General features: G+C 72.9%; 58 protein-coding genes, 1 tRNA gene and 1 riboswitch (1 of these 60 only partly in view). Of the genes, 19 read left to right on the top strand and 40 right to left on the bottom strand.

Features of this window, described 5'->3' with window-relative positions:
* Window positions 1-43 precede the first annotated feature (43 nt).
* Entirely contained in the window at window positions 44-802 is a 759-nt protein-coding gene (locus ACFYM6_RS24875) for a sulfite exporter TauE/SafE family protein (protein WP_387279156.1), read from the top strand.
* A gap of 22 nt (window positions 803-824) precedes the next feature.
* Here ACFYM6_RS24875 and ACFYM6_RS24870 read toward each other — a convergent pair whose 3' ends face one another.
* The gene (locus ACFYM6_RS24870) at window positions 825-1424 is read right to left on the bottom strand and encodes a malonic semialdehyde reductase (protein ID WP_357438614.1); all 600 of its coding nucleotides are present in this window, start codon (window positions 1422-1424) and stop codon (window positions 825-827) included.
* Between the two features lie 93 nt (window positions 1425-1517).
* On the opposite strand from ACFYM6_RS24870, the gene ACFYM6_RS24865 reads away from it, so the two are divergent.
* From ACFYM6_RS24865 to ACFYM6_RS24855, 3 genes are all read left to right on the top strand, one after another.
* Window positions 1518-1880: a winged helix-turn-helix transcriptional regulator gene (locus tag ACFYM6_RS24865; RefSeq protein ID WP_387279154.1), complete on the top strand. Its 363-nt coding sequence runs from the start codon at window positions 1518-1520 to the stop codon at window positions 1878-1880.
* 24 nt (window positions 1881-1904) lie between these two features.
* The gene (locus tag ACFYM6_RS24860) at window positions 1905-2678 is read left to right on the top strand and encodes a GNAT family N-acetyltransferase (RefSeq protein ID WP_387279152.1); all 774 of its coding nucleotides are present in this window, start codon (window positions 1905-1907) and stop codon (window positions 2676-2678) included.
* A 158-nt stretch (window positions 2679-2836) separates the two neighbouring features.
* Window positions 2837-4411 carry a VWA domain-containing protein gene (locus tag ACFYM6_RS24855; RefSeq protein WP_387279150.1) on the top strand — a complete coding sequence of 525 codons (1575 nt, stop codon included), beginning with the start codon at window positions 2837-2839 and terminating at the stop codon, window positions 4409-4411.
* A 46-nt stretch (window positions 4412-4457) separates the two neighbouring features.
* On the opposite strand, the gene def is transcribed toward ACFYM6_RS24855, so the two are convergent.
* Window positions 4458-4967 carry a peptide deformylase gene (def, locus tag ACFYM6_RS24850; RefSeq protein ID WP_387279148.1) on the bottom strand — a complete coding sequence of 170 codons (510 nt, stop codon included), beginning with the start codon at window positions 4965-4967 and terminating at the stop codon, window positions 4458-4460.
* Window positions 4968-4977: 10 nt separating this feature from the next.
* Complete coding sequence (locus tag ACFYM6_RS24845; protein ID WP_387279146.1) at window positions 4978-5775, bottom strand: TetR/AcrR family transcriptional regulator; 798 nt, start codon at window positions 5773-5775, stop codon at window positions 4978-4980.
* 70 nt (window positions 5776-5845) lie between these two features.
* On the opposite strand from ACFYM6_RS24845, the gene ACFYM6_RS24840 reads away from it, so the two are divergent.
* Window positions 5846-6805, top strand: a complete 960-nt coding sequence (locus ACFYM6_RS24840; protein ID WP_387279145.1) for an ATP-binding cassette domain-containing protein — start codon at window positions 5846-5848, stop codon at window positions 6803-6805.
* On the top strand, window positions 6802-7608 hold the full coding sequence (locus ACFYM6_RS24835; RefSeq protein ID WP_387279143.1) for an ABC transporter permease: 807 nt from the start codon (window positions 6802-6804) through the stop codon (window positions 7606-7608). The genes ACFYM6_RS24840 and ACFYM6_RS24835 overlap by 4 nt, the downstream gene beginning before the upstream one ends.
* 17 nt (window positions 7609-7625) lie before the next feature.
* On the opposite strand, the gene ACFYM6_RS24830 is transcribed toward ACFYM6_RS24835, so the two are convergent.
* Window positions 7626-8117, bottom strand: coding sequence for a MarR family winged helix-turn-helix transcriptional regulator (locus tag ACFYM6_RS24830; protein ID WP_387279141.1), 492 nt, complete (start codon window positions 8115-8117; stop codon window positions 7626-7628).
* Window positions 8118-8168: 51 nt separating this feature from the next.
* On the opposite strand from ACFYM6_RS24830, the gene pip reads away from it, so the two are divergent.
* Window positions 8169-9116, top strand: a complete 948-nt coding sequence (pip, locus tag ACFYM6_RS24825) for a prolyl aminopeptidase (RefSeq protein ID WP_387279139.1) — start codon at window positions 8169-8171, stop codon at window positions 9114-9116.
* Window positions 9117-9166: 50 nt separating this feature from the next.
* On the opposite strand, the gene ACFYM6_RS24820 is transcribed toward pip, so the two are convergent.
* A complete protein-coding gene (locus ACFYM6_RS24820) occupies window positions 9167-10354 on the bottom strand; it encodes a chorismate-binding protein (protein ID WP_387279137.1) in 1188 nt (395 codons plus the stop codon).
* Between the two features lie 123 nt (window positions 10355-10477).
* Here ACFYM6_RS24820 and ACFYM6_RS24815 point away from each other — a divergent pair, with 123 nt between their 5' ends.
* Window positions 10478-10678 (top strand): DUF5999 family protein, encoded by a 201-nt coding sequence (locus ACFYM6_RS24815; protein ID WP_073833165.1) that lies wholly within the window; start codon window positions 10478-10480, stop codon window positions 10676-10678.
* Between the two features lie 85 nt (window positions 10679-10763).
* Here the strand turns inward: ACFYM6_RS24815 and gcvP are convergent, their stop codons facing one another.
* The 17 genes from gcvP to ACFYM6_RS24730 all read right to left on the bottom strand — a co-directional run bounded on the left by gcvP (window position 10764) and on the right by ACFYM6_RS24730 (window position 26880).
* The gene (gene gcvP / locus ACFYM6_RS24810; protein ID WP_387279135.1) at window positions 10764-13583 is read right to left on the bottom strand and encodes an aminomethyl-transferring glycine dehydrogenase; all 2820 of its coding nucleotides are present in this window, start codon (window positions 13581-13583) and stop codon (window positions 10764-10766) included.
* A 73-nt stretch (window positions 13584-13656) separates the two neighbouring features.
* Window positions 13657-13756, bottom strand: a riboswitch (glycine riboswitch).
* Window positions 13757-13819: 63 nt separating this feature from the next.
* Window positions 13820-14683 (bottom strand): NAD-dependent protein deacetylase, encoded by an 864-nt coding sequence (locus tag ACFYM6_RS24805; protein WP_387279133.1) that lies wholly within the window; start codon window positions 14681-14683, stop codon window positions 13820-13822.
* Between the two features lie 197 nt (window positions 14684-14880).
* Window positions 14881-15627, bottom strand: coding sequence for a cell division protein DivIVA (locus tag ACFYM6_RS24800; protein WP_387279132.1), 747 nt, complete (start codon window positions 15625-15627; stop codon window positions 14881-14883).
* A gap of 108 nt (window positions 15628-15735) precedes the next feature.
* Window positions 15736-16902, bottom strand: a complete 1167-nt coding sequence (locus ACFYM6_RS24795; protein ID WP_387279130.1) for a globin domain-containing protein — start codon at window positions 16900-16902, stop codon at window positions 15736-15738.
* Window positions 16903-16904: 2 nt separating this feature from the next.
* Window positions 16905-17300, bottom strand: coding sequence for a group 1 truncated hemoglobin (locus tag ACFYM6_RS24790; RefSeq protein WP_387279128.1), 396 nt, complete (start codon window positions 17298-17300; stop codon window positions 16905-16907).
* A gap of 505 nt (window positions 17301-17805) precedes the next feature.
* Window positions 17806-18399, bottom strand: a complete 594-nt coding sequence (locus tag ACFYM6_RS24785) for a MerR family transcriptional regulator (RefSeq protein ID WP_387279126.1) — start codon at window positions 18397-18399, stop codon at window positions 17806-17808.
* 215 nt (window positions 18400-18614) lie between these two features.
* Entirely contained in the window at window positions 18615-19079 is a 465-nt protein-coding gene (locus ACFYM6_RS24780) for a bifunctional nuclease family protein (RefSeq protein WP_073833177.1), read from the bottom strand.
* A 211-nt stretch (window positions 19080-19290) separates the two neighbouring features.
* A complete protein-coding gene (locus ACFYM6_RS24775) occupies window positions 19291-19992 on the bottom strand; it encodes a MerR family transcriptional regulator (RefSeq protein WP_387279124.1) in 702 nt (233 codons plus the stop codon).
* 50 nt (window positions 19993-20042) lie between these two features.
* Window positions 20043-20495 (bottom strand): FHA domain-containing protein, encoded by a 453-nt coding sequence (locus ACFYM6_RS24770; RefSeq protein WP_007071101.1) that lies wholly within the window; start codon window positions 20493-20495, stop codon window positions 20043-20045.
* Between the two features lie 217 nt (window positions 20496-20712).
* Window positions 20713-21093, bottom strand: a complete 381-nt coding sequence (gcvH, locus tag ACFYM6_RS24765) for a glycine cleavage system protein GcvH (RefSeq protein WP_357438583.1) — start codon at window positions 21091-21093, stop codon at window positions 20713-20715.
* Window positions 21094-21150: 57 nt separating this feature from the next.
* The gene (locus ACFYM6_RS24760; RefSeq protein WP_387279121.1) at window positions 21151-22056 is read right to left on the bottom strand and encodes a DUF881 domain-containing protein; all 906 of its coding nucleotides are present in this window, start codon (window positions 22054-22056) and stop codon (window positions 21151-21153) included.
* A 6-nt stretch (window positions 22057-22062) separates the two neighbouring features.
* Window positions 22063-22395, bottom strand: coding sequence for a small basic family protein (locus ACFYM6_RS24755; RefSeq protein WP_073833183.1), 333 nt, complete (start codon window positions 22393-22395; stop codon window positions 22063-22065).
* Window positions 22392-23339, bottom strand: a complete 948-nt coding sequence (locus tag ACFYM6_RS24750) for a DUF881 domain-containing protein (RefSeq protein ID WP_387279119.1) — start codon at window positions 23337-23339, stop codon at window positions 22392-22394. The genes ACFYM6_RS24755 and ACFYM6_RS24750 overlap by 4 nt, the downstream gene beginning before the upstream one ends.
* Window positions 23336-23977, bottom strand: coding sequence for a CDP-alcohol phosphatidyltransferase family protein (locus ACFYM6_RS24745; RefSeq protein ID WP_073833187.1), 642 nt, complete (start codon window positions 23975-23977; stop codon window positions 23336-23338). The genes ACFYM6_RS24750 and ACFYM6_RS24745 overlap by 4 nt, the downstream gene beginning before the upstream one ends.
* Window positions 23978-24302: 325 nt before the next feature.
* Window positions 24303-24773 (bottom strand): MarR family transcriptional regulator, encoded by a 471-nt coding sequence (locus ACFYM6_RS24740; RefSeq protein WP_387279116.1) that lies wholly within the window; start codon window positions 24771-24773, stop codon window positions 24303-24305.
* Between the two features lie 36 nt (window positions 24774-24809).
* A complete protein-coding gene (locus tag ACFYM6_RS24735; RefSeq protein WP_387279272.1) occupies window positions 24810-25997 on the bottom strand; it encodes a PP2C family protein-serine/threonine phosphatase in 1188 nt (395 codons plus the stop codon).
* A gap of 136 nt (window positions 25998-26133) precedes the next feature.
* Window positions 26134-26880, bottom strand: a complete 747-nt coding sequence (locus ACFYM6_RS24730; RefSeq protein ID WP_387279115.1) for an SAM-dependent methyltransferase — start codon at window positions 26878-26880, stop codon at window positions 26134-26136.
* Window positions 26881-27009: 129 nt separating this feature from the next.
* Here ACFYM6_RS24730 and ACFYM6_RS24725 point away from each other — a divergent pair, with 129 nt between their 5' ends.
* From ACFYM6_RS24725 to ACFYM6_RS24715, 3 genes are read left to right on the top strand one after another with little or no spacing between them, the layout of a single operon-like run.
* On the top strand, window positions 27010-27891 hold the full coding sequence (locus tag ACFYM6_RS24725) for a universal stress protein (protein WP_387279113.1): 882 nt from the start codon (window positions 27010-27012) through the stop codon (window positions 27889-27891).
* Between the two features lie 60 nt (window positions 27892-27951).
* The gene (locus ACFYM6_RS24720; RefSeq protein ID WP_073833194.1) at window positions 27952-28161 is read left to right on the top strand and encodes a phosphatidylethanolamine-binding protein; all 210 of its coding nucleotides are present in this window, start codon (window positions 27952-27954) and stop codon (window positions 28159-28161) included.
* Window positions 28158-28634 carry a hypothetical protein gene (locus tag ACFYM6_RS24715; RefSeq protein ID WP_387279111.1) on the top strand — a complete coding sequence of 159 codons (477 nt, stop codon included), beginning with the start codon at window positions 28158-28160 and terminating at the stop codon, window positions 28632-28634. The genes ACFYM6_RS24720 and ACFYM6_RS24715 overlap by 4 nt, the downstream gene beginning before the upstream one ends.
* Here ACFYM6_RS24715 and ACFYM6_RS24710 read toward each other — a convergent pair.
* Window positions 28631-28840, bottom strand: coding sequence for a hypothetical protein (locus ACFYM6_RS24710; RefSeq protein ID WP_387279109.1), 210 nt, complete (start codon window positions 28838-28840; stop codon window positions 28631-28633). The genes ACFYM6_RS24715 and ACFYM6_RS24710 overlap by 4 nt on opposite strands.
* Before the next feature lie 172 nt (window positions 28841-29012).
* Between ACFYM6_RS24710 and ACFYM6_RS24705 the strand changes: the two genes are divergently transcribed.
* A complete protein-coding gene (locus ACFYM6_RS24705) occupies window positions 29013-29666 on the top strand; it encodes a hypothetical protein (RefSeq protein WP_387279107.1) in 654 nt (217 codons plus the stop codon).
* Between the two features lie 3 nt (window positions 29667-29669).
* Here ACFYM6_RS24705 and ACFYM6_RS24700 read toward each other — a convergent pair whose 3' ends face one another.
* The 11 genes from ACFYM6_RS24700 to ACFYM6_RS24650 all read right to left on the bottom strand — a co-directional run bounded on the left by ACFYM6_RS24700 (window position 29670) and on the right by ACFYM6_RS24650 (window position 42322).
* A complete protein-coding gene (locus ACFYM6_RS24700; protein ID WP_073833285.1) occupies window positions 29670-29852 on the bottom strand; it encodes a hypothetical protein in 183 nt (60 codons plus the stop codon).
* Window positions 29853-29921: 69 nt separating this feature from the next.
* Complete coding sequence (locus ACFYM6_RS24695; protein ID WP_387279105.1) at window positions 29922-31199, bottom strand: hemolysin family protein; 1278 nt, start codon at window positions 31197-31199, stop codon at window positions 29922-29924.
* Between the two features lie 39 nt (window positions 31200-31238).
* A complete protein-coding gene (locus ACFYM6_RS24690) occupies window positions 31239-31436 on the bottom strand; it encodes a hypothetical protein (RefSeq protein ID WP_073833287.1) in 198 nt (65 codons plus the stop codon).
* 45 nt (window positions 31437-31481) lie between these two features.
* Complete coding sequence (locus tag ACFYM6_RS24685; protein ID WP_387279103.1) at window positions 31482-32207, bottom strand: hypothetical protein; 726 nt, start codon at window positions 32205-32207, stop codon at window positions 31482-31484.
* Window positions 32208-32236: 29 nt separating this feature from the next.
* Complete coding sequence (selB, locus tag ACFYM6_RS24680; RefSeq protein ID WP_387279101.1) at window positions 32237-34000, bottom strand: selenocysteine-specific translation elongation factor; 1764 nt, start codon at window positions 33998-34000, stop codon at window positions 32237-32239.
* Window position 34001: 1 nt separating this feature from the next.
* Window positions 34002-35294, bottom strand: coding sequence for an L-seryl-tRNA(Sec) selenium transferase (gene selA, locus ACFYM6_RS24675; RefSeq protein WP_387279100.1), 1293 nt, complete (start codon window positions 35292-35294; stop codon window positions 34002-34004).
* Between the two features lie 51 nt (window positions 35295-35345).
* Window positions 35346-35441 (bottom strand) — tRNA-Sec (locus ACFYM6_RS24670).
* Between the two features lie 138 nt (window positions 35442-35579).
* Window positions 35580-36734, bottom strand: coding sequence for an NrfD/PsrC family molybdoenzyme membrane anchor subunit (gene nrfD / locus ACFYM6_RS24665; RefSeq protein WP_387279098.1), 1155 nt, complete (start codon window positions 36732-36734; stop codon window positions 35580-35582).
* Window positions 36731-37774, bottom strand: a complete 1044-nt coding sequence (locus tag ACFYM6_RS24660) for a 4Fe-4S dicluster domain-containing protein (RefSeq protein WP_387279097.1) — start codon at window positions 37772-37774, stop codon at window positions 36731-36733. The genes nrfD and ACFYM6_RS24660 overlap by 4 nt, the downstream gene beginning before the upstream one ends.
* Entirely contained in the window at window positions 37771-41034 is a 3264-nt protein-coding gene (gene fdh / locus ACFYM6_RS24655) for a formate dehydrogenase (RefSeq protein ID WP_387279095.1), read from the bottom strand. Before fdh ends, ACFYM6_RS24660 begins: the two co-directional genes overlap by 4 nt.
* Before the next feature lie 700 nt (window positions 41035-41734).
* Entirely contained in the window at window positions 41735-42322 is a 588-nt protein-coding gene (locus ACFYM6_RS24650) for a hypothetical protein (protein WP_387279093.1), read from the bottom strand.
* A 1245-nt stretch (window positions 42323-43567) separates the two neighbouring features.
* On the opposite strand from ACFYM6_RS24650, the gene ACFYM6_RS24645 reads away from it, so the two are divergent.
* Window positions 43568-43894: a hypothetical protein gene (locus ACFYM6_RS24645; RefSeq protein WP_387279091.1), complete on the top strand. Its 327-nt coding sequence runs from the start codon at window positions 43568-43570 to the stop codon at window positions 43892-43894.
* Window positions 43891-44544: a nucleotidyl transferase AbiEii/AbiGii toxin family protein gene (locus ACFYM6_RS24640; RefSeq protein ID WP_387279089.1), complete on the top strand. Its 654-nt coding sequence runs from the start codon at window positions 43891-43893 to the stop codon at window positions 44542-44544. Before ACFYM6_RS24645 ends, ACFYM6_RS24640 begins: the two co-directional genes overlap by 4 nt.
* A gap of 21 nt (window positions 44545-44565) precedes the next feature.
* On the opposite strand, the gene ACFYM6_RS24635 is transcribed toward ACFYM6_RS24640, so the two are convergent.
* A complete protein-coding gene (locus ACFYM6_RS24635; RefSeq protein WP_387279087.1) occupies window positions 44566-45468 on the bottom strand; it encodes an SDR family oxidoreductase in 903 nt (300 codons plus the stop codon).
* Window positions 45469-45688: 220 nt separating this feature from the next.
* Between ACFYM6_RS24635 and ACFYM6_RS24630 the strand changes: the two genes are divergently transcribed.
* A complete protein-coding gene (locus tag ACFYM6_RS24630) occupies window positions 45689-47482 on the top strand; it encodes a bifunctional metallophosphatase/5'-nucleotidase (protein WP_387279085.1) in 1794 nt (597 codons plus the stop codon).
* 59 nt (window positions 47483-47541) lie between these two features.
* Here the strand turns inward: ACFYM6_RS24630 and ACFYM6_RS24625 are convergent, their stop codons facing one another.
* Entirely contained in the window at window positions 47542-47730 is a 189-nt protein-coding gene (locus ACFYM6_RS24625) for a hypothetical protein (protein ID WP_241825630.1), read from the bottom strand.
* Between the two features lie 209 nt (window positions 47731-47939).
* Between ACFYM6_RS24625 and ACFYM6_RS24620 the strand changes: the two genes are divergently transcribed.
* Window positions 47940-48230 (top strand): zinc-binding dehydrogenase, encoded by a 291-nt coding sequence (locus ACFYM6_RS24620; RefSeq protein WP_387279083.1) that lies wholly within the window; start codon window positions 47940-47942, stop codon window positions 48228-48230.
* A 12-nt stretch (window positions 48231-48242) separates the two neighbouring features.
* On the opposite strand, the gene ACFYM6_RS24615 is transcribed toward ACFYM6_RS24620, so the two are convergent.
* The gene (locus ACFYM6_RS24615) at window positions 48243-49400 is read right to left on the bottom strand and encodes a geranylgeranyl reductase family protein (RefSeq protein ID WP_387279081.1); all 1158 of its coding nucleotides are present in this window, start codon (window positions 49398-49400) and stop codon (window positions 48243-48245) included.
* 148 nt (window positions 49401-49548) lie between these two features.
* Between ACFYM6_RS24615 and ACFYM6_RS24610 the strand changes: the two genes are divergently transcribed.
* Together ACFYM6_RS24610 and ACFYM6_RS24605 are read left to right on the top strand one after the other, a co-directional pair.
* Window positions 49549-49785 carry a hypothetical protein gene (locus tag ACFYM6_RS24610; RefSeq protein ID WP_073839276.1) on the top strand — a complete coding sequence of 79 codons (237 nt, stop codon included), beginning with the start codon at window positions 49549-49551 and terminating at the stop codon, window positions 49783-49785.
* A 70-nt stretch (window positions 49786-49855) separates the two neighbouring features.
* Window positions 49856-51307, top strand: a complete 1452-nt coding sequence (locus tag ACFYM6_RS24605) for an MFS transporter (RefSeq protein ID WP_387279079.1) — start codon at window positions 49856-49858, stop codon at window positions 51305-51307.
* Between the two features lie 271 nt (window positions 51308-51578).
* Here the strand turns inward: ACFYM6_RS24605 and ACFYM6_RS24600 are convergent, their stop codons facing one another.
* Genes ACFYM6_RS24600 through ACFYM6_RS24590 form a run of 3 tightly spaced genes read right to left on the bottom strand, consistent with a single transcriptional unit; the run spans window position 51579 to window position 53952 of the window.
* Window positions 51579-52481 carry a phytanoyl-CoA dioxygenase family protein gene (locus ACFYM6_RS24600; protein ID WP_387279076.1) on the bottom strand — a complete coding sequence of 301 codons (903 nt, stop codon included), beginning with the start codon at window positions 52479-52481 and terminating at the stop codon, window positions 51579-51581.
* A 2-nt stretch (window positions 52482-52483) separates the two neighbouring features.
* On the bottom strand, window positions 52484-52753 hold the full coding sequence (locus ACFYM6_RS24595) for a phosphopantetheine-binding protein (RefSeq protein WP_357447790.1): 270 nt from the start codon (window positions 52751-52753) through the stop codon (window positions 52484-52486).
* A 17-nt stretch (window positions 52754-52770) separates the two neighbouring features.
* Complete coding sequence (locus ACFYM6_RS24590; protein WP_387279074.1) at window positions 52771-53952, bottom strand: acyl-CoA dehydrogenase family protein; 1182 nt, start codon at window positions 53950-53952, stop codon at window positions 52771-52773.
* 310 nt (window positions 53953-54262) lie between these two features.
* Between ACFYM6_RS24590 and ACFYM6_RS24585 the strand changes: the two genes are divergently transcribed.
* A protein-coding gene (locus ACFYM6_RS24585; protein ID WP_387279072.1) for an extracellular solute-binding protein crosses the window boundary here: on the top strand, window positions 54263-55398 show its 5' portion. 244 nt of this gene lie beyond the right edge of the window; 1136 of the gene's 1380 nt are visible here — the first part of the coding sequence; its start codon is at window positions 54263-54265; its stop codon lies beyond the right edge, outside the window.

Raw genomic sequence — 55398 nt, 5'->3', positions numbered from 1 at the left:
GCGGCGGCGGTGGGAAGAATGGCCGCCCGTGGACCCTCTGTCGTTGACCACCCTGCTGACCGTGGCGGCCATGGCGGGCTGGGTGGACGCGGTGGTCGGTGGTGGCGGGCTGTTGCTGCTGCCGGCGCTGCTGATGGCCGCGCCGGGCGTGCCGGTGGCCACGGCGTTGGGCACCAACAAGCTGGCCGCGATCTTCGGCACCTCCACCGCGGCGATGACGTACGCGCGGCGCACCAAGCTGGACTGGGCGGTGGCCGGGCCGGCGGCCGGGCTGGCCGTGCTGACCGCCGGGTTGGGCGCGGCGCTGGCGGGGGCGGTCCCGGCGGGCGCGTACCGGCCGGTGGTGCTGGTGGTGCTGCTCGCGGTGGCGGTGTTCGTGCTGACCCGGCCGCGGCTGGGCGTGGTGTCGTACCCGCATCGGCGTACGCCGGCGCGGTTGACGGCCGCGGTGGCGGTGGCCGGGGTGGGCATCGCCCTCTACGACGGCCTGATCGGCCCGGGCACGGGCACGTTCCTGGTGTTGGCGTTCACCGCGCTGATCGGCGCGGACTTCGTGCAGGGTTCGGCGATGGCGAAGGTGGTCAACGCGGGCACCAACCTGGGCGCGCTGGTGGTGTTCGCGGCCACCGGGCACGTGTGGTGGCTGCTCGGGGCGGCGATGGCGGTGTGCAACGTCGCCGGTGCCGCGCTGGGCGCGCGGATGGCGCTGCGGCGCGGCGCCGGTTTCGTCCGGGTGGTGCTGCTGGTGGTGGTGCTGGCCCTGGTGGCGAAGCTGGGCTACGACCAGTGGCGGGCCGGCTGAGCCGGCCCGCCACCACGTCGGCTCAGGCGTGCCGGACGACCTCGTCGTAGTCGAGGCGGGGCAGCCGGGGGAACCAGGCGTCCGGGCCGGGCTTGCCGATGTTGACCACGAGCAGGGACCGCCAACTGCTGTCGGCGAAGAACTCCTTGTCGACGCCGGCGGCGTCGAAGCCGCCCATCGGTCCGGCGGCCAGGCCGGCGGCGCGGACGGCGAGCAGCCAGTAGCCGATCTGCAGGGTGGCGTTGAACCGGGCCATCTGCTCGCGGCCGGCGGGGTCCTCGGCGAGGGCGTCGCGCATCTGCGGGCGGATCGGGAAGACCCGCGGGACGAATTCGTGGAAGTCGGTGTCGGCGGCGAGGACGGCGACGACCGGCGCGGTGGCGGTCTTGGCGCGGTTGCCCTCGTTCATGTGGGTGAGCAGCCGTTCGCGGGGCTCGCCGTCGCGGAGGAACAGCACCCGCAGCGGCTGGGTGTTGGCGGCGGTGGGCGGGTACTTGGCGAGCTCGTGGATGGTGCGCAGCTGCGCGTCGCTGACCGGTTCGTCGGTGAACGTGTTGGCGGTGCGGGCGTCGGTGAACAGCAGGGCCTGCGCCTCGGGGTGCAGGGTGATCAGGTCGCTCATGGGTCCTCGCTTCAGCGGTGCTACTCCACCCATGGGAGCAGCTAGCTTTTTAGTAGTGCCTTGCGCGGCGAGCGTAGCGCGTATCCTGAGGGCATGACGACGAGGCCCCAGGTGGACCACACGCCCCGTTCCTGCGACGGGGGGTTGGCCCGGGCCTTCGCGTTCCTCGGCAAGCGGTGGAACGGGGTGCTGCTGGGCACCCTCGCCAACGGGCCCGCCGGCTTCGCGGAGCTGGCCCGGGCGCTGCCCGGGATCAGCGAGTCGGTGCTGTCCGACCGACTCGGTGAGCTGTGCCGGGTGGGCCTGGTCTCCCGCACCGTGCGGGAGGGGCCGCCGGTCGGGGTCAGCTACCAGCTCACCGACCGGGGAGCCGCGCTGCTGCCGGCCCTGGACGCCCTGGCCCGCTGGGCCCACGACCACCTGCCCGCCGAGCCGGGACGCCCCGGCGGCTGCTGACCGCCGCCGTGTGATCATCGGCGGATGCCCGTACGCGCCGAACACGACCGGACCGTCCTGGCCGACCTGCTGGGCCGGGACCCGGTGCTGCACGCCTACCAGCTGGGCGACCTGGACGACTTCTTCTGGCCCTACACGTCGTGGTACCGCCGGGGCGACCAGGTGGCGTTGCTCTACCACGGCGTCGACCTGCCGACGCTGCTGGCGTTCACCACCCCGGAGCGGACCGGGGAGCTGGCGGCGCTGCTGGGCGAGCTCGCGCCGGTGCTGCCGGCCCGGCTGTGGGCGCACCTCTCCCCCGGCCTGGACGCCACCGTCGCCCGCTGGTACGAGGTGTCCGACGCCGCGGTGCACCACCGGATGGCGTTGACCGACCCGGACCGGCTGGCCCGGGCCACCGCCGCCGGGGAGGTGCTCGACCGGTCCGACCTGCCGGCGCTGCTCGACCTCTACGCGGTCGCCTATCCGGGCAACTGGTTCGACCCGCGGATGCTGGACACCGGCCAGTACGTGGGGATCCGGGAGGCCGGCGAGCTGGTCACCGTGGCCGGGGTGCACGTCTGGTCCCCCACCTGGCGGGTGGCCGCCCTGGGCAACGTCACCACCCACCCCCGGGCCCGCGGCCGTGGCCTGGCCGGCGTCGCCGTGGCCGCGCTCTGCGCCCGGCTGCGGACGCGCGTCGAGCATGTGACGCTCAACGTCCGGGCCGACAACACCGCCGCCGTGCGCCTCTACGAGCGGCTCGGCTTCACCCGGGTCGCCGACTTCAGCGAGTGCGCGCTGCGCCGCCGCCCGTGACGGCGCGGCCGGCCAGTCTGCCCTGTCCAGCCGCCACGCCGGGTCAACAACCCGACGCTGACCTGGGCATGTGTCGGACCGGCCAGGGTCGGCCGGGCCCCTAGCGTCTGCTTCGAGGCCGCGTCCGGGGCGGGCGCGGCGGAGTCGAAGGAGACACGATGGGTTTGACAGCAGTGGCCCGCGGGCGCGCCAGGGGGGTGACCGTCGCCGCCGTGGCCGCGATGGTGACCGCGGTGGCGGCCCCCGCCTGGGCGGCCCCGGGGGTCGACCCGGGCACGGTGGACCGGTCCGCCGATCCGGGCGCGACGATCCCGATCAGCAAGGTGGTCTCGACGCCGCCGATCCCGCCGAAGCCCGACGTGGTGCTGCTGGTCGACACGACCGGCAGCATGGGCCCGGCGATCGCCAACGTCCGGACCAACCTCCAGCAGGTGATCACCAACGTCCGCACCGCACAGCCCAGCGCCGAGTTCGCGGTCGCCTCCTACCGGGACGAGGGGGACGGGCCGGAGCTGTTCCGGGTCCGGCAGGACCTCACCGCCGACGCCACCGCCCTGCAGACCGCCGTGGACGGGCTGGCCGCCGCCGGCGGTGGCGACACCCCGGAGGCGTGGGTGAACGCCCTGTTCCAGGTCTCCGACGGCGGCATCGCCTACCGGTCGGGCAGCAGCCGGATCGTGGTGCTGGTCGGTGACGCTCCCAGCCACGACCCCAGCGCCGGACACACCCTCGCGCAGGCCACCGCCGCGCTGCAGGCCGACGCCGCCCGGCTGCTCGCCGTCAACGTCAGCGGCGGGGGCGGCGGGCTGGACGCCGCCGGCCAGGCCAGCAGCGTGGCCGCCGCCACCGGCGGCCAGGTCGTCGGCAGCGCCCCGGACACGGTGACCGCGGCCATCCTGAACGGGCTGCGGAACCTGGACGTCACCGTCACCCCGACCGCGACCTCCTGCGACCCGGGCCTGTCGGTGAGCTTCGACGCCGCGTCGCGGACCCAGCAGAGCGGCAGCGACGTGCCGTTCGCCGAGACCATCACGGTGGCCGGGAACGCCGCCCAGGGCGCCACCCTGCACTGCACGGTGGACTTCCTGCTCAACGGACTCTCCGGCGGGCCGGAGTTCGTCGAGCACATCAGCGTGAAGGTCAACGACGTCACCCCGCCGACGGTGGTCGTCGACGACCGGACGGTCGAGGCGACCAGCCCCGCCGGCGCGGTGATCAACTACCCGGCCAGCGCGACCGACAACGTCGACGGGCCGCTGACCCCGACGTGCGCGCCGCCGCCCGGCAGCACCTTCCCGCTGGGCGCCAGCACGGTCACCTGCACCGCCACCGACGCGGCCGGCAACACCGGCAGCGACACCGCGGTGATGCGGGTGGTGGACACCACCGCCCCGACCACGCGGTGCGTGCCGACGAACAACCCGAGCGGCGGCAACGTTCCGGGCTCCTACAACCCGGACGGGTTCTACCAGCTGACCGCCACCGACGTGGTGGACACGAAGGTGGACGTGTACATCGGGGACGCCGCCGACCCGTCGGTGAAGTTCGGGCCGTTCCCCGCCGGCACGAAGATCAAGCTGGTGCAGGCGCCAGGGGCGCAGTCCCGGGTCAAGGACGGCGCCGGCGACATCGACTACAAGGTCACGCTGCGCGGCGACGCGGTGATCACCGGCGTCGACGACGCCGGGAACACCTCGACCGCGACCTGCCTGGTGGCCCCGCCGCCGAAGTGAGCCGGTGAGTGGACGCGGGGGTGGCCGGACGGCCACCCCCGCGTCGTCACAGCCCCCGGCTGGGCGAGTCGAACCGCCCGGCCCGGATCTCCCGCAACGCCCGGCGGCGGGTGTCGCCGCGCAGCGTGTCCACGTACAGGCGGCCGTGCAGGTGGTCGGTCTCGTGCTGCAGGGCCCGGGCCAGGAACCCGCTGCCGGAGATGGTCAGCGGCTGGCCGTGCTGGTCGAAGCCGTGCGCGGTGGCGTGCATCGCCCGCGCGGTCGGGAAGTACAGCCCGGGGATGGACAGGCAGCCCTCGTCGTCGTCCTGCAGCTCCGTGGACAGCTCCAGCCTCGGGTTGATCAGGTGGCCGCGGTGGCCGTCGGCGGCGTAGACGAACACCTGCGCGCTCACCCCGATCTGCGGGGCGGCCACCCCGGCGCGGCCGGGCGCGCCGAGCAGCGTGTCCATCAGATCCTGCACGAGCGCGCGCAGCTCGGCGTCGAAGCTGGTCACCGGCTCGCACGGGGTACGCAGCACGGGGTCGCCGATGATCCGGATCGGGCGCATAGTCATGCCCGGAAGGCTAACCGCCCGTTACCTCTCCGGTCGCGCCCACCCGCCCGGCCGGCCGGTCCCGGATCAGCACCTCGATGCCGTCGAGGATGCGGGCCAGCCCGAACTCGAAGGCGCGGGCCGGGTCGCCGGCGGCCTGGTACTCCTCGCCGGCGGTCGTGCCCACCCGGGCGGCGACGGGGAACCGGCGCGGGTCGAGGACCTTCTCCAGGTACGGCGCGTGCGCGTACCACCACTGCTGCTCGGTCAGCCCGGTGCGGGACGCGGCCTGGGCCGCCTCGACGGCGCCGCGTACCGCGCCGTGGACGTAGCCGTCGACGAGGGTGACCACGGCGTCCATCTCGAGGTCGGTCAGGCCGATGCCGTCGACGGCGCGCAGCTCGTACTCGTACTTGGCGATCACGTGCGGGCCCAGCGGCGGGCGGGTGGTGGCGACCTGCAGCAGCCAGGGGTGGCGCAGGTACAGCGCCCGGTTCTCCCGGGCGATGTGCTCGAGGCGGCCGCGCCAGCCGCCGGGCACGTCCTCGGGGCGGGTGGTCTCGCCGTAGACGGTGTCGAGCATGACGTCGAGCAGTTCACCCTTGCCGGGCACGTGGGTGTAGAGGGTCATGGTGCCCACGCCGAGCCGCTCGGCGACGCGGCGCATGGACAGCGCCGCCAGCCCTTCGGCGTCGGCGACCTCGATGGCGGCCCGCACGATCCGGTCGACGGTGAGGTCGCCGCCCTTGCGGCTGGGCTTCTCCCGGGTCCGCCAGAGCAGGGCGAGGCTACGCGCCGGGTCGCCGGTGCCGCTGTACTCCGTGGTCACCCGCCGACTGTACCCATCGCTCGTACCGTACGGCGTACGATACGGCGTACCACAACAATGGGAGGGCATCGTGCGACGTGACGGGCCGGCGATCGAGACCGAGGCACTACGCAAGACGTACGGCGATCTGGTGGCGCTCGACGACGTCGACCTCACCGTGCCGGCCGGCTCGGTCTGCGCCGTGCTCGGCCCCAACGGGGCCGGCAAGAGCACCCTGGTGCGCATCCTCACCACCCTGCTGCGCCCCGACTCCGGCACGGCCCGGGTCGCCGGTTTCGACGTCCGCCGGCAGGCCGACCGGGTCCGCGCCCACATCGGCCTGGTCGGCCAGCACGCCGCCGTCGACGAGATCCTCGGCGGCCGGCAGAACCTGGTCCTCTTCGGCCGGCTGCACCATCTCTCCCCGGCCCGCGCGGCGGCCCGGGCCGACGAGCTGCTGGACCGCTTCGGGCTCACCGACGTCGCCGCCCGCCCGGTGGCGACCTGGTCCGGCGGCACCCGACGCCGGCTCGACCTGGCCGCCGCGCTGATCGCCGACCCGCCGGTGCTCTTCCTCGACGAACCCACCACCGGGCTCGACCCGCGGGCCCGCAGCGACGTGTGGGACGCCGTCCGCGACCTCGTCACCGCCGGCACCACCGTGCTGCTGACCACCCAATACCTGGAGGAGGCCGACCGGCTCGCCGACACCGTCCGCGTGGTCGACCACGGCCGGGTCACCGCCGCCGGCACCCCCGACGCGCTCAAGTCCACCCTCGGCGGCGACCGGATCGACGTGCTGCTGCACCACCCCGACGACCTGCCGGCGGCGGTCGCGGCGGTCACCGCGGCCACCGGCAGCCCACCGTCGACCGACCCGGCCGCCCTGCGGCTCACCGTGCCGGTCACCGACCGGGTCGCGGCGCTCGCCGCCGTGCTGCGCGAACTCGACACCGCCGGCCTGACCGTCGGCGACGTCGCCGTCCGCCGCCCCACCCTCGACGAGGTCTTCCTCCGGCTCACCGACACCCGGCAGGAGGTGGCGGCGTGAGCGTCCTGCCGCTGCGCCGGGCCCGCTGGGCGGCCGCCGACACCGCCACCCTCACCGGCCGGGCCCTCGCCCACTGGGCCCGCCGCCCCGGCGAGGTGATCGTCGTCCTGCTCTTCCCGGTCCTGCTGGTGCTGATGTTCGGCTACCTGTTCGGCGGGGCCATGGCGGTGCCCGACGGCGCGGACTACCGCGAGTTCCTGCTGCCCGGCATGTTCGGCATGACCATGCTGTTCGGCGTGGAGACCACGTACACCGCGGTGGCCACCGACGCCGCCCGCGGCGTCACCGACCGGTTCCGCGCGCTGCCGGCGGCCCGCAGCGCCGTGGTGACCGGGCGGGCCCTGGCCGACCTGCTGCACGCCGCGGCGGCCCTCGCGGTCGTGCTCTGCTGCGGCGCCCTGGTCGGCTGGCAGCCGCACCGCGGCCCCACCGCGGCGTCCGCCGCGGTGGCGCTGCTGCTGCTCCTGCGCTTCGCGATGATCTGGGTCGGGGTCTACCTGGCGTTGCTGCTGCGCCGTCCCGAGGCGGTGGCCGCGCTGCAGATCCTGGTCTGGCCGCTCGGCTTCGCCTCCAACGCCTTCGTCGCCCCGGCCACCATGCCCGGTTGGCTGGCCGCCATCGCCGCCTGGAACCCGCTGTCGGCCACCGTGGCCGCCTGCCGGGACCTGTTCGGCAACCCCGGCTGGGGCGCCGACACCTGGCCCGCCCAGCACGCTGGCGTCCTGGCCGTCGCCTGGCCACTGCTGCTCATCGCGGTGTTCCTGCCGCTGTCCGCGCGCCGCTGGCAACGCCTCGACCGTTGACCGCTGCGGGGTCGGGCTCAGGCCGGCCGGCCGGTGGGGGTCAGGCCGGTGTCGGCGATGCGGTCGCGCAGCGGGCGGCGGCGCAGCGCCGCGAGGACCGCGTACAGCTCGTCGGCCAAGGGTACGGGCAGTTCGGCGTCGAGCTGCCGCATGGCGGTGGTGGTGGCCGCCCATTCGGCCTCGATGACGGGCAGCAGGGCGCGGGCCCGGTCGGTGAGGGTGACGATGCGCTGCCGGGCGTCGGCGCCGGGGGTGAGGGTGACCATGCCGGCGCGGCTCATCTGGGCGACGGTCTGGCTGGCCGCGGAGTGGGTGACCCCGACCCGGGCGGCGAGGTCGCGGATGGGCAGCGGCCCGTCGGCGACCAGCGCCCGCACCAGCGGCGAGTACCGGGGCCGGTAGTCGGCCAGGTCCAGGTCGTCGTAGACGGCGGCGACGTCGCCGTCGAGCAGCTCGAGGACGTGGCGCAGCAGGGTGCCGAGCGCCTCGCGGTCGGGGGTGGCGGTCACGTCCGCTAATGTAACAGCGCTGTTGTATCTGGGCCTCGGGAGGGGAACCGCATGTATCCGGAGATCGAGCCGTACGCGCACGGCCTGCTCGACGTCGGCGACGGCCAGCACGTCTACTGGGAGAGCTGCGGCAACCCCGACGGCCGCCCCGCCCTGGTCGTGCACGGCGGCCCCGGCTCCGGCGCCACCGCGTCCTGGCGGCGGCTGTTCGACCCGGCCGCCTACCGGATCATCCTGTTCGACCAGCGCGGCTGCGGGCGCAGCACCCCGCACGCCAGCGACCCGGCCGTGGACCTGTCGGTCAACACCACCGCCCACCTGCTCGCCGACATGGAACGGCTGCGCGAGCACCTCGGCGTCGACCGGTGGCTGCTGTGCGGCGCCTCCTGGGGCTCGTCGCTGTCCCTGGCCTACGCCCAGCGCCACCCGCAGCGGGTCACCGCGCTGGTGCTGTTCAGCGTGGTCGCCAACACCCGCCGCGAGATCGGCTGGGTGACCCGGGACATGGGCCGGATCTTCCCGCAGGAGTGGGCCCGGTTCCGTGACGGCGTGCCCGCGGCGGACCGGGACGGCGACCTGTCCGCCGCGTACGCCCGCCTGGTCAACGACCCGGACCCCGCCGTGCGGGAGCAGGCCGAGCGTGACTGGTGCGCCTGGGAGGACGTGCACGTCTCCCTCGCCGGCGGCTTCACGCCCAGCCCCCGCTACGCCGACCCGGTGTTCCGGGCGTGCTTCGTCCGGATCGTGACCCACTACTGGAGCAACCTCGGCTTCCTGCCCGACGGCCAGTTGCTGCGTGACGCCGGGAAGCTCGCCGGCATCCCGGGTGTACTGGTGCAGGGCCGCCTCGACGTCAGCGGCCCGCCGGACATCGCCTGGCAGCTCACCCGCGACTGGCCGGACGCCCGGCTGGAGATCGTGGAGTCCGGCGGCCACGGCAGCGGCCACGGCGTGGGCGAGCGGGTGGTGGCGGCGCTGGACGCCTTCGCCCGCGCCTGACCGGCCCGCCGAGGGCCGCGCACCCGCATCCGGCGCCGCGCGGCGGGGCTTCAGCCGGCGGCGAGCAGCGCGCGCACCGGGGCGGCCTTCGCGGCCGCCTCGGCGACCTCGGCCGCCGGGTCGCTGCCCCAGGTGATGCCGCCGCCGGCCCACAGGTGCAGCCCTTCGGCGTCGGCCGCGGCGGTGCGGATGGTCAGCCCCAGGTCGAGCCGGTCGGGTCCGACCCAGCCGAGGGCGCCCATGCCTGCGCCCCGCCCGACCGGTTCCAGGGCCGCGATCCGGTCCAGCGCGGCGAGTTTCGGGGCGCCGGTCACCGACCCGCCGGGGCAGACCGCGCGCAGCAGGTCGGCCAGGCCCAGCCCGTCGGCGGGCGCCGCGGACACCGTCGACTCCGCCTGCCACAGGTCGCACCACCGGCGTACGGCGAACAGCTCGTCGACCCGCACCGAGCCGGTGCGGGCCACCCGGGCCAGGTCGTTGCGTTCCAGGTCGACGATCATCACGTGCTCGGCGCGTTCCTTGGCGGAGGCGAGCAGCTCCCGGCGTCCGGCGGGGGTGGCCGGCCGGGTGCCCTTGATCGGCCGGGTGACCAGCCGGCCGTGCTCGAGGGCGACCAGCGTCTCCGGGGAGGCGCAGCCGACCGCCCAGCCGAGCCCGGACAGGGTGCCGCCGTAGCGGGCGCCGGGCAGGGCGGCCAGCCGGGCCAGGGCGGGCAGCGGGTCCCCGGCGTACGGGGCGGCGGCGTGGCCGACGAGGTTGACCTGGTACACGTCGCCGCGGCCGATGGCGGCGCGCACCGCGGCCACGGCGTTCTCGTGCTCGCGGGGCGTCCAGCTGTCCCGCCAGTCCCCCAGCCACCAGCCGCCGCCGGCCGGGCGGGCGGGCGGGCGCGGTGCGTGGCCGTAGACGACCACCACCAGATCCGGCAGCGCCGGTACGGGGCTGGGCGCCCCCGGCGCGCCGCCGGCGGTCAGGGCCCCGGCGGCGGCGGACAGGTACAGGGCGGCGCCGCACACCCCGGTCGGGTCGTGCGTGCCGGTGCGGGCCAGGTCGTGCCGGACGATCCCGTGGGCGGCGAGGAACTCCTGCGCCAGCACGGCGGGGTCGCCGCCGTCGGCGGGGTGCCACTGCAGCCGGGCCCGTTCCACGAGCCGGTCCCGGCATCCGGCGGGCGCGCCGGGCACGTCGGCACCACCCCGTGAAAGCGCTTCCACGCCGAATGGCTTGCTGCCACTCATCCGTTCAGCCGATTTCGGGTGAACAAGACGGAAGCCTGCTCGATAGCGCGCGCTTCCGCTTGGTACTGTGCGTCACTGGTCATGTGAACCATGACACAGCGCCCCCACAGCCCGGAGAACCCGATGTGCCAGCACCAACCCACCTGCCCCTCCGCCGAGGCGACTGACCGCGAAGCCGCCCGCGTCCTCGCCTGTTTCCGTGAGCAGGGCTGGAGCCTGCTCTGCAACGGAGTCATCGTCTTCGAGGACACCGGCGAACTGCTCCCCGACGGCAGCACCATCGCCCCGCACCGCGGCCCCGCCCGACACGCCCTCGTCGCCTGATTGATCACGCTCCGTCAGGAGCGTACGCGTCGACCCGTCGGCGCACCGGCCGGGGCGGCGAACCGCACCGCCCCGGCGTCACCCGTCAGCTCTCGAACGCCTCCGGCGACGGACACGAGCAGACCAGGTTCCGGTCGCCGTACGCGCCGTCGATCCGCCGCACCGGCGGCCAGTACTTCCCCGCCCGGTCCACGCCAGCCGGGTACGCTCCCACCGACCGCGGGTACGGGTGCGGCCATTCGTCCGCCGACACCATCGCCGCCGTGTGCGGGGCGTTGCACAGCGGATTGTCCCCGGCCGGCCACTCACCCGAGGCCACCTTGTCGATCTCCGCCCGGATCGCGATCATCGCGTCGCAGAACCGGTCCAGCTCGGCCAGGTCCTCACTCTCGGTCGGCTCCACCATCAGCGTCCCCGCCACCGGGAACGACATCGTCGGCGCGTGGAACCCGTAGTCGATCAGCCGCTTCGCCACGTCGTCGACGCTCACCCCGGTCGCCCTGGTCAACGGCCGCAGGTCCAGGATGCACTCGTGCGCCACCAGGCCCTTGTTGCCGGCGTACAGCACCGGGAAATGGTTCCGCAGCCGCGCCGCCACGTAGTTCGCCGCCAACACCGCCACCCCGGTCGCCCGGGCCAGACCCTCGGCCCCCATCATCCGCAGGTACGCCCACGGGATCGGCAGGATCCCCGCCGACCCGAACCGGGCGGCCGAGATCGCCGGCCGGCCCTCCTGCGCCACCCCGAACGGGTCGCCGGGCAGGAACGGCGCCAGGTGCGCCCGCACCGCCACCGGCCCCACACCCGGCCCACCACCGCCGTGCGGGATGCAGAACGTCTTGTGCAGGTTCAGGTGCGACACGTCCGCCCCGAACCGGCCCGGCTTGGCGAACCCGACGAGGGCGTTGAGGTTCGCCCCGTCGACGTACACCTGACCGCCGGCGTCGTGCACCTTGGCACACAACTGCCCGATGCCCGTCTCGTACACCCCGTGCGTCGACGGGTACGTCACCATGATCGCGGCCAGCGCGTCCCGATGCTTGTCGATCTTCGCGTCGAGGTCGACCAGGTCGACGTTGCCGTCCACGTCGCAGGCCACCACGACGACCCGCATCCCGGCCATCACCGCCGACGCCGCGTTGGTGCCGTGCGCCGACGACGGGATCAGGCACACGTCCCGATGCCCCTGCCCCCGCTGCCGGTGGTACGCCCGGATCGCCAGCAGCCCCGCCAGCTCACCCTGCGAGCCGGCGTTGGGCTGCACGCTGACCGCGTCGTACCCGGTCACCTCCGCCAGCCAGTCCTCCAACTGGCCGATCAGCTCCCGGTACCCGGCGGTCTGCTCCGCCGGCGCGAACGGGTGCAGGTGCGCGAACTCCGGCCAGGTGACCGCCTCCATCTCGGTGGTGGCGTTCAGCTTCATCGTGCACGACCCCAGCGGGATCATGCCCCGGTCCAGCGCGTAGTCGAAGTCCGACAGCCGCCGCAGGTACCGCAGCATCGCCGTCTCCGAGTGGTGGCTGCGGAACACCGGGTGGGTGAGGAAGTCCGACGTGCGCGCCAGCCCCTGCGGCAGCGCCGCACCGCCGGCACCGTCGAAGGCGGGCACCCCGAAGGCCGCCCACACCGCCGCCAGGTGCGCGAGGGTCGTCGTCTCGTCGCAGGCGATCCCCACCCGGTCGGCGTCGACCAGCCGCAGGTTCACGTTCCGCCGCGCCGCGGCGGCGACCACCTCGGCGGCCCGCCCCGGCACCGTCGCGGTGACCGTGTCGAAGAACGCCACGTCCGCGACCTGCACGCCGCCGGCCCGCAGCCCGGCCGCCAGCCGCGCCGCCAGCTCATGGGTACGCCGGGCGATCGCCCGCAGCCCGTCCGGGCCGTGGTAGACCGCGTACATCCCGGCCATCACCGCCAGCAGCACCTGCGCGGTGCAGATGTTGCTGGTCGCCTTCTCCCGCCGGATGTGCTGCTCGCGGGTCTGCAACGCCAGCCGGTACGCCGGGTTTCCGTCGATGTCCTTCGACACCCCGACGAGCCGGCCGGGCAGCATCCGCTCCAGGCCCGCCCGGACCGCCAGGTAGCCGGCGTGCGGCCCACCGAAGCCCATCGGCACCCCGAACCGCTGCGTGGTGCCGGCGGCGATGTCGGCGCCGATCTCCCCCGGCGGACGCAGCAGCGTCAACGCCAGCAGGTCCGCCGCCACACACACCAGCGCCCCGACCTGGTGCGCCGCCGCCACCAGGCCGGTGTGGTCCCGGACCGCCCCGGACGCGCCCGGGTACTGCAGGTGCAGGCCGAAGAACTCACCGGGCAGCTCGTCCCGCTCGACGTCGAGCACCCGCACGTCGATGCCGAGCGGCTCCGCCCGGCCGGCGATCACCGCGATGGTCTGCGGCAGGGTGTCGGCGTCCACCACGTACACCGGGCTCTTGCTCCTGGACGCCCGGCGGGCGAGGGTCATCGCCTCGGCCGCCGCGGTGCCCTCGTCGAGCATCGACGCGTTCGCGGTGGCCAACCCGGTCAAATCGGTGACCATGGTCTGGAAGTTCAGCAGCGCCTCCAGCCGGCCCTGGCTGATCTCCGGCTGGTACGCCGTGTACGCCGTGTACCAGGCCGGGCTCTCCAGCACGTTGCGGCGGATCACCGCCGGAGTGTGGGTGCCGTGGTAGCCCAGACCGATCATCGACACCGCGACGGTGTTGCGGGCGGCCAGGGCGCGCAGCTCGGCGATCGCCTCCCGTTCACTGGCCGCGGCCGGCAGGTCCAGGGTGCCGTGCCAGCGGATCACCTCGGGGATCGCGGCGTCCATCAGCTCGTCGATGGAGCTGTAGCCGACGGTCTCCAGCATCCGGCGCTCGTCGCCGGGGTCGGGGCCGATGTGCCGGTCGGCGAACTGCTCTGTCATGCGCGGCGCTCCTTGTCGGGGCGAGGTCGACGGATCGGCCTCCCCCTGAGTCGCGCTGACGCGCTCCACAGTGCCTGCCCACGTGGTCCTTTTGCCTGAGAGGTTCCGGGGAGGAATCTGCCCCTTCGGCGCCGTCCGGGTGGTTTCCGGGCGGTCTCTCCCGCGTGGGTGGTACCGGCATGGTCAACGCTACCAGCGACCGGGTTTCCGGCTCATCTCCGACCCTGCCGGCTGGCCTACACCGCGGCCGGCTCCCCGGCGACGCCGCTCACGGCGGGCGCCCCGATCCGGTCGGCCAGCGCGGGCAGCACCTCACCCAGCGGCCGGTCCACGAGCACGGTGGCCTGCCCGTCGCCGCGGGTCGGCCCCTGGTTGACGATGGCCACCGGGATGCCCAGCCTCGCCGCCCGGATCACGAACCGCCGCCCGGACATCACCGTCAACGACGAGCCGAGCACCAGCAGCGCCCGAGCCCGCTCGACCAGGGCGAAACAGTCGGCGACCCGGGATGCCGGCACCGTCTCGCCGAAGAACACCACGTCCGGTTTCAGCATGCCGGTGCCGCAGACACCGCAGTCGAGGGTGCGGAACCCGGCCACCGCCCCGTCGGGCAGGTCGACGTCACCGTCGGGGTTGACGTGGGCGACCTGCGCGGCGAAGCCCGGGTTCGCCTCCCGCAGCCGCCGGTCCAGTTCCTCCCGGGAGGTCAGGTTGCCGCAGTCCAGGCAGACCACCTCGTCGAGACGGCCGTGCAGCTCGACCACCCCGCTGCTGCCGGCGGCGCTGTGCAGCCCGTCCACGTTCTGGGTGATGATCCCGCCGACCAGGCCCGCCTGCTGCAACCGGGCCACCGCCCGGTGCCCGGCGTTCGGGGCGGCCCGCGCGATCAGCCGCCACCCCAGGTGGCTGCGCGCCCAGTACCGCCGCCGCGCGTCCGGGTCCCCGGTGAACGCCTGGTACGTCATCGGGGTGTGCCGGCGGGCGGCGCCGCTGGGCCCCCGGTAGTCCGGGATGCCCGACTCGGTGGACAACCCGGCGCCGCTGAGCACCACGACGTCCCCGGCGCCCACCAGCCCGGCCAACACGTCGATCTCCGTCACCCGTCCATGCTGCCTCAACCGCCGCCCCGGCTCCCACCGGGTGACCGCCCTCACCCGCCCAGGCGACGACCCCACCCGCGGGACCCGCCAGCAGCCGAGGGCCGGCGGGCGGTGCGGCTCACCCCGGCAGCCGACCAGGTGGCACCGCCGCGGCGGTCCCGGGTCGGCCCACCGGCGTGGCGGGCCGACCTCGGAGATCAGCGCTGCTGGTGGCGGGGCGGCAACGCCACCCGCACCCGGCCCCCGCCCACCGGCGCGGTGCCCACCTGAGCGCCCCCGCCCACCGGCGCAGCGCCGGCGGCCGCCGGAGCCCCGGTGACCTCCGCGGCGATCCGCTCCATGGTCCGCGCCAGCTGCTCACTGCCGTCGTCGAGGTGCCGGGCCGCCGCCTGCATGTGCGAGATCATCATCTCGCCGAAGATCCGCAGCGCCTCCCGCGTCGCCACGGAGTCGTCAAAGCTCGCGCCGGCGTTGCTGCGGTAGTCCGCCACCGCCCGCTCGGCCTCCTGCTTCGCCTCCTCGGCCGCCGCCCGCATGTAGCTCTCGTACTGCATCCGCGCGTACTCGGCCACCCGCTGGGCGTAGTCGTGCGCCTGCGCGATGATCTGCTCGGCCTCCCGCTGCGCCGCCGACAGCAGGTTGACCTCCTTCGCCGCGGGCAGCTTCGCCGCCGCCCCCGTGCTCGGGATCACCCCGTGCCGGTGCAGCTCCAGGTGGTCGTTGAGCCGCTCGTTCTCCGCCCGCAGGTTCGCCACCTGCGTCGCCAGCACATCCAGCTCGTCGGCCACCTGCATCCGGAACCGGTCCACGTCCGTGGGCTCGTACCCACGGCGGGTGAACGACGCCGCGCCGAACTCCCACCGCCGCACCCGGTCCGAGGTCAACCGGACCTGCACGCTGGAGACCTGGCCCCCGTCATACCTGCTGATCGGGGTTGCGCTCACCGGGCTCCCCTTTCGTTCGCGACTGCGGGCCTCGCAAGCTCACTCCTCGCGCTCACCCGGCTCCCCTCTCGTTCGCGACTGCGGGGCTCGCAAGCTCACTCCTCGCGCTCACCGGACACCTCCGGAATCGTCAGAGGCGGTCGCGGTCCGCCACATCGGCCCGTACCAGTGCTTGCCGAAACCCTCATGGTGCAGCTGACCCGGGTGGTAGCCCGCCCTGGTCAACGTCGTCACCGAATGATTGACCATCTCGTCCGAGCCGCAGATGTACACGTGCCGGGACCGCCAGTCCCCGTCGGCCAGCGCCCGGTCCACCACGTGCCCGAACTCCCCCGGCCGCTGAAGGTCCATACCCACCACGTAGGTGACCGCCAACCACGGATACGACGCCGCCAGCTTCTCGATCGCCTCGTTGTCGTAGAACTCGGCAGCCGACCGGGCCCCCACATACAGATCGACCCGGCGGCGGGACCCCTCCGCCGCGACCTGCTCCACCAGGGACTTCAGCGGGGCCCAGCCGGTGCCGCTGCCCAGCAGCAGCAGATCGGAGGTGCCGGCCGGCCACAGCGTCAACCGGTCCCCCACCGGGGCGGCCAGGTGGACCTGGTCACCCACCGCGCACCCGTACACCAGCCGCGACGACACCGCGCCGCCCGGCGCCGCGCGCACGTGCAGCTCCAGCGTGCCGTCCGCCCGGGGCGCGTTCGCCGGCGAGTAGTACCGCCACGCCCGCACCGCCGGATGGGACACCCCGATCGACTGGCCCGGCGCGAACGGCAGCAGGTACTGCGGACGCAGCGTCAGCACCGCCAGATCGAACGCCCGCCGCTCATGCCCGAGAACCTCGGCCAACCACCACGGCGGGTTCACCGCCTCGGCCGCCTGCGCCGCGTCGATCATCACCTGCGACACCAGCCCGTACGCGGCCGTCCAGTCCTGCGCCAGCTCGTCGGTCCACGCCTCGCCGAGGAAATGCTGCAACGTCGCCACCAGCGCCTCACCGACGGCTGGGTAGTGCTCCGGGCGCACCGCGAACTTGCGGTGGTCGGCGCCGAGATCCTGCAGGAACCCGACCAGGCTGTCGACCTGGTCCACGTGGGACACGATGTGCCCCAACGCGGTCACCAGCCGATCCCGCTGCCCGGCCATGTTCGTGGGGAACATCTGCCGGATCTCCGGATGGGACAGGAACAACATGGAATAGAAGTAGAGCGGCACCTGGTCGCCGTGCGCGGCGACCAGGGACCAACTCTGCTTCAGTCGTGCCGCATCCACACTCAGACGCCCGTTCCGCTTCCCTGGGCCACCACCTGGTCCTGCACCTTCTCCAGGACGACCTGCACGTAACCGATGATGTCGCCCGGCACGCCCAACTCCGTCAGCGTCGCCGTCAGGTGCTCACCGACCTTGACGTAGTGCGCCACCGGAATGTTCAACGGCTGGTGCACCTCGGCCAGCTCACGGCCCTCGTACTCGTTCGGTCCGCCGAGCACCACGGTGAGCATCAACGCGAGGTGCCGTCGCTGCTCGGCCATGTTGAGCTCGGTGAAGTAGCCGGCCAGCTCCGGGTCGGCGAGCACCTTGTCGTAGAACAGGGCCACCGCCGCCTTGACCGAACTGGCGCCGCCAATCCGCTCGTAGTGGGACGGCGCGGTCTCTTCAATAACCGTCACGGTCGTTCCTTCCAGGGTGAAAGGCCGCGCGACTCGGCGCGGAGGGGCAACCGGTCGGCTGGCGGGAGGTGCCGTAACGTTCAGTGCCAGCGCGACCGTGTGGGACCTTAGCGCGCCATCCGGATAAAGGCACGGCCGGCCTATCAGATTTTTGACAACCACCGACCGGCCAGCGTCGTCATCAGCCGGAAGGACGTTTCATCGTCGGGCACACCCGACAGTGACAGCGCGTCACCGGCGGTGAACCTGGCCACGTGACACCCTCCACCCTGGACCACCCCCACCAGCAACCACCGCGCCCGGCCGACGACGGGCCGTGACCACGGTAGACGTCATCCGGCACGGCACCCAGTCGCACCGCGCCACCAGTCCCACCCACCGGACCAGCCCGGCAAACCACCAGCCGCCCTGACACGCAGCGCAACAAAGGATCGCGTCGGGCTCCAGCCACGACGCGATCCCACACACCGGCCCCGACAGGAAGCCCCGCCGACGCGCCGCCAGCTCAGCCCGCCCGACGACGCGCCCGACGTGCCGCCAACTCGTCACCCACCGACTCCGCCGACGGCGACTCCGCCGACTCCTCGCCAGCACGACCCGATGTATCCGCCGGCTCCGCCGGCAGCGTCGACAACGACCCCTGGATCTCCTTGAACGCGCCACCGATCGCGATGCCGAACACCCCCTGGCCGCCCTGCAACAGGTCGACCACCTCCTCCGGCGACCGGCACTCGTACACCGACGTCCCATCGGAGATCAACGTGATGCCCGCCAGGTCCTCCACGCCACGCGACCGCAACGCCTCGATCGCCCTACGGATGTTCTGCAACGACACCCCGGCGTCCAACAGCCGCTTCACGACCTTCAACACCACCAGGTCGCGGAAGGAGTACAACCGGGACGTCCCCGACCCCGACGCGTCCCGCACGCTCGGCACCACCAGGCCCGTACGAGCCCAGTAGTCCAACTGTCGGTAACTGATGCCCACCGCGTGACACGCCGTCACGCCCCGGTAGCCCACCTCGCCGTCACCGCCCGGCGCGGGCGGCACACCCGCCTGCTGCTCCGTACCCGGACCAGGATCTCGCGGCTCGTGCATCCGGACAACCTCCCCGCCCGTGCGGTGACACGCCGCCTCTCCGCGCACGTGCACCCCTCGACACCGCAACCCTATCGCCGCACCAAGGAGTTACCACGCACGAACCACCGCGACACGCCGCGCAACCAGCAGGAAGATCACCCACAGCAAGCGACGCTCACCCACCGTGACACCGGTGCGCCAGGCCACCCGACCCCACCCGGGCCGGCCACCAGTCAGCCCGCGAAATCCTCCGGCCGCACCTGCTCCAGGAACTCCCGGAACTTCTCCACCTCGTCCTCCTGCTCGTCCGGGATCACGATCCCCGCCTCACTGAGGACCTGCTCCGCACAACGAATCGGAGCCCCCACCCGCAACGCCAACGCGATGGAGTCACTCGGCCGCGCCGACACCCGCACCCCGTCACCGATCAACAGATCGGCGTAGAAGACGTTCTCCTTCAACTCGGTGATCTCCACCGCCCGCAACGGCGCCTGCAACGCCGCCAGCACGTCCCGCAAAAGATCATGCGTCAACGGCCGCGCCGGCTTGACCCCCTGCTGCTCGTAGGCGATCGCCGTCGCCTCGACCGCGCCGATCCAGATCGGCAGATAGCGGTCCCCCTCGACCTCCCGCAGCAGGACGATCGGCTGGTTGCTGGGCAGCTCCACCCGAACTCCGACCACGCTCAGCTCGCGCACCGCCGCCTCCGTGTCGTTGTCACCTACGCCCGCACCGCGCCCTTCCCTGCACGGTACACGGACCGCGACACGAGAGTCCCATGCGCTACGTGCACCACGCCTCGCCAGAACGGGTTACCCCGGCAAGCCTACGACACGCTTCCCGAGCCAGATCTTTCCGCGCCCACCGACAGCAGAGGCCGGGCGCCCCCACGACACCCGGCCCCACACCTCACCGACCCAACGTCGACCGCAACCCCACCCGCACCAACGCCGCGTGCAACTGCTGCGACAACGCCACCAACTCCCGCGCCGTCTCCGCCGCCCGCGCCCGCGCCGCCGGATCACTCTGCCGCGCCAACGGCGCCACCAACTGCGCGAACAGACCGACCTCCCGATCCGCCGCCGTCCGGTACCCCCGCAGATGCCGCGGCTCTAACCCGTACGCCGCCAACCCCGCCACCGCCCGCGCGATGATCAACGCGTCCGCGTCGTACCAACCCGGCGGATCCGACACCAGCACACCGAGCCGCTCCAACTCGGCCAACGTCGACTCGTCGACACCACTACGGGAGATCAGATCCGCCCGCCCCAGCCGTACCTCCGACGACTCGGCGGACCCCGCCCCCTCCCGACCCGGCACCTCACCACCGGGACCGACCGCCACCAACGCCGGCCGCTGCCGCCCCGGCGCCGCACCCGACGCGTCCCACTCCGCCAACTGATCACGGATCACCCGCAACGGCAGATACTGGTCCCGCTGCGCGGTCAACACGAACCGCAACCGCGCCACATCGTCCCAGCTGTACTTCCGATACCCCGCCGGCGTCCGCTGCGGCTCCACCAGGCCCTCGGCCTCCAGAAACCGCAACTTCGAGATGGTGACGTCCGGGAACTCCGCCCGCAACTGCGCCAACACCTCACCGATACTCATCAGCGGTGTGGCACGCGCCGCCCCGGACGGCGTCGAAGCCGCAGGCCCGTTCACCCCCGGCCGGCCTCCTCCTCCGGACGCGGACCGGCGATGAACACCACCCGGAACTTACCGATCTGCACCTCGTCACCATTGCTCAACGTGGCCGCCTCGACACGCTCCCGATTCACGTACGTGCCGTTCAGACTGCCCACGTCCCGCACCGTGAACGTGCCACCGTCCCGGTGGAACTCGGCGTGCCGCCGCGACACCGTCACGTCATCGAGGAAAATGTCACTGTCCGGATGCCGCCCACTCGTCGTCACATCGTGATCCAACAGGAACCGGGCACCCGCATTCGGACCGCGACGAACCACCAGCAGCGCCATCCCCGGCGGCAACGAACCGGACATCCGGCTCGGCACCACATCGGTGTCCGGACCCTCCAGCACTTCGTCGAGCGAACCGAGATTGAGCGTCGAAGTGACGTCGAGCGGGGGGAACTCGTCGTCTGGGCGCGTCATGGGGACCACCTCACGGATCTGTTCGGTCGGCGTCGGGGTAATGGCGGGTCTGGCCGCCGGGCAGTCACACACCCGGCGGCTGGCTCCCCATGCCCGGGAAGGCGCATTCCACAACGCTCAACTATCGGCTTTTCGGTCGACTGGGCGAGCCTAGCCAGCGCCGAAATACAGGGCAACCGGACGCGCGGAGAACCAACCCCGCCGCCCGCAACGACAATCAGCTCTCAGTGAGCTCGCGGTACGCGGCAGCGGTCAACAAACCCTCGACCACCGCCGGATCATCCGCGGTGATCTCCACCAACCATCCCGCACCGTACGGGTCCGTGTTGATCACCTCAGGCGTGTCGGTCAACGCCTCGTTGCGCGCCGACACCGTGCCACTCACCGGCGCGTAGATCTCCGACACACTCTTGGTCGACTCGATCTCACCCAGCGACTCACCCGCCGCCACCACCGCACCTTCGTCCGGCAACTGGACGAACACGATGTCACCCAGGGCGTCCTGAGCGAAGTGCGTGATACCGACCCGGACGGCACCGCCGTCACCGCCCGCCACCCACTCGTGCTCGGCGGTGTACCGCAGATCCTCAGGAATCACCAGCTGCGTCCTTCATCATCGGTGCACCGGGGGGAAAACCGGCGCGGCCCCGACCGGTCAGGAAACCGGCCGGGCGTGTTCCAGCTTGATCGGCGCGTGCAACTGCGAAACCTCCACAGCCTCACGATCCTCGACGATCACGTTACCGCCGGCATCCGTCACCGATGCGACCACCCCGCCGGGAATGTTCAACGCGGTACGCATCGTCGCCGGATCACCGATCACCAGGACCGTGTACGGACCGCTCAACCGCCGCCCGTCCACCACCAGGCCACCATCCTGCCCGTCCACGAAATAGGTCGACGCGATGATCCGCACCGCCGTCCCGTCCGCCCCGGCGATCTGCATGGCCTCCGCGCCCGCACCCCGCAACTCCTGCACCGCGTCCAGGATCCGCGTCGGCGCCAACGCCTTGTCGCCACCCTCGAACCGCACCGACAGACCCGGCCCCACCGCCGGCAACGTGCCCGCCAGGATGCCCAGCTCGTCCGCCCGCCGCGTCGCCTCCTCCAACGCCGCCGCCCGGCCCTGCTCACCCGAGCGCAACTGCCGCTGGCTCTCCTCCAACGCCGCGATGTCCTGCCGCAGCCGCCGCTCCCGCGAATCCAGATCTGACGAGATCCGGACCAGGTCCTCCTCCCGCGTTGCCGCCAGCGTCGGATCCGTCGACGTCGTCTTCAACTGCACCACCAGGGTGAATCCCAGCAACGCCAGCAGCACCGCGATCATCGCCCCCGCCGACGTCAACCGCCGCGACATCGGCTTCGCCGTCGCCGACCCGGCCGGCGCGTCGTCCGCCGGCGGGTCCTCCGCCTCCCGCTCCGCCGGTGCCAACGGGCTCAACTCGTCCGGATCCGGCGCGTCCGGGCGCGGATCCGGCTCACTCGCCGGACCCGGTGGCCGCGCCGGCTTCTCCGGCTCCGGCCAACCCGTGCCCGTCTCCCGGTGCTCCTCGCTCATCACCACAACCTACGCCCGGAACAGGTGCCGACGGATCGCCGCCACGTTCCCGAAGATGCGCACCCCGAGCACGACCACCACGCCGGTGGACAACTGACCGCCCACACCCAACTGGTCACCCAAGTACACGATCACACCCGCCACCAGCACGTTCGAGATGAACGACACCACGAACTGCTTGTCGTCGAAGATCCGGTCCAGCTTCGCCCGTACGCCACCGAACACCGCGTCCAGCGCGGCCACCACGGCGATCGGCAGATATGGCTGCAACGCCGCCGGCACGGTGGGGTCCAGATACACCCCGAGCAGCACACCGGCGAACAACGCCAGCACCGCGATCATCGGCCACCTCCGGAGGGGCTGGGAGACGTCCGTGAACCGGACGGCCTCGGACTGGTCGAACCGGCGACACCCGAACCCGACGGAGACGGGCTCGGACTCACCGAGGGCTCGGCGTAGATTAGCCGCGGCTGCGGCGCGGCCGGCAGCGTGAGGTCGTCGACGTCCTTCACACCGAACGACAACCCGGTGGTCCGCGCCACGTTGCGCATCAAGTCCGCCGCCCGGCTGCCGTCGAACTTGTCCCGCATCGACCCCGGACCGATCGCCGTCACCTCGTACGGGCTCGTCACCGGGCGGTAGTCCACCAGGATCGCCTCACCCGCCGAACGGATCGTCGACGTCGCCGTCAGCCGTTGCCCGTTGACCGCGACCGCCTCCGCGCCCGCCGCCCACAACGCGTTCGCCACCTTCTGCAGGTCCGAGTACAACACCCGGGACGGACCGGCGTCCGCACCGGTCACCGCGTCCTTGTCCGCCGCCGCGTCGGCCAACCGCACCACCACACCGTCACCGCGCACCCGGCCCAGGCCCGTACCCGCCTCCAGGTTGCGCAACCGGGACGCCTGCGAACCACTCAACGCCGCGTCCCGCTGCCGGCCGACCTCCTCGCGCAGCTGGTCCGCCCGCTCGGTCAACCGGTCCGTCTCGGCCTCCCGCTGCTTGATCTCGGCGATCAGCCCGGCCCGCGCCTTCGCCCGGCTGGGCTGCTCCGCGATCGTCTCCCGGTACGCCACCGCGAACAGAAACCCGATCACCACGAGCACCACCAGGCTGACCGGACGGGCCAGCAGCCGCCGCAACCGCGACGTCGGCCCCTCCCGCCGCCGCGCCGCCGCGTCGACGTACCCCGGATCGAGCGGGTTTTGGAACAGCTCGGTGAGGAAGTCCGGGGCGTACGACCGCGCCGACGGGTCCCCGGCCCGCTCCCGCGGGGCCAGGCTCATGCCGCCGCTCCCGCGCGCCGCGCCCGCATCTCGCGGACCAGGCGGCTGGCCTGCACCACGTACATGCCCCCGGCCACCCAGTAGAGCACCAGACCCCACCAGGCCAGGCCCCAGCCGATCGCCCCGGCCGCCGTGGCGATGCTCGGCGCGGCGGCGGCCAGCAGCAGGGTCGGGAACGCGGCCAGCAGCAGGAACGTCGCCGTCTTGCCGACGTAGTGCACCGGCGGTGGGCCGTAACCGTAGCGGCGCAGCACCCCGAGCGACCCGAGCAGGAGCAGCTCGCGCGCCAGCAGCGCCGCGGTGAACTGCCACGGCACCACCTCGCGCGCGGTGAACGCCAGCAGCGTGGCCAGGATGTAGAGCCGGTCGGCGAGCGGGTCGAGCAGCTCCCCCAGCCGGCTGACCTGGTGCAGCCGGCGGGCGATCCAGCCGTCCACCCAGTCGCTGGTGCCGCCGATCGCTAGCACCACGATCGCCGCGACGTCGGCCCGGACCACGAGGAAGAGGTAGAGGAACAGCGGCACGCCGACGAGCCGGACGAAGCTGATCACGTTCGGCAGGGTGAGGACACGGTCGACCACCACCGCCGTCGCACCGCCGGGAGCCGGATGCTCCGATGGAGCCGGCCGACGCGACACCGAACCCTCCCTTCGCAGCACGACCCGGGACCGACCACGATCGGCCGCTCCTTCGGACGTGCGCGTTGCCGGCCGGTCAGTGCCGGCGCCCTCTGTGATCCCGGGCTGGGACCTCCCCGATGCGGCCCGCGGTCGTGTCGATCGCGGGCCGGCCAGTTGCGCTGCCACTATATCGGGCCGCTCCGGCGTGCCCGGGGCCCGCTTTCGGTCCGGGTGGCCGTGTCTGTCTTCTGTGCGGTGGCGCACCATCCGTAAGGCGTCCTAGGACACTAGTCGGAAGGCGGGACACGGCCGGAATCGTGTGCTGCGCGGGCAAGCGCCGGGGTCAGGCCGTGCGGGCGGTGGAGTCGGCAGCTGCCTGCTGGGCACCGAGCGCCGCCGCCTGGCTGAACGCGAGCAGGGCCAGCAGCAGTTCGTGCTGGACCCGGTGGGGCATCCGGTCCAGCACCGCCTGGACCGCGCTGTGGCGCCGCTCCTTCAGGTCCCGCAACAGGCTCTCGGCCGCGGCGGTGGGGATCAGCCGCACCTCGCGCCGGTCGCGGGGATCGGCCACCCGGCGCAGCAGGCCGACCGCCTCCAGCCGGTCACAGAGCCGGCTGGCCGAGGACGGTACGACGTCCAGCAGCTCGGCCAGCCGGTTCACGTTGGTGTCCGGATGGGCCATGATCAGCGACAGCACCCGGAGCTGGGTCGGCGAGACGCTCACGGTGTGTCGGGGGGCGGCGGAGTCGAGCACACCGATGAGCGCCTCGGCAGCCGCATCGATGGCCGCGGCAAGATTCGGAGATCGCTCCACCCGATGTCCCCTGCGATGTTCGCCCCGCCGGTCTGGTCACTGCCCGTCGGTGTCGTCCGGAGGGCTGGAACCGCGCCAGTCCAGGCAGACGATCACCGCGTCGTCACGGAGATCCGCGTCGGCGTGGTACGCGTGCAGTTCGCGCATCACCGTACCAACTGCTTCGGCCGCTGGCTGCAACCGAGTGGACCGCATCGATCGCGCCATGGCCCGTTCCCCGTACGGCTCCTGCCCGTCCGGCTGTGCCGCGTACACGCCGTCGCTGACCACGAAGAGCCGGTCCCCCGGCTCCACCGTGAACTCCTGCACCTCGTACCGCGTCTCGGCGAACATGCCGAGCGGCAACTGCTGCTCCAGCGGAACCGGGGAGACGGCGCCGCCACGCAGCCGCAGCACGTGCGGCGAGCCCGCGTCGACCGCCCGGACCACGCCCCGCCGGGTGTCCAGCTCCAGCAGCAGCGTGGCCACGTGCCGGCTCCCCCGCTGCTGGTAGAAAATGGTGTCCGAGGCCAGCTCGGCCTGCTCCACCAGGCTTCCGCCCGAGCGCCGGGCGTTGCGCATCGCGTTGACGGTCACCGCGGTCAGCAGCGACGCGGCCAGGCCGCTGCCGGCACCGTTGAGCACCGAGACGGTGAGCCGGTCGCTGTCGACCGACCAGTCGAAGTGGTCGCCGCCCACGGTGTACGCCGGTTCGAGCTGCCCGGCCAGCACGAAGTCGCCGTGCGTGACGCTGCGCCCGGGCAGCAGGTCCCACTGCATCTCCGCCGCCATGCTGAGCCGTTCCCGCCGGCGGGCCCGCCGATACCGGTCGGTCCCCCGGTCCGCGGCCCGCAGCGCCACCGCCAGGTCGCCAGCGACGTCCTGGGCCACCTCCACCGCCGCCGCGTCCGGGTTCACCGGCAGCTCCAGCATCAGCACCCCGAGCCGCTCACCCCACACCGACAGCGGCAGGTAGACCCGGCAGCGACCGCCCTCGCCGCTGTCCAACACCGGCTGCTGGCTGCTGAAACAGCGCTGCGCCACGCCCTGGCAGGCGAGAAAGCCGCCGTCCGGCAGGTCCGGGTCGAGCACCGGCCAGAGGCCGCTGAACCGGTAGTCGGCGATGAACACCTCGGTCCGCGACGCGTCCAGCGCCAGGCGGATCGCCCGGTCGGCCTCCTCCGCCAACTGGTCGGGCGGCGCCGCACGCAGGGCACGCGACACCTGTCCGGGCCCATCCGGCATGCTCATCCTCCGAAGGCGACTATTGCTGTGGAGCAAGCATCATACGGAGGGCACCGCACGGCCGGCCGCCCCGGTTCCCCGCTGGCTCGCCGGCGGGCCGACGGTGGCAGATCCGGGGGGTCGGAAGGGCCCGCGGTCAGCCGCCGGGCTTGATGGCCACCGCGCCGTAGAAGGCGTCCGGCACCGGGGCGGGCGCACCCGCCGGACGCCACTCGGCGACCGGCACAATGCCGTCCGCCGTGGGCTGCCATCGGCCGAGCAGCGGCGCGAACCCGGCCGGCGGTCGCATCCGGAACGCCGGACCCATCATGGCCAGCGCCTCCGGATGCCCGGCCAACTCCTCGCTGTCGAAGTCGATCGCCAGGAAGCTGCCCGGCGCGACCGCCTCGTACAGCTCGTCGAGGGTGCGGGCCAGAGTGGCGTCGTCCAGGAACGCGGCCAGCCCGAGGAAGACCACGCCGACCGGCCGGCGTCCCCACCCGGGCACGAAGCGGTGCAGCTGGGCCGGGTCGATGGTGCCGATGTCGGTGGCGTCGCCGAAGCCGTACCCGGCGCGGTCGCTGTCGGCGAGCAGGCGCTGGCCGAGGCGGATGGTCACCGGGTCGACGTCGGTGTAGAGCACGGTGGCCTCCGGGGCGACCTCGTGCACGTTGCCGCGGGTCGGCACGCCGGCGCCGAAGACCAGGAACCCGTCCACCCCGGCGCCAGCGATCGACCGGACCGCCCGGCCGAGGAAGTCCCGCAACGAGCGGAAGATCGCCGCGCAGGGCCCATACGCCCCCTCGAAGGCGCGGGCCGCGGCCACGTCCACCGGAAAGTGGTGCTCGCCGCCGAGCCAAAAGTCGATCATGCGGGCGGTGCTCGGCTGGTCGGGCTCGGCCATCGACGAGGCTCCCTTCCTCGGGCGGTGGTCGCCAGCGTACCCAGGGGCCGGCTCCTTCGGTATCGCCCCGGCGACGCGCAGCCGGCCGCGATACTGGCCGCGGGCGTCCGGCGGCCAGGAGGTGCAGCGGTGAACTCGGCGAACGGCGCGGCGGTGGTGGTCGGCGTCGACGGCTCGGAGCCGGCGCGGCGGGCCGTCCGACTGGCCGCGGCCGAGGCCGCCCGACGGCACCGGCCGCTGCGGGTCGTGCACGCGTTCATCTGGCCGCTGCTGCGCGTACCGGTGACCCCGCCCGCCGGGGCGCCGCCCGGCGGCGGGCTGCGGCACCAGGCGGAGCAGCTGGTCGCCGTCGCCGTCGCCGAGGCGCAGGCGGCGGCCCCCGGGATACGGGTCTCCGGCGAGATCATCGACGGCGAGGCGTCCGCGGTGCTGCTCGGTGAGACCCCCAGCGCCACGATGCTCGTGCTCGGCGACCGCGGCCTCGGCGGATTCGCCGCCCTGGTGGTCGGCTCCGTGGCCGTCCAGGTCGCCGCACACGCCGACTGCCCGGTACTGGTGGCCCGCGGCGCGCAGCGGCCAGCCGGGGCGGTGGTGGTCGGGGTCGACGGCTCCCCGCCGTCCCGGGCCGCCGTCGAGTTCGCCGCCGACGAGGCGGCGCTGCGCGGCGCCCCGCTGCACGCCGTGCTCGCCTACACCCATCCGGTCTCCACCGGTCCCGGCGACATGCAGCCGCTGGTCTACCAGGAGAACCGGCTGCACGACGAGGAGGACCGGGTCCTGGCCCAGTCGCTCACCGGGCTGGCCGAGCGCCACCCGGGGGTGCCGGTGACCCGGGAAGCAGTGCACGGCCGGCCGGTCGCCGTGCTCACCGAGGCCGCCCGCGACGCCCAGCTGATGGTCGTCGGCGGGCAGGGCCGGGGCGAGCTGAGCGGGCTGCTGCTGGGGTCGGTGAGCCAGGGCGTGCTGCACCACGCCGACTGCCCGGTCGCGGTGGTCCGCTCCCCCGGGTGAACGGTTGGCGCCGCTGTCGGCGGGTAGACGGTACGGGTACCCACACCGGAGGAGGCAGCGATGCCAGGACCACGGCCGGGCAGCAACGCGTACGACAAGGAGCGGGCGCGGCTGCGCGATCTGATCGAGAATTCCGGGCGGGCCGCCGACCAGGAGGCGAACCAGGTGGCGAACCGGATCCTCCAGGACGACCGCGGCCAGCGGGGCATCGTCCGGGGAGAACGGACATTCGGCCCCAAGGGTGAGCGCGAACCGGGCGACCCGAAGTGAGGGCGGCACCCGTCGTCGACGGCGCCATCGCGGGCGCCGTCGGCACCGCCACGTTGAACGTCGTCACGTTCCTGGACATGGTGGTCCGGGCCCGCCCGTCGAGCAGCACCCCGGACGAGACCGCCGGACGGATGGCCCACGCCGCGCACATCGACCTCGGGCCCGAGGAGAAGGCGGCCAACCGCCGCTCCGGGCTCGGAGCCGTCCTCGGCTACGGCACCGGCATCGCCGCCGGGGCCGTGTTCGGAGCGCTCGCCGCCCGTCGCCGCATCCCGCTGCCCCTCGCCGCGGGACTGCTCGGCGGCGGGGTGATGGCCACCACCGACGGGTCGATCGCCGCCCTCGGCGTGAGCAACCCCCGCACCTGGCGGCCGAAGGACTGGCTGTCCGACATCGTGCCGCACCTGGCGTACGGAATGGCGACCGCAGCCACCTGGCGGAGGCTGCGGCCGCCCTCACGTGGGCGCCGTTAGCGCCGCCGGCCGCTCTCGTCGTCGGCCACCGGCTGCTCGGCCGGACCGTACGGCGATACCTGTCCCTTCGGAACCGGCCGCCCCACGTCCGCGTTGGACGTGCCCTTGTTGCGCGGATGCCCGCCCACCTGGAGGCCCTCGCGGCTGTCCTGGCTGGTCGCGCCCTTGTCGTTGCGGCGAAGTTCCTCCTGCTGCGGCTTGACCACAGGTCTCTCCTTCCCAGTGGGAGCACACGGCGTGGGCCGCGTACCTGATCGGCGTACCCGCCGCCGCCCAGGCGCATTCCGCACCTCCGTGGCGCATCTGGTCCGCACGGACCACGCGCAGAGATGCCAAGCGCACTGGTCTGTCTGCCGCCGGGGCGGGTACCCGGACGGGATGCCAGACGATCGGAACGTGGCGCGGGTGCTGCTGGACCGGCAGGCCCGCACGTACGCGGAGGAGGCGGGGATCGCGCTCGCCGACCGGCCCGCGCCGCTCTACCAACTGCTGGTGCTCACCACCCTGTTGAGCACCCGGATCCGGGCCTGCGTGGCGATTGCGGCGGCCCGCGAACTCTTCGGCGCGGGTTTCCGGACTCCGCAGGCGATGGAGGCGGCGAGCTGGCAGGACCGGGTGGACGCGCTCGGCCGGGGGCACTACCGCCGCTACGACGAGCGCACCGCCACCATGCTCGGCCGGGCCGCCCGGCTGTGCCTGGACCGGTGGCACGGGGACCTGCGCCGCATGCACCGGGAGGCCGACGGCGACCGCGACGCGCTGCGCCGGCTGCTGACCGAGTTCCCCGGCATCGGGCCGACCGGGGCGGACATCTTCCTGCGCGAGGCGCAGGCGGTGTGGCCGGATCTGCGCCCGTACGCCGACCGGCGGACCCTCGCCGGCGCGAAGCGGCTCGGCCTGCCGGCGAACCCGGGCCGGCTGGCCGGGCTGGTCGGCGACGCCGACTTCGGGCGGCTCGCCTCCGCGCTGGTCCGGGTGGCGCTCGGCCAGGAGTCGGCCGGCGAGGTCAGCCGCACGGCCGCCGGTCGCTGAGGGTCACTTGGCCGGGCCCGGCTTCGTGAGGTACCAGACCAGCAGCGATGCGGCCACGGCGAGCAGGACCAGACCGCCGGAGATGCCGCCCTCGCCGCCGCCGCTGCGGTGGCCGCTGACCCCGAAGTAGATCACCGCCACCCCGGCGAGCACCGCGAGGAAGGTGCGCAGGTTTCGGTCCCTCACGCTCCGCACGGTACAGGCGTGTTGAGCCTAGTTCGTCCGTTTCGCCGGAGGTCCCCCGTCCGGGTCAGGTCAGTCGGGGCGGAAGCCGGTGGCCGGGCCCCGCAGCCGTACCCGGCGCACCGCCCGGTCGGCCACCTCGACCACCTCCACGGTCAGCCCGGGCAGCCGCACCGTCTCGCCTGCGCCGGTGGGCACCCGGCCCAGGCCGGCCAGCACCAGCCCGGCGACCGTGGTGTACTCGTGGGTCAGCGGGAAAGTGAGCCGCACCCCCACGTCGGGCAGATCGTGCAGGGGAAAGTCACCCGGAATCACCAGGCCACCGTCGGGCTCGCGGAGCACGCCACGCACGTCCAGGTCGGTCTCGTCGTACAGCTCGCCGACCACCTCCTCGAGCAGGTCCTCCATGGTGACCAGGCCGTCGATGCCGCCGTACTCGTCGACGACCAAGGCGAGCTGCTCGTGGCGCTGGCGCAGCTGGCGGATCGCGTCGGCCACCGGCAGCGTGCCCGGCAGCAGCACCGGCGGGCGGGCCCGGGCGCCGACGGTGGCAGCGTCGCCGTCGACCAGGTCGCGGATGTGCACCACGCCGCACACGTCGTCCAGGCCGCCCGGCCCGACCACCGGGGCGCGGGAGCGGCCGGTCGCGGCGAGCCGGCGCATCCCCTCGGCCGTCGTCATCGCGGCCGACAGGAAGGTCACGTCGCGCCGGGTCACCAGGATCTCCCGCAGCCGCCGACCGGCGATGTCGAACGCCCCGGCGAGGATCTCCCGCTGCTGGGCGGAGAGACCGCGCTGGCTCACCAGCATCTCCCGCAGCTCCTCCTCGGTCACCTCGGTGCGACGCGCCCGGGGGTCGCCGCCGGCGACCCGGACCAGCAGGTCGGTGGCGCGGCTGAGCAGCCACACCGCCGGACGGGACACCCGGCTCAGCAGGTCCAGCGGTCGCGCGCTGAGCAGTGCCCACCGTTCCGTCCACTGCATAGCCAGCCGCTTCGGGGCGAGTTCACCCACCACCAGGGTGACGAAGGCCAGTACGAGGGTCACCAGCAGCACGGCCACCGGATGGGCCGCCCGGCCGAGGAAACTCAACGGCCGCACCAGGGGCTGGGTCAGCGACACCGCGGCGGCCGCCGAGGCCAGGAAGCCGGCCAGGGTGATGCCGAGCTGGACGGTGGCCAGGTAGCGGTTCGGCTCGCGGGCCAGACGAACCAGCCGGGCCCCGCTCTGCCCCGCCCGAGCCAACCGCCGCAGCTGCGCCTCCCGAAGCGTGACCAGTGCCATCTCGCTACCGGACAGGGCCGCGTTGATCAGCACCAGGACCACGATCAGGACGAGTTGTCCGGCCATCACGCCCCCTCCCGCCGCCCGGTGTGCCGCGCCGGCCGGTCAGTCCTTCTCCAGGTCGTCCAGCGAGATCTTGTGCGTCATCAGCCAGCGGGCCAGCGCGTTCATCCCGAACAGCCACAGCGGCGCCGACTCGGTGGTGCCGTTCGTGGCGAAGATGGCGAACCGCAGATCCGGTGCCCGGTAGGCCTCGATCCGCCACCGGTGCTGCTTGTCCCGCCAGATCGCCGCAGGATCCATGGCGTCACCGTAGGCGACCTGCGGCGCCGACGGAGCGGCTTGGGATCACCCGCCGGGTATGACAATCCCACCGAACAGGGCGCGCAATCCCAGCACCGCCAGCGACAGCACCAATCCTCCGAGCAGCGCCCAGCCGAACCCGGCCCAGCCGGACTGCCGGTCCCGGCCCGCCGGCAGCTCGGCGTGCCACTGCTCGCGAAGCAGCCAGCCGAGTAGTCCTGCACCGAACGGCAGCAGCCCGAGCCAGAACCAGAACCAGCGGCTGCCGGCCTGCGGTGCCGGGCCGGCGACGAGCAACCCGAGCCACGTCAGCGCCAGCGCCCCGGCCAGCAGCCCCGCCGCGTCGGCGAGCCGGTCGGCGGGCGCTCCGTCGGCGCGCCAACTGGAGGCGACCTGGGCAAGGCGCGCGTCCTCGTGGTCGGCCGACCGCTCCTCATCGATCGACAGGACACCGACGTCGGCGTAGCGAACCCGGCCGTCGGGCAGACTCCAGATCATCATCCAGCCCTCGCTGTCGTACCGCGGTTCGGGCCGTCGCCCCCAGAAGCCGCCCTCCTGGTCCCAGCCGTCGGCACGGACGAAGGTGACGATCCTCCCGGCCGCGAGGTCCCGGTCCAGCTGCTCGGGCCCGACCTGGCGGGGCGACGTCCACCAGGCGAGGGCGGCCCAGGCCAACCAGCACAGCGCCATCACCACGGTCAAGGCACGCCGGAGCAGTCGACGGCGGCTGCGGGAATCGGCGAAGCCCGCGCCGAGCCATGGAATGATCATGGCCACACGCTCGCACACCGGGGCAACGGTCAGCCGGGCGGTGCCACCACCTCGCGGCCGTCGTCGGGCAGCCGGCGGGTGGCGCCACGCCGGTCCAGCAGCTCCAGCAGCGGCACCGCCACCCGACGGGTGGTGTCGAGGGCCTGCCGCGCGGCGCTGAGCGTGAACGGCTGCGGCAGCCGCGCCAGGATCCGGACCGCGTCGTCGAGCGCGCCCGGCAGCAGCACCACGTTGTCGGCCAGCCGCAGCAGGGCCCCGGCCCGGACCGCCGCGCCGATCTCCCGCGGGCCGAGGCCGAGGTCGGCCAGGCGGTGCGCCTCGGGGGCCTGGAACGGGCGGTCGCCGTACTCGACGCGGACCCGGTCGACGGCGCGGGCGACCGGGTCGGGCAGCGTGTCGGCCGCCGCGGCGGTGACCCGGCCGGCCCGCAGCCGCAGCGGTGGCCGCAGCAGCGCCGCGACCAGCGCCCGGTCGGGCAGGTCGAGGCGCTGGCGCAGCACCTCCACCGGCACGCCGGGCTCCAGGGGATGCGCCCGGCCGTACCGGGTGACCTCCTCGGCGAGGCGTACGGCCAGGGCCCGCCAGTGCTCCGGGTCAGCCAGCCAGTCCCCGGCCACCGGCGCGGCGGTGACCGCCACCCCCATCCGGGTCAGCTCGCCGGCCCGGCTCAGCCGCCGGCGGCGCAGCTCCCCGGCCAGGTCGGGCCGGCCGTCCAGCGCGGCCAGCACCGCCGCCCGGGCGGTGGCGGCGCCCCGCCGGCGCAGCGGCGGCGGGGCGACGTCCAGCACCGTCACCCCGCCGGCGACGTGGTGCCGGCCGGGGTCGCGCAGCAGCGCCCGGTCCCCGATCAGCAGCGGCAGCGGCCGGGCCAGCCGCAGCCGCACGGTGTCCGGGCCGAGCGGGCGTACCCGGGCCGGCACGGCGGCGGAGCCGACGTGCAGGGTGAGAGTGGCCGGCAGGCCGGCGGCCGGATCGCCGGCGAGCCGGACGTCCAGCAGCTCGGTGCGGTGGAACCGGCCGGGGCTGAGCAGCGCGTCGCCGCGGGCGATCCGCTCGCGGGGCACGCCGCGCAGGTTCACCGCCACCCGGGCGACCGCGTCGATCCGGTCCCGCGCGACGCCGAGGGAGTGCAGGCCGCGGACCCGCACCGGCTCGCCGGTGGCGGCGAGTTCGAGCTGGTCGCCGACGTGCAGCCGGCCGCCGCCGAGGGTGCCGGTGACCACGGTGCCGCTGCCCCGGATGGTGAAGCAGCGGTCCACCCAGAGCCGCACCGGGGAGTCCAGCTCCGGGGCGGGCAGCCGGGTGGCGAGCCGGTCGAGGGCGGCCCGCAGCTCGGGCAGGCCCACGCCGGTGGCGCCGCTGACCGCCACCGCCTCCACCTCGCCGAGGGAGGTGGCGGCGACCTCCGCCCGGGCGCGGGCCACCGCCGGGCCCGGGTCGGCCAGGTCCGCGCGGGTCACCGCCAGCAGCCCGTACGACACCCCGAGCGCGTGCAGCGCGGCCAGGTGCTCAGCCGACTGTGGCATCCAGCCCTCGTCCGCGCCGACGACGACCAGCGCGGCCGGGACCGGGCCGACGCCGGCCAGCATGTTCGGCACGAACCGCTCGTGCCCGGGCACGTCGACGAAGGCGACGGTCCCGCCCGAGGGCAGGGTGGTCCAGGCGAAGCCGAGGTCAATGGTCATGCCCCGGCGGCGTTCCTCCGCCCACCGATCGGGTTCCATCCCGGTCAGTGCCCGGACCAGGGTGGACTTGCCGTGGTCGACGTGCCCGGCGGTGGCGACGACCCACATGTCAGCCGCCCACCCGCAGGATCGCCGCCCGGACGGCCTGGTCGGCGTCGGCCGGTACGCAGCGCAGGTCGAGCAGGAGCCGCCCGTGCAGGACCCGGCCGAGGACCGGCGGCTCGCCGGTGCGCAGCGGCTCGGCGTACCGCTCGGGCAGGCTCAGCGCCCACGAGTCGAGCTCCACGCCGGGCGCGCCCCCGCCGCCGACCACCGCGGTGCTGGGCACCACCTCGGCCTTGCACCCGTCCTCGCCGAGCCGGTCGCGCAGCCGTTCCACCCGCTGCCGGAGCGCGGCCGGGTCGGCGTGCAGCGCTGCCCGGGTCGGGGTGGTCGGGGCGTGCAGGGTGGCGGCGAGCGCGGCCAGGGTGAGCTTGTCCACCCGCAGCGCCCGGGCGAGCGGGTGCCGGCGCAGCCGGTCGACCAGGTCGGCGGCACCGAGCAGCAGGCCGGCCTGCGGGCCGCCGAGCAGCTTGTCGCCGCTGGCGGTGACCAGGTGAGCGCCGGCGCGCAGGGTGGTGGCGGCGTCGGGTTCGTCGGGCAGCAACGGGTCCGGGGCGAGCAGTCCGGAGCCGATGTCGGCGACCACGGGCACACCCAGGGTGGCCAGGTCCCGCACCGGCACCGCCGAGGTGAAGCCGCGGACCACGAAGTTCGACGGGTGCACCTTCAGCACGAACCCGGTATCCGGGCCGAGCGCGGCGGCGTAGTCGGCGAGGGTGGTGCGGTTGGTGGTGCCCACCTCGCGCAGCCGGGCGCCGGTGCTCTCCAGCAGATCCGGCAGGCGGAAGCCGTCGCCGATCTCGACCAGTTCGCCCCGGCTGACCACGATCTCCGCGCCAGCGGCGAGGGCGGTCGCGGCGAGCACCAGCGCGGCGGCGCCGTTGTTGACCACGTGCACGGCGGGCGCGTCGGGCACGGCGGCGGCGAGCGCGTCGAGGGCGTCCCGGCCGCGCCGGGCCCGCCGCCCGGTGCGCAGGTCCAGTTCCACGTCGGTGTGCCCGGCGGCGGCGACGAGGGCCGCCACGGCCGGGGCGGAGAGCGGCGCCCGGCCGAGGTTGGTGTGCAGCACGACGCCGGTGGCGTTCAGCACCGCCCGGGGGGCGGGCGCGGGCAGGTCGGCCAGCGCGGCGTCGCGTACCTCGTCGGGGGTGATCTCGCCGCGGCGGGCACGCTGCTGGGCCCGGACGATGGCGGCCTTGACCCGGTCGCGGCCGAGGGTGTCGACGGCGGCGGCCAGCCCAGGGTCGGCCAGCAACGTGTCGGTACGTGGCACCCGCCGCCGCGGGTCGGCGTCACGCATCGCGTCATCTCCCCCTGGCCTGCCTCGCGCAGGCGGAGCCGCACGGTTGCTTGGCGGAGACGGACGGGAATCGAACCCGCCTGGCCCGGGTCCCGGACCACACCGGTTTTGAAGACCGGGAGGGGCACCAGCCTCCTGAACGCCTCCACCGAGCACTTAACCACATGCGATCTCCGTCCGCCCGAGAGAGGGGCGAACCGCCGCGCGGTCAGGGTCAGGGCGTCCCGAAGCGCGGCCGGTGCCGGCCGGGGGTGATCGGCAGGCGGGTCAGCGGCGGCAGCCCAGCTACCCCCCGGTCGGCCCGGCGCCCGGCCCGTTGACGTCTGGTGCCTGAGCTTCCCGCTGCCGGGCGCGCTCCCGCTGCGGCAGCACCGTGTACTTCGGATCCCGGGCGGAGGCGACCCCGCCGTGGAAGATGCCGAACCGGGTGCAGACCGCGGCGGCGAGCAGCGCCCCGCCGGACAGGCCGGAGAGGAGCCGGCTGCGCCGCCCGACCAGCGCGCCGGCCACCCCGGCGGCGGTCAGCGCCCGGCCGGCGCGCAGCAGCCTGCCGGGGGTGCCGGTCGCGTAGGGCTCGCTGAGCAGGCCGAGCCGGTTCTCCACCCGGTGCGAACCCCACAGCTCCAGGGCGGCGCCGGCGACCGCGAACCGCCGCGCCGGGCCGGCCTGCGCGGTGGGCGCGGCCAGCAGCCCCACACCGGCGCCGCTGGCCAGCGCGCTGCCCGCGAAGATGATCGGGAGTTCCGGGTACGCGTCGTGCCAGGACGGCACCGCGGTGTCGGCGAGCAGCACCCCGGTGTACGTGGCCAGCGCCGGCGCGGTGGCGGCGGCGAGCAGCCCGGCCGCGTGCCCGGCGCCAGGCAGCAGCCGCCGGCCGAGGCCGAGCAGGCCCCGCTCGGGCAGCCAGGGCGCCGCCTCGGCGACCGCCGCCAGCCCGGCGGCGGGGCCGAAGGCGCTCAGGATCCAGGTGCCCACCGACATCGGCGAGGTCGGCTTCGCCACCCGCAGCATGTGGTGGAACCGGCTCGGTTTGCCCAGGTCGTGGATGAGGAAGTACGCGCTGGCGCTGACCGCCGCGAGGGAGGTGACCCGGCCGGCCCGGCGCAGCGCCGGCCGGCCGGTGAGCTGGCCGCCGGCGGCCAGTAGCGACGAGCCGGCGGCGAGGCCGCCGGTGAACAGGTAGGCCGCGATGTCCCACTTCCACACCGGCGGCTTGACGATGGGCCGGCCGTAGTAGGAGGTGAACTCGGCCGGCGGCACGTTGATCTGCTCCCCGCCGCCGCCCCTGCGGCCCTTGCGTCGGGACCGCTCGATCGGGTCGACGCCGCGCGGCGGCTGCGGTGCCAGCCCCGGCCCGACGAGGCGCTCCGGCCCGTCGGCGGCGAGCCGCTCCCGGAACCGGCGGAAAAGGTCGCCCACCGGGGCGCGGTCCGGACTCACGAGGCACCTCCGACGAACGCGGCGACGGCGGCCGCCGCCATGGCCAAAGCGGCCAGCCCGGCCCGCTTCCACATCTTCGGCAGGTCCCGGGTGGTGACCACCGGGTCCGGTGGCAGGCCGTACACCTCGGGCTCGTCGAGGAGCAGGAAGAACGCGCCGTCGCCGCCGACACCGTCGGTGGGGTCGTGGCCGTAGAGCCGCGCCTCCGGCACCCCGCGGTCGTGCAGCTGGGCAACCCGCGCGGCGGCGCGTTCCCGCAGCTCGTCCAGCGGCCCGAACTGGATCGACTCGGTCGGGCAGGCCTGCGCGCAGGCGGGGGTCATGCCGGCGCCGAGACGGTCGTAGCAGAGCGTGCACTTCCACGCCCGGCCGTCGCCCTTGCGCTGGTCGATGACCCCGTACGGGCAGGCGGAGATGCAGTAGCCGCAGCCGTTGCAGATGTCCTCCTGCACCACGACGGTGCCGAACTCGGTGCGGAACAGTGACCCGGTCGGGCAGACGTCCAGGCAGGCGGCGTGGGTGCAGTGCTTGCAGACGTCCGACATCATCAGCCAGCGGAAGTCGGTGCGCGACTCGACGCCGGCGGCCCGGCCGGGCGGCTCGGAGCCGGGCATGCCGAGGAACTCCGGCCCGGCGGCCATCCGGGTGGCGGCATCCGGCCGACCCGGAGGCAGACCGGGGTCGGTGCCGGTGTCGGTGCCGGTCCCGGCGGCCGTCGCGGCGCTGGCCGGGCTGGCCGCCGGACCGGTCGGGTTCCCCTCGAACGGCGGGGTACGGTGCCCGGCCGGGCGCGGCTGCTCGATGAAGGCGACGTGCCGCCACGAGTTGGCGGTCAGCGCGCCGGTGTTGTCGTACGACATGCCGAGCAGGTCGAAGCCCGAGTCAGGTACCCCGTTCCACTCCTTGCAGGCGACCTCGCACGCCTTGCAGCCGATGCAGACGCTGGTGTCGGTGAAGAAGCCCATCCGGGGCGGGGCGTCGGTCCACCCGGCGTCCGGCGCGGGATCGAGCGGCCCGTAGAGGCTGTTGGCCTCGATCATCCGACCTCCCGTTCGGACGCGTCGGTGGTGACGATCGGCGGGCGGCCCCCGACCAGCCCGGCCCGGCACCGGTAGTCGTCCACCAGTTCGAGCAGGGCGGGTCCCGTCGGCCGGCGGCCGGGCCGGATGTCACACGTGCCGACCTTGCTCTCCTGAATCAGCACGTTCGGGTCGAGAGTGATGCCGAACAGGTCGTTGACCGAATCGCCGGTGACGATGCCCTCGCGACCGAAGTGGTACGGCAGCCACACCTGGTGGATCACCCGGCCGTCCAGCCGCAGCGGGGTGAGCCGGTCGGTGACCAGAACCTTGGCCTCGATCGCCGCCCGCCCGCTGATCAGGTGCGCCCAGCCGAGGTGGTCCAGGCCGACCTCACCCGCCAACTCCGGGGAGACCTCCACGAACATCTCCGGCTGGAGCTCGGCCAGCCGTGACACCATCCGGCTCATCCCACCAGCCGTGTGGTGCTCGGTGAGCCGGCTGACGGTGAACACGTACGGGAAGACGTCGCTGTGCGGCTGCGGCGGGCTCGGGTTCACCGAGTTCACCGGGTTGTCGTAGACCTTGCGGGTCGGGTTGGCCTGCTGCCCGTACAGCGGATTGCGGACCGGGGACTCGGCCGGCTCGTAGTGCGTCGGCATCGGTCCGTCCTGCAGCCCGGTCGGCACGTACAGCCAGCCCTTCCCGTCGCCCTGCATGATGAACGCGTCGTCGCCGGCGAGCCCCTTGACACCGGAGGCGCCCTCCGGTGGCCGGTACGTGGGCGGCTTCTTCCTCTCGAAGTCCGGCACGTCGTAGCCGGTCCACTCGCCCCGGTCGGCGTCCCACCACACGTACTTCTTGCGTTCGCTCCACGGCTGGCCCTCCGGGTCGGCGGAGGCGCGGTTGTAGAGGATGCGGCGGTTGGCCGGCCAGGCCCAGCCCCACTCGGCGGCCACCCAGTCCTGGTCGCGTCCGGGCTTGCGCCGGGCGGCCTGGTTGACCCCGTCGGCGTACACGCCGGTGTAGATCCAGCAGCCGATGGCGGTGGAGCCGTCGTCCCTGGCTTCGGTGAACGCCGACAGCGGACGGCCGGTCGCCACCTCGTACCCGTTGATCTCCCGCAGCACTGCCTCCGCGCTCGGCTCCGCCAGGTCGCCGTGCGTGGGGTAGTCCCAGGCGAGGTCGCGCACCGCACGGTCGCGGGCCTTGTCCGAGGCGGCCAGCTTCTCCCGGACGATCCGGCCGAGGTGGAAGAAGAACCACAGCTCGGAGCGAGCGTCGGCCGGCGGGTCGAGCGCCTTCTCCCGCCACTGGAGCAGCCGCTGGGTCTGGGTGAAGGTGCCTTCCTTCTCCACATGCGAGGCGGCCGGCAGGAAGAACACCTCGGTACGGCACTCCTCCGGCACGATCTCGCCGGTCTCCACCTCCGGGCTGTTCTTCCAGAACGTCGCGCTCTCGATCATGAAGAGGTCGCGGACCACCAGCCAGTCCAGGTTCGCCATGCCCAGCCGCTGGGCCTTGCCGTGCGCCGAGCCGACCGCCGGGTTCTGGCCGAGCAGGAAGTATCCCTTGACCTTGCCGTCGATCATGTTCAGCACCGTCTGGTACGTCCCGTGGTCGCCGGTCATCCGGGGCAGGTAGCCGTAGCAGAAGTCGTTCTCCGGGGTCGCCGCGTCGCCCCAGTACGCCTTGAGCAGGCTCGCGCCGAACGCTCGGGCGTCGTCCCAGAAGCCCTTCTGGCCCGGGTGCCGGATGCTGTCCACCCAGTCGGTGAAGCTCGTGTGGTCGGTGTAGTGCGGCATCGGCAGATAGCCCGGCAGCAGGTTGAACAGCGTCGGAATGTCGGTCGAACCCTGGATGCTGGCGTGGCCGCGCAGGGCGAGGACACCGCCGCCAGGACGCCCCATGTTGCCCAGCAGCAGCTGGATGATCGCGCCGGTCCGGATGTACTGCACGCCCACGCTGTGCTGGGTCCAGCCCACCGAGTAGATCAGCACCCCGGTCCGCTCCCGGCCGGAGTTCCCCGTCCACGCCCTGGCCAGCTCCAGGAACTTGTCCTGCGGGATGCCGCAGGTCCGCTCCACCATTTCCGGCGTGTAGCGGGAGAAGTGCCGCTTGAGGAGCTGGTAGACGCAGCGCGGATGCTGCAACGTCTCGTCCCGCTGGACCTGGCCGCCGACCGGCATGCCGTGCGACTCGTGTCGCAGGCCGGCGGCCGTCTCCCGCTCCTTGTGCGTGTTGCGGTCGCCGGAGTTCTTCTCGTGGCCCGCGTACTGCCAGCTGCGCTGCCCGTACGTCTGGGTCTTCGGGTCGTAGCCGGAGAAGAGGCCGTCCAGGTCCTCGGTGTCGACGAACTCCTCGCTGACGATGGTCGCCGCGTTCGTGTAAGCCAGCACGTACTCCCGGAAGTCCAGCTCGTTCTCCAGGATGTGGCGCACGATGCCGCCCAGCAACGCGATGTCGGTGCCCGCTCGGATCGGCAGGTAGGTGTCGGCCAGCGCGCTGGTACGGGTGAACCGGGGGTCGACGTGGAAGACCTTCGCGCCCCGCCGTTTGGCCTCCATCACCCACTGGAAGCCCACCGGGTGGGCCTCGGCCATGTTCGAGCCCTGGATGACGATGACGTCAGCGTTGGCGACGTCCTGCTGGAAGACCGTCGCGCCACCGCGACCGAAGCTGGTCCCCAGACCGGGGACGGTGGCGGAGTGTCAAATCCGCGCCTGATTCTCGATCTGTAGTGCGCCCAGCGCCGTGAAGAGCTTCTTGATGATGTAGTTCTCTTCGTTGTCCAGCGTGGCGCCGCCGAGGCTGGCGATGCCCAGGGTGCGGTTCAACGCCCGCCCCTGCTCGTCGGTGTCCTCCCAGGTGGCGTCCCGCGCCGCGAGCACGCGGTCGGCGATCATGTCCATCGCCGTGTCGAGGTCGAGGTCCTCCCACTCGCTCGCGTACGGCCGGCGATAGCGGACGGTGGTCTGCCGCAGCGGACTGGTGACCAGGTTCTTGCTGGCGGAGCCCTTCGGGCAGAGCCGGCCGCGGGAGATCGGGCTGTCCGGGTCGCCCTCGATCTGGGTGACCTGGCCGTCCTTGACGAACACCCGCTGCCCGCAGCCCACCGCACAGTAGGGGCAGACCGAACGAGCCATGCTGTCGGCGGTCTCGGTGCGCGCGGTCAGCGCCGCCGAACGGGCCGACTGGGCCGCCGCGCCCCGCCCGAGCGGGTCCGTGCCGGTGAGCTGCCGGTAGACCGGCCAACCCTCGATGAAGGTCCTCAGACCCATCCCGCGACACCCCCTCCCCCGCTGGCGGAAGCTGACCTCCTGAACATTAGGCCAGCCGCCGGGGCCCCGCGAGTCGAGCCGGGGATCATTTTCGGCAATCCTCAGCGTGGGGAAAACAGCGGCGCCCCGACCGGATGGCCGGGGCGCCGCTGGGCGTCGGTGTGCAGGTCGCCTCTCGGCGAGTGGCACGACGCGGCTCCAGCCGGACGGTATTCCGCGAAGGCAATTTGGGTGAGGCCCGGGGACACTGGACACACCGACGCTCTGCACAACGGTACGAGGGGCCTTGTTCTTCCGCTGCGGTTCGTGACCGCTGTCACCTGGGTTTCGCTTCTTATGGCTGGTTGCTGTTGGGCGGTGGTTGCGCTTGTGGGCTGGGGGCGACCGTGCCCGGCTCCGGGCGGTCACGCTTGATCCCTCCGCCGGTCACGGTCGCCCCCAGCCCCGTCGTGTACCTTCGCCGGCCGTGCGTTGCGGTTCCGTTTCTGGTGCGATCTCCTGCCGGGTTGGCCGTCGGGCGCTTCTGCGCCAGCAGTGAGCGCTTCGGGATCTTGGACGGTTTCCGGTCAGCGCTGACGGCGGCTGTCCCGGATTCGGAGACAATGCTGGCCGGCACCCGTCTTGGGGTGCCGGCCAGCGGCGTTTTCACGTTCTTCGGTTGTCAGCTGTGGTGCTCGGCTGTGGTGCTCAGCTGTTTGGGTCAGCTGTTCCAGTGCTGGGCGACGAGGTCGGCGGCCTGCTGTTCCCACTGGGCGTAGGCGTCCGGGTAGGCCGACACCTGCACCGTCTGGGCGGCCTTGGTCAGCGGCATGTCCTGCCAGCCGTCGATCTGCTTCAGACCCTTCTCGAACGCCAGGGTCGCGTACTCCGGGTTCGTGATCTGCTCCGGCGTGCCCCAACCACTGGAGGGGCGCTGCTGGAACAGGCCCAGCGAGTCATGGTCATTGGCGTCGCCGAGGTGGCCCAGGTTCTCCAGCTTCGACTCCTGCAGGCTCGTGGCGATCGAGATCACCGCGGCCCGCTCCGGCAGGCCGGCCTTCTTCGTGGCGGCGATGATCGCCTTCGCGTTGGCGGTCTGCTCGTTGTTCAGGGTGATCTTCGACTGGGCGCCCTGCACACCATGCGGGATCAGCTTGCCCATGTCCGGCTTGTCGGCCTGCACGGCCGTCACGGGCTTGGCAGTGGTGGCCGGGGCGTCGGCGTGGGCGGCGATGGGGCCGGCGAACACACCGCCGGTGAAGGCCAGACCAGCAACGCCAAGAATGCTCTTACGCAGGATCGTGTTCATGATCAAAGCTCCATTCGGGGGTTGGCGCACACACCGATGGGGGTCGGCTACATGTGCGCAAGCACCGTCAGGCGCTCAAAAAAGGGGGGAAAGTCTTTCGACCAGCGGCTCGCGGGGCGAGGGGGGTTCGCCTCCTGCGCGGCGCCGGGACCATATCCAACGACCGGCGGCCCGCCATCATTCCGGGCCCGACCACCCCGCCTCACGGGGCGGCTTCCTCGGTCGCGAGTCATGTGCAACGACCGGCGGCCCACCATCATTCCGGGCCCGACCACCCCACCACACGGGGCGGCTTCCTCGGTCGCGAGTCATCTGCAACGACCGGCGGCCCACCAACATTCCGGCCTGGCCGACCCCGCCTCACGGGGCATCGGTCGCGGGTTCATATACAACGACCGGCGGCCCATCGTCATTCCGACCCGGGCCCTGGCGACCCCGGCTCGCCGGGTGCCTTCCTCAGCCGTGCACCCGTGTTCAACCACCCCCGGCCGCCCAAAATTCCCGGCCCACGACGCCGGCCGCCACCCGCAAACCGGACACCACCCACACAACCCCCGGCCAGGTGGCCGACGCCCTCCGTTGATCCACTCCAGATCCCGCAAACGGCGGTATCCATCACCCACGACACCACCACATACCGCACACGAAGTCGATCACCGCGCCCTGCCCCACCACGGAGGCGACACGTTCGGGGAAAATGGCCCCTCAGAACGCCGCGAGGCCCCACTTTCGGCGAAAGCGCGCCCTGGGGCAACGAAGGGACGGACCGAGGACAGGCCAGCCACGACCGGCCAACCAGGGCGAGCCCAGCCCGCACCCGGGCACGAACCACGCAACCGCCACAAGCCGGACGCAGAATCGCACGACGTACCCCGAGGCCGAACCGCGCAGCCCACAGAAGCCTGGCGGCGAAGGCGCACGACGTACACCTGACGCGAACCACGCAGGCCGCACTGCCGGACGGCGCAGGATCACGACGCGGGTGTGGCCCGCCGTGACCGGCGCAGGGATCAAGCCTGACCGCCCGGAGCCGGGCACGGCGGGCCACACCCCCAGCAGCGACCATGCGGGCTACGGCGGGCACAACCCACAGTCGGCAGCCACTCGCGACAGGTGCACGGCAAGCCACACCCTCAACCGCGACCAACGCCGGCAGCGACCCGTGACGGGCACGGCGGGCCACATCCGCACCACATCGACGAACAGGACATCGGGAAAACCGGAGACAGGGGTTACCCTGACAGCATGTCGGCCGTCACCAGCGCGTACCTCGCCCGCCCCGGGCGTCCCGCCGTGGTGGCCCGCACCCTCGCCGAGCTCACCGGCCCCACCCGCGGCATCGTCGAGCTGCCGGTACGGCTGATGTGGAGCAGCGAGCGCGCCTTCGATCTCGGCGAGCCGGACGAGCTGCTCTGGATGTACGAGAACGTACTGCGGGAGACCACCCGCGTCGACGACCTGCGCGAGCTGATCGACGGGCGGACGTTGCGCCGGGTGTGGCGGCGGTTGAACCTGCCCCGGGGCGTCCGCCTGGCCTGGGAGAGCCGGCACCGGGATCTGCGTACCGCGTGAGCCATCTGCACGAATTCTACCGGGACGTGGCCCGGGTGGCCCTCGCTGCCGCCGGCCCGCACCGGTTCGTGCTCGGCGGCGGCGTGGCGTGGGCGGCGCACGGCCTGGTCACCCGCCCCACCGAGGACGTGGACCTGTTCGCGGACGTGGAGGGTGCCGCCGCCGCAGCAGCGGCCGGGGTGCGGGCCGCGCTGGAGCGGGCCGGCTACCAGGTGGTGGACGCGGATCCGGGCAGCGAGCTGGCGGAGCTCTTCGACGGCTTCGACCGGGACATGCGGGACTTCGTGGTGAGCCGGGACGGCCGGCAGATCCGGCTCAGCCTGGCCCGGCTGGACCGGTACCGCAGCCCGGTGGTGATGGACCTGGGTCCGGTGATGGACGTCCGCGACCTGATCGCCAACAAGACCGCCGCGCTGGTCAACCGCCGGGAGGTACGCGACTACATCGACGTCTCGGCCGCCCTGGACCGGTACGACGTGACGGAGCTGCTGGCGCTGGCCGGGCAGGTCGATCCGGCGCTGGACCTCGAGGACGTCCGGGCGGCGGGCCGCTACCTGGACGAGGTGCCGGACCGGCGCTTCAGCCGCTACGGCCTGGACGCCGACCGGGTGGCCGAGGTGCGCCGCCGGATGGCCGCCTGGCCCCGCTGACCGGGCGGCTCCGGCAGCGCCTCACCGGGTGAGCTTGCCGCCGGTGACCCCGAGGATCTCCCCCGTCACGTAGCTGGACTCCTGCGAGGCGAAGAAGACGTACGCGGGGGCGAGCTCGGCCGGCTGGCCGGGGCGGCCCATCGGCACGTCGGTGCCGAACTGCTTCACCTTCTCCGGGGGCATGGTGGCCGGGATCAGCGGCGTCCAGATCGGGCCGGGCGCGACGGCGTTGACCCGGATCCCCTGGTCGGCCAGGTCCAGCGCGAGCGCCTTGGTGAAGTTCGCGATGGCCGCCTTGGTGGTGGCGTAGTCGAGCAGCTGCGGCGACGGGTTGAAGGCCTGGATCGAGGAGGTGTTGATGATCGCCGACCCCTCGGGCAGGTGCGGCACGGCCGCCCGGCACAGCCAGAACATGGCGTACACGTTGGTCTTGAACACCCGGTCGAACTGCTCGGTGGTGATCCCGGCGAGGCCCTTGTCCTGGGCCATCTGGAAGGCCGCGTTGTTGACCAGGATGTCGATGCCACCGAGGTCGGCCAGCGCCCGGTCGATCAGCTGCTGGCAGTGGCGCTCGTCGGTGAGGTCGGTACGCACCGCGACACCCTTGCGTCCGGCCGACTCGATCAGCCGGACGGTGTCCCGGGCGTCTGCCTCCTCCTGCTCGCCGAGGTAGGAGATGAGCACGTCGGCGCCCTCCCGGGCGTACGCGATGGCGACGGCCCGGCCGATGCCGGAATCGCCCCCGGTGATGACGGCGCGCTTGCCGGCGAGCCGGTCGCTGCCCCGGTAGGACTCCTCGCCGTGGTCGGGCTTCGGTCCCATCCGCTGCTCGGAACCCGGCGGGGACTGCTGCTGCGTGGGTTGCCCCTGCTGCTGGCCGTACTGGCGGGTGGGGTCCTGCTGGGTGTACTGGTCCTCGCTCACCGGCTTCTCCTCGTGCCGCTTCATCCGGTCCGGTCCGGTTCCGCCCTACCCCCGGGCGGGAGGCGGAAACGACTTTCGGGTGTACCGGGTGTTACCGCCAGGCCACGTCCGGCGCTGACGTGGTGAAACACCACAGGGCGATGTGGCGCAGGGGGCAGCAGGTCGTTATGGTGCGCAACGGCGCCCGCGAGGCGCCTACACCCCCATGGAAAGGCACCTCATGACTTCCTCCTCCGGCGCCTCGCGCCGCCAGGTGCTGGCCGTCGCGGCCGCCGCCGCGACCGCTCCGCTGCTCGCCGGCGCCCCCGCCCGGGCCGCCGGCGCAGCCCCTGCGAAGACCTGGGACCTGACGATCCTGGGCACCTCGGACACCCACGGCAACGTCTACAACTGGGACTACTACAAGGACGCCGAGTTCGACGACAGCAAGCACAACGACGTCGGCGTCGCGAAGCTGGCCACCCTGGTCAACCAGATCCGCGCGGAGCGCAAGGGCAAGGCGACCCTGGTGCTGGACGCCGGAGACACCATCCAGGGCACCCCGCTGGCCACCTACTACGCCAAGCAGGAGCCGATCACCGTCACCGGTGAGACGCACCCGATGGCCAACGCGATGAACGTGCTGAACTACGACGCCGTCACGCTGGGCAACCACGAGTTCAACTACGGCCTGCCGCTGCTGGCCAAGTGGATCGAGCAGCTCGGTTTCCCGGCCCTCGCCGCCAACGCGATCAACGAGAAGACCGGCAAGCCGGCCTACCTGCCGTATGTGATCAAGCCGGTCAACCTCGGCGGGCACGGCGCGCCGGCGCTGAACGTCGGCATCCTCGGCCTGACCAACCCGGGCGTGGCCATCTGGGACAAGGGCAACGTCGAGGGCAAGCTGATCTTCGCCGACATGATCGAGACCGCGGCCAAGTGGGTGCCGATCATGCGGGACCGCGGCGCCGACCTGGTCATCATCTCCGCGCACGGCGGCGACAGCGGCACCTCCAGCTACGGCCCGGAGCTGCCGAACGAGAACCCGGTGGCGCTCATCGCCGAGCAGGTCCCGGGGATCGACGCGATCCTCTTCGGCCACGCGCACAACGAGGTCCCGGAGAAGTTCGTCACCAACAAGACCACCGGCGAGCAGGTGCTGACCTCGGAGCCGTCGCGGTGGGGCCAGCGGCTCACCCGGATGGACTTCACCCTGACCCGGGAGAAGGGCCGCTGGAAGGTGGTCGCCAAGGGCTCCACCATGCTGAACACCAACACGGTGGTCGAGGACCCGACGGTCCTCGCGGCGGTGCGCGGCCAGCACACCAAGACGGTCGACTACGTCAACAAGGTCGTCGCCCAGTGCACCGTGGAGCTGTCGGCCGTCGAGTCGCGGTACAAGGACACCCCGATCCTGGACTTCATCAACCACGTCCAGACCGACGTGGTCACCAAGGCCCTGTCCGGCACCGCGTACGCGGGCCTGCCGGTGCTGTCGATCGCGGCGCCGTTCAGCCGTACCGCCGTCTTCCCGCAGGGTGACGTGCGGATCCGCGACCTCGCGGGCCTGTATGTCTACGACAACACCCTCGAGGCCGTCGTGATCAGCGGCGCCGAGGTGAAGGCGTACCTGGAGTACTCGGCCAAGTACTTCAAGACCTTCGCGGTGGGCGACACCGTCGACCCGGCGAACATCAGCGACCCGGCCGTGCCGGACTACAACTACGACGTCATCTCGGGTGTCGACTACGACATCGACATCTCGAAGCCGGTCGGCCAGCGGATCACCCGTCTGGTCCTGCCGGGCACCGACACCCCGGTCGCCGCGGACGCCCAGTTCGTCATCGCGGTGAACAACTACCGGCGCAGCGGTGGCGGCAACTTCCCCGGCGTCGTCAAGACCCAGGTCTACAACGAGCAGCAGGAGATCCGCCAGCTGCTCATCGAATGGGCGCAGGCCAAGGGCGCCATCAACCCGGCCGACTTCTTCGTGCCGAACTGGAAGCTGGTCCGCGCGGGCGTGCCGGTCTTCTGATCCGTGCCGGTTCGGCGGGCCGCGGGGTCACCCCTGCGGCCCGTCGGCCGTTTCCGGGCTCAGCCCGGACTGTTGCGCAGGGCCCACTCCTCGGGGCCACCGGTCGGCTCGGGCCGGTCCCGGCGGGCGTCGGTCTCGGTCAGTTCGACCCGCTCCTCGGGGCGGACCGCGGGCGGCAGTTCGCCGAAGCGAACATGCCGCAGGAACGCGTACTCCTCGTCGGTGAACGACTCGCTCGGCTCGCTCATGAGGGCATTGTGCGCCTGCCCGTCCACCGTCGGCATCAACCCCGCGCCGGGTGGGTAGACCGCCGCCACGACCGGCAGCGACGGGCTGGAGTACGACGGCACATGGCCCGGCAGATCCTGGCGGCCACCACCGCGGTACGGATCATCGCGGTGGACACCAGCGTGGCGGCGCTCGACCTGGCGACCCGGCTGGGCGCGCGCACGAGGTGGTGCAGGCCGGGCCGGGCAGCGTGGACCGGATCCGGGCGCTGGTCGGCGCGCCTCCGGACGGCGCGGACGTGGTGCTCGACTTCGTGGGGGCGGATCCCACCCTCTCCACCGCCCGGCAGGTGGTTGCCACCGGCGGCCAGCTGATGCTGGTCGGCCTCGCCGGGGGCGGGTTGCCCGTTCGGCCGGTCGCCGACGAGCCACCGCCCATGGAGACCGGCGTCATGGTGCCGTTCTGGGGCACCCGGGCCGAGCTGCGGGAGGTGATCGCGCTGAGGTCATCCCTGCCCTGACCGGCCCCTCATTCAGGGCTGCCGGACTGTCGATCCGTTCCGCCGCATCGGCGGGAGTCGGTCCAGCAGGGCGAGGCCGGCTCGGACCGGACGGCGGGCCAGGGTCCGGTCGAAGCTGGCCCGGCCCTGGCAGAACCGGACGAACATCCGCCAGCCCGGCGGGGTGGCCAGCATCGCGTGGAACACGTCGGGCCGGCGCTCGAAGATCTCCAGCAGCCGGTGTCCGGCCCTCATGGCGGGCACCAGCTCCCGGCGTACCGCCCGTTCGTAGGCGTCCGGGTCGCCGCCGGCGACCGCCTCCCCGGCCAGCCGGCCCGACCGCAGGGCGAAGCTGATCCCCTCCCGGCTCCACGGCTCCAGCAGGCCGGCCGCGTCGCCGGCGACCAGCACCCGGCCGCGGCGCAGCGGCGAGTCGGCCGCCCGGCAGCGGGTCAGGTGGCCGGAGTCCTGCTCCGGGGTCACCCCGGACAGGCCCAGCCGCGCCACGAAGTCGCGCAGGTAGGCCCGGGTCCGCTCGCCCTCGCCGCGGGCGGAGATGACGCCGACGGTCAGCCGGTCCCCCTTCGGGAAGACCCAGGCGTACGACCCGGGGACCGGCCCCCAGTCGATCAGCAGCCGGCCTCGCCAGCGGTCCTGCTCGACGGGCGGGACCGGCAGTTCCAGTTCCAGCCCCAGGTCGACCTGACGGTAGGCCACCCCGACGTGCCGGGCGGTGACGCCGGAGGAGCCGTCGGCGCCGATCACGGTGCGAGCGCGCACGGTTTCGCCGTCGGTCAGCCGCAGGCGTACCTCGTCGGGGTCCTGCTCGACGGCGCGGACCGCGACGCCCTCGCGGATCTCGGCCCCGGCGGCGACCGCGGCGGCGCGCAGCCGATCGTCGAACTCCTCGCGGCGGACCATGCTCACCAGCGGCGACGGGTGCCGGCGGGTGAAGGCGCGTCGCCCGTCCCGGGTGAACGTGACCCGGTCGACCCGGTCGTGGACGGGCACCTCGATCCGGGCGGCCACCTCGGCCAGCGAGGTGGCGATCAGCCCGCCGCCGCAGGTCTTGTAGCGGGGATGGGTGGCGCGCTCGACCACCAGCGTGCGGACGCCGGCACCGGCCGCGACACGGGCGGCGGTGAGCCCGGCGGGGCCGCCGCCGACGACGACGAGATCCCAGTTGATCACTGCTGCAGCCTAGGGCACGAGCGGGCGCGCACGCTGGTCACGCGCCCGACGCGACCGCCCGAACGGGTGGGCATCATCGGACGCCGGCCGGGTAACCGCCGGGCGCAGACCGCCCGCGGGTTCGGGCGGGTCACCGAGGAGGGAAGCGATGCAGCGGGTACAGCTGTCTGAGGTCGAGGAGCGGGTGTACCAGGCGGTGACCGCGCTGGAGGTGCGGGGTCACGTCCCCTACCCTGACCTGATCGCCGAGGAGACCGGGATGACCGAGGAGGAGCTGCGCGAGCCACTGCACCTGCTCACCGAGCGGGGTCTGCTGCACCGCGAGGACTCCCCCATGGCCGGTCTGGACTTCGGCCCGCGGTGGTGCGCGCGTCAGATGGCGTGACGCGTCGTTTGCCCCTTCGGGGACCGGGTAGCGATCGGGAATGCGTGATCGACGGTCATCGGGGGGCACGATGAGCGCGGATCGGTCGCCGCCACCGGCGGACACCGGGTACGACAACCGCCGCCGCTGGCAGGCGCTCGGCGTCGGCCTGGTCGCCGCGTTCATGACGCTGCTGGACGTCAGCATCGTCAACGTCGCCGTACCGTCGATCGACCGGGCCCTGCGGGCGACGCCGAGCGACCTGCAGTGGGTGCTGTCCGGGTACGCGCTCACCTTCGGCCTGGTGCTGGTGTCGGCGGGGCGCTTCGGTGACGCGCGCGGCCGACGAATCGGGTTCGTGGTCGGCGTGGCGCTGTTCACGGTGACCAGCGCGCTGGCCGGGCTGGCCCGCTCCCCCGAGTGGCTGATCATCGCCCGGCTCGTCCAGGGCGCCGCCGCCGGAGTGGTCAACCCGCAGGTGAGCGGCCTGATCCAGCAGCTGTTCCGGGGCGCCGAACGGGGCCGCGCGTTCGGGCTGCTCGGCGCCACCATCGGCATCTCCACCGCCATCGGCCCGCTGCTCGGTGGGCTGCTCATCCAGCTCGGTGGCGAGCAGCACGGCTGGCGGTGGGTGTTCTTCGTGAACGTCCCGGTCGGCATTCTCGCCGTGTTTCTCGGCTGGCGGCTGATGCCGGCCCGCCCGACCGGCGCGCAGAACCGCCACCGACTCGACCCGGTCGGCGTGCTGCTGCTCGGGGTCGGGGTGACCCTGGTGCTGCTCCCGCTGGTGCAGCGGCAGCAGTGGCAGGGCGCGGCGAAGTGGCTGCTCATCCCGGCCGGGCTGCTCTTCCTCGTCGCCTTCGGCCTCTGGGAGCGGCGGTACGCCCGCCACCGGCCGCCCCTGTTCGACCTGCGGCTGTTCGGACTGCGCTCGTACACCCTGGGGACGCTGATCGGTCTGCTCTATTTCGCCGGGTTCACCGCGATCTTCTTCATCTTCACCCTCTACCTGCAGATCGGGCTGAACTACTCGGCCCTCGCCGCAGGGCTGGCGATCACCCCGTTCGCGCTCGGCTCGGCGGCGGCGTCGGCGCTGAGCGGCCGGGTGGTCACCCGGTACGGCCGGCCGCTGGTCGCCGTCGGGCTGCTGGGGGTGGTGATCGGCCTCGGTGCGGTCGTCTGGGTGTTGGGCGGCTCGTCGCACGTCTCGGTGCCGCTGCTGACCGCGGTGCCGTTCCTGCTGGCCGGGTTGGGTAGCGGCCTGGTCATCGCGCCGAACCAGACGCTGACGCTGTCCGAGGTGCCGGTGCCGCAGGCCGGCAGCGGGGCCGGCATGCTGCAGACCGGCCAGCGGATCGGCTCGGCGGCCGGCATCGCGGGGGTGGGCGCGCTGTTCTTCTCGGTGCTCGGCAGCACCCGGGGCGACTGGGCGACCGCGTTCCGGCACTCGCTGCTGCTGGCCGCCGGGATCGTCGTGCTGGCGCTGATCGCCGCCGTGGTCGACATCGCCGGAGGTCACCTGAGGCCCCGGACAACCTCCTGACCGGGATCGGACGTCGGCTTTCCGGCCGGATCCGCCTTCCGGGCCGGGGCGGCGGGTAGCAGGACCCCGGTGAGCAGCCGCCGGGTGCGGCCCGGGGCGGGGCCGAGGGCCGCGTACTCGGCGAACAGCGCAATCCGCCAAGCGTAAACGCCGCAGCCGGTGCACCTGCTATCGCAGAGCGCACCGGCTGCTTTTGGCGAAGGCGCGGGTCAGCCTACGATCGGCGGGCTGCCGAGGCCGACCAGGTTGGGTGGGACCTCGGGCAGGCGCGCTACATCAACGGATTTGCACCACGTGGCCTGATGGCGAGCTCCTGCAGTGTCCGCTCCAGCAGCAGGTGCGGGTCCTGGGTCTCGACTTGGCCAAGGCCGGGCGGGCAGCGGTCCCAGCCGAGCAGCCGCTGCACCTCCTCCGGCAGGGTCAGCACGGTCTCTCGGGGAACGGCGAGGTACTGGTTCTCCTCCTGCCGCAGGTTGCCCAGGTCGAGCGCGACGGAGAGGCTCTGCCGCGGCGAGTCCGTGGTGTTGGCTCCGCCGCCGTGGTAGACACCGCCCTGCCAGAGCAGCGCGGAACCGGCGGGCATGACGGCCGGGACCGCCTCGGCGTACGTGGGCGCCCGCTCGTCGTCCCAGTGGTGACTGCGGGGGATGACCAAGGTCGCGCCGTTGGCGCTGGTGAAGTCGGTCATGGCCAGCATCAGCTGCAGCCGGCACGGTGGTCCCGGATGCCGCCACAGATGCATCGCGTCGTCGCGGTGCAACGGCTGCCGGCCCTGGCCCGGATCGATTCTTATCGCCTGGGTGAAGCTGATCTGGATACTCGGCGTCACCTCCATCCGGACCTTGCCGATCCAAATGTGCCTTGGCTGTTGCAGCAGCCGCCGCGCCGAACCGAGGAACAGGGGCTGGGTCACGACCGGCGTCATGTGCGTCGTCCGCCGGAACAGGCTGGACAGCCGCTTGGTCTTTTGCCCGTCGTAACCGCTCTCGCTGTAACCAGACGCCTCGAGGCCGGGTCCGAGGTCCGCTCGGAGCCCGGCGAGCGTCACCGCGTCGGTGAATCCTTCAACGATCACCGCTCCGTCGCGCTCGAGAATCGCCACCACGTGGTCGAGGTCCGCATCCGGCCGCACGTGAGTCAGTTCTTGCATCGCGGTCCCCTTCGCGGTCCCCACGGTCAGCCGGCCGAGTCGCTGGACGTGGCGAGGACGACGCGGGTCAGGGTCTCCAGGTCCGGGTCCTCGAAAAGATCGCCGATGTCGAGGGTGACGCCTAGTTGTTCCTCGATCGCCGCAGCAATCTGCACGGCGGCGATGGACTGCCCGTTGAGCTCGAAGAACGTGGCGCCGGGCCGATCGGAGCCGGGGCCCAGGACCTCGGTCCAGATCGCCGTGACACGCTGGGTGATTTCTGCCGTGCTGAGAGCCGACTGCTGCTGGGTGCTCATGTCTCCTCCAGGCGAGGTCAGAGGTACTGGGTGTTCGGCGGCAGGCCACAGGCCAGCCGTCCGTAGAGCTCGAAGTTGGTGTCGGGGTGCATGATCGCGTGCAGGTTCAGCGCCTTGATGTCGCGTTCGATGCGCTGGATCGGCACGTCGGTGTGCAGCGAGGAGCCGCCGCTGGCGTCGGCCAGCACGTCGGCGGTCTCCTTGGCCCGCAGGCAGACGGCGCCGAGGTCCAGCCGGGCCCGGGCACGCTCCTCGAGCGTCCACGCGTCGCCGGCGGCCGCCTTCGCGTCGATCATGTCGGCCGCACGGAAGATGTGGAATCCGGCCTCATCCACCCGTACCGTCGCGCCGGCCACCTGCAGGTGGGTCAACGGCGCCGCGCTCTGCTCCGCGTAGTCGGTGTAGGTGATCTTGCGGCCGGGCAGCCGCTCCAGGAACGCGTCCCTGGCAGCGACCGCCAGACCGTACGCGACCGCTCCGACGGTGGTGCAGGCGATCGGCATGAACGGTGCCCGCCACATCAGCGCGGACGGGTCCTGCTGCAGCGGGTGCGCACCGACGATGACCGGGCCCATCGACACCACTCGTTCGGCGGGCACGAAGACGTTCTCGGCCACCGTCGTGACACTGCCGGAGCCGCGCATCCCGACGGTGTGCCAGTCGTCGATCACCTGCAGGTCACTCATCGGGATCAGCACCATGATCGGCTCGTACTGCCCGTCCGGGGTGGGCCGGACCGCGGCGTTGACGTTCCAGTCGCTGTGCTGGGCGCCGGTGTTGAACGACCACTTGCCGTTGACCTGGTAGCCACCGTCGACCGGCACGGCCACGGCGCTCGGGCTGAGGATCCCGGCGATCCGCACGTCCGGATCGGCGAACACCTCCTCGCGCACGGCGTCCGGGAACAGGCCGACCATCCAGCTGCTGATCAGCCAGACCGCGGCGGTCCAGCCGGTGGAACCGTCGCCGCGCGCTAGCTCGGCCACCACCTCGGCGACGGTACGCATGTCCGACTCGTAGCCCCCGTAGCGCCGCGGCACTCGCATGCGCAGCAGACCGGAGCCGCCCAGCGCTTCGAGCATCTCATCGCTGAGCCGCCTGCGCCGCTCCGACGCCTGCGCATTGGCCCTCAGCACGGGGACGAGCTCGACCGCGCGCCTCAGCAGTTCGGTTCGCGGCAGCATGGTGACTGTTTCCATTGACCCTCCTCGAGTCAGGACGGCGTCGGGTATGACTCTGGCAGCCGGGGTCACTGCGACACATCTTCTGAGCTGCTATCTCGGCCGTCGGCCGGGTGCGCCGGTTGCTGGCCCAGTTCGGCCAGCAGGCGGTGGTCGACCTTGCCCGTCTCGTCCGGCCTCCAGGCCTGAGAGTCTGGCCCGCTGTGCCGGGCAAGTCCTCTTCACGCGCCTGCGGCCCGAAGCAAGCGTGGAGATGCGACCGCCGACGGCGGCGCGGAGCATGAAATTCCGATGAAGCTCCCGGTACCGACCTGAGATGGCGAGACTCATGCATGAACCAGCCGAAAAGATCACAATCAACGTCTGGCTCAATCGCTGGCCGATGTGGCAACAGCTCGTCGACCCGATCCGGAAACAGGCAGCGGAGTTCAACCGCAGGCACCCGCAGTACCGGGCTGTCGTCGAAGCCGTCAACGTGGGTGCCTTCCCCCGAGAGGTGGCGCGGGCCGCGCGTGCAGGAACAGCGCCGCACATTGCCGCGTACCAGTACACGTACCTCCAGGAGGCCCAGGACATACGCGACCCGGACGGGCGGCCGTTGTTCACCTCGGTGACCAAGGCAGTGGGCGGGCGGGAGGAGATCCTCGGTGAGCCCGTGGTCCTGGACGACATCGTGGCCAACATGCGGGCGTACTACACGTTCGACGGCGACCTGAGCTCGATGCCGCGCAACACCTCCACCGTCCTGCTCTACTCCAACATCGACGCGCTGCGCGCCGCCGGGATCGCCGAACCACCGAGCACCTGGGCGGAGGTGGAGGCCGCGTGCGCCGCCCTGGCCGGACGGGACGGCGCGCGCCGCGCCGGGATCACCTGGCCCAATTTCGGCTGGCTCTTCCAGCAGTCCGTGGCCCAGCAGGGGGGGCTGCTCGCCGACCACGAGAACGGCAGGTCGGGCCGGAGCGAGAAGGTCGACTTCATGTCGCCCGAGATGCTGGCCTACGTGACCTGGTGGAGGGACCTGCACCGGGCAGGCCACTACCTCTACACGGGCAAGCAGTCGGACTGGTGGGGTTGCATGGAAGCGTTCGCCAACGGAGACGCGGCGATGCTGGTCAGCTCATCGGTCGAGACCGGGCCTATCGTCCGGGCGGCCCGCAAGGCCGGGTTCCGCGTGCAGGTCAGCCGGATGCCCTACAACGAGCGGGCCGGGTACGCGGGGAACCTCATTGCCGGTGAGTCGCTGTGGCTGCGCGACGGGCTGGACGAACCGACCCGCGACGGCGCGCTGGCCCTCATGCAGTTCCTGAACAACCCCCGCAACGCCACCAGCATCTACGACCATGGGCGGACCTTTGTCCCTACTACCGAGGCGTCGATCGACCTGCTCGCCAGCGAGGGCTGGTTCGACCAGAATCCGCACTACCGGCCCGCCATCGACCAGCTCCGCATAAGCCCCGACTC

Origin of the sequence: Micromonospora sp. NPDC006431, assembly GCF_042870725.1 — a bacterium.
In the GTDB taxonomy this organism is placed as follows: Bacteria; Actinomycetota; Actinomycetes; order Mycobacteriales; family Micromonosporaceae; genus Micromonospora.
The sequence above is the reverse complement of the archived record's forward strand: the minus strand, read 5'-3'. Positions and strand labels throughout refer to the sequence as shown.

Excerpts from the sequence above, each read along its gene's own strand:
- pip (WP_387279139.1), top strand. The coding sequence starts at position 8,169 with ATGTATCCGGAGATCGAGCCGTACGCGCACGGCCTGCTCGACGTCGGC.
- ACFYM6_RS24660 (WP_387279097.1), bottom strand. The coding sequence starts at position 37,774 with ATGATCGAGGCCAACAGCCTCTACGGGCCGCTCGATCCCGCGCCGGAC.
- ACFYM6_RS24625 (WP_241825630.1), bottom strand. The coding sequence starts at position 47,730 with ATGAGCGAGCCGAGCGAGTCGTTCACCGACGAGGAGTACGCGTTCCTG.
- ACFYM6_RS24595 (WP_357447790.1), bottom strand. The coding sequence starts at position 52,753 with ATGAGCACCCAGCAGCAGTCGGCTCTCAGCACGGCAGAAATCACCCAG.
- gcvP (WP_387279135.1), bottom strand. The coding sequence starts at position 13,583 with ATGACAGAGCAGTTCGCCGACCGGCACATCGGCCCCGACCCCGGCGAC.
- ACFYM6_RS24650 (WP_387279093.1), bottom strand. The coding sequence starts at position 42,322 with ATGAACACGATCCTGCGTAAGAGCATTCTTGGCGTTGCTGGTCTGGCC.
- def (WP_387279148.1), bottom strand. The coding sequence starts at position 4,967 with ATGACTATGCGCCCGATCCGGATCATCGGCGACCCCGTGCTGCGTACC.
- ACFYM6_RS24645 (WP_387279091.1), top strand. The coding sequence starts at position 43,568 with ATGTCGGCCGTCACCAGCGCGTACCTCGCCCGCCCCGGGCGTCCCGCC.
- ACFYM6_RS24870 (WP_357438614.1), bottom strand. The coding sequence starts at position 1,424 with ATGAGCGACCTGATCACCCTGCACCCCGAGGCGCAGGCCCTGCTGTTC.
- ACFYM6_RS24695 (WP_387279105.1), bottom strand. The coding sequence starts at position 31,199 with ATGGCCGGACAACTCGTCCTGATCGTGGTCCTGGTGCTGATCAACGCG.
- ACFYM6_RS24685 (WP_387279103.1), bottom strand. The coding sequence starts at position 32,207 with ATGATCATTCCATGGCTCGGCGCGGGCTTCGCCGATTCCCGCAGCCGC.
- ACFYM6_RS24705 (WP_387279107.1), top strand. The coding sequence starts at position 29,013 with ATGCCAGACGATCGGAACGTGGCGCGGGTGCTGCTGGACCGGCAGGCC.
- ACFYM6_RS24690 (WP_073833287.1), bottom strand. The coding sequence starts at position 31,436 with ATGGATCCTGCGGCGATCTGGCGGGACAAGCAGCACCGGTGGCGGATC.
- ACFYM6_RS24860 (WP_387279152.1), top strand. The coding sequence starts at position 1,905 with ATGCCCGTACGCGCCGAACACGACCGGACCGTCCTGGCCGACCTGCTG.
- ACFYM6_RS24720 (WP_073833194.1), top strand. The coding sequence starts at position 27,952 with ATGCCAGGACCACGGCCGGGCAGCAACGCGTACGACAAGGAGCGGGCG.
- ACFYM6_RS24735 (WP_387279272.1), bottom strand. The coding sequence starts at position 25,997 with ATGCCGGATGGGCCCGGACAGGTGTCGCGTGCCCTGCGTGCGGCGCCG.
- ACFYM6_RS24820 (WP_387279137.1), bottom strand. The coding sequence starts at position 10,354 with ATGAGTGGCAGCAAGCCATTCGGCGTGGAAGCGCTTTCACGGGGTGGT.
- selA (WP_387279100.1), bottom strand. The coding sequence starts at position 35,294 with ATGCGTGACGCCGACCCGCGGCGGCGGGTGCCACGTACCGACACGTTG.
- ACFYM6_RS24770 (WP_007071101.1), bottom strand. The coding sequence starts at position 20,495 with ATGACGCGCCCAGACGACGAGTTCCCCCCGCTCGACGTCACTTCGACG.
- ACFYM6_RS24630 (WP_387279085.1), top strand. The coding sequence starts at position 45,689 with ATGACTTCCTCCTCCGGCGCCTCGCGCCGCCAGGTGCTGGCCGTCGCG.
- ACFYM6_RS24610 (WP_073839276.1), top strand. The coding sequence starts at position 49,549 with ATGCAGCGGGTACAGCTGTCTGAGGTCGAGGAGCGGGTGTACCAGGCG.
- ACFYM6_RS24750 (WP_387279119.1), bottom strand. The coding sequence starts at position 23,339 with ATGAGCCTGGCCCCGCGGGAGCGGGCCGGGGACCCGTCGGCGCGGTCG.
- ACFYM6_RS24815 (WP_073833165.1), top strand. The coding sequence starts at position 10,478 with ATGTGCCAGCACCAACCCACCTGCCCCTCCGCCGAGGCGACTGACCGC.
- ACFYM6_RS24865 (WP_387279154.1), top strand. The coding sequence starts at position 1,518 with ATGACGACGAGGCCCCAGGTGGACCACACGCCCCGTTCCTGCGACGGG.
- ACFYM6_RS24855 (WP_387279150.1), top strand. The coding sequence starts at position 2,837 with ATGGGTTTGACAGCAGTGGCCCGCGGGCGCGCCAGGGGGGTGACCGTC.
- selB (WP_387279101.1), bottom strand. The coding sequence starts at position 34,000 with ATGTGGGTCGTCGCCACCGCCGGGCACGTCGACCACGGCAAGTCCACC.
- ACFYM6_RS24755 (WP_073833183.1), bottom strand. The coding sequence starts at position 22,395 with ATGATCGCGGTGCTGGCGTTGTTCGCCGGTGTGCTGCTCGGGGTGTAT.
- ACFYM6_RS24775 (WP_387279124.1), bottom strand. The coding sequence starts at position 19,992 with ATGAGTATCGGTGAGGTGTTGGCGCAGTTGCGGGCGGAGTTCCCGGAC.
- ACFYM6_RS24590 (WP_387279074.1), bottom strand. The coding sequence starts at position 53,952 with ATGGAAACAGTCACCATGCTGCCGCGAACCGAACTGCTGAGGCGCGCG.
- ACFYM6_RS24605 (WP_387279079.1), top strand. The coding sequence starts at position 49,856 with ATGAGCGCGGATCGGTCGCCGCCACCGGCGGACACCGGGTACGACAAC.
- ACFYM6_RS24785 (WP_387279126.1), bottom strand. The coding sequence starts at position 18,399 with ATGCACGAGCCGCGAGATCCTGGTCCGGGTACGGAGCAGCAGGCGGGT.
- ACFYM6_RS24730 (WP_387279115.1), bottom strand. The coding sequence starts at position 26,880 with ATGGCCGAGCCCGACCAGCCGAGCACCGCCCGCATGATCGACTTTTGG.